General features: G+C 60.1%; 54 protein-coding genes and 1 tRNA gene (2 of these 55 cut by a window edge). 13 read left to right on the top strand and 42 right to left on the bottom strand.

The features are described 5' to 3' along the window. Window positions 1-908, bottom strand: the 5' portion of a protein-coding gene (locus IG616_RS04795; RefSeq protein ID WP_192146997.1) for an HlyD family efflux transporter periplasmic adaptor subunit. It extends 235 nt beyond the left edge of the window; only the first 908 of its 1143 coding nucleotides appear in the window; its start codon is at window positions 906-908; the stop codon falls past the left edge of the window. 250 nt (window positions 909-1158) lie between these two features. Here IG616_RS04795 and IG616_RS04790 point away from each other — a divergent pair, with 250 nt between their 5' ends. Further along, on the top strand, window positions 1159-1803 hold the full coding sequence (locus IG616_RS04790; protein ID WP_192146996.1) for a TetR/AcrR family transcriptional regulator: 645 nt from the start codon (window positions 1159-1161) through the stop codon (window positions 1801-1803). A gap of 46 nt (window positions 1804-1849) precedes the next feature. Here the strand turns inward: IG616_RS04790 and IG616_RS22980 are convergent, their stop codons facing one another. The 9 genes from IG616_RS22980 to IG616_RS04750 form a co-directional block, all read right to left on the bottom strand. After that, window positions 1850-2380: an IS630 family transposase gene (locus IG616_RS22980; RefSeq protein ID WP_246476116.1), complete on the bottom strand. Its 531-nt coding sequence runs from the start codon at window positions 2378-2380 to the stop codon at window positions 1850-1852. Between the two features lie 61 nt (window positions 2381-2441). Further along, window positions 2442-2804 carry a helix-turn-helix domain-containing protein gene (locus IG616_RS22975; protein WP_246476115.1) on the bottom strand — a complete coding sequence of 121 codons (363 nt, stop codon included), beginning with the start codon at window positions 2802-2804 and terminating at the stop codon, window positions 2442-2444. Between the two features lie 84 nt (window positions 2805-2888). Next, window positions 2889-3689 carry an MBL fold metallo-hydrolase gene (locus tag IG616_RS04780; RefSeq protein WP_192146995.1) on the bottom strand — a complete coding sequence of 267 codons (801 nt, stop codon included), beginning with the start codon at window positions 3687-3689 and terminating at the stop codon, window positions 2889-2891. Continuing rightward, window positions 3689-4489, bottom strand: a complete 801-nt coding sequence (locus tag IG616_RS04775) for a TatD family hydrolase (RefSeq protein WP_192146994.1) — start codon at window positions 4487-4489, stop codon at window positions 3689-3691. The genes IG616_RS04780 and IG616_RS04775 overlap by 1 nt, the downstream gene beginning before the upstream one ends. 131 nt (window positions 4490-4620) lie before the next feature. Beyond that, window positions 4621-6180, bottom strand: a complete 1560-nt coding sequence (metG, locus tag IG616_RS04770) for a methionine--tRNA ligase (RefSeq protein WP_192146993.1) — start codon at window positions 6178-6180, stop codon at window positions 4621-4623. A gap of 99 nt (window positions 6181-6279) precedes the next feature. Further along, on the bottom strand, window positions 6280-7392 hold the full coding sequence (locus IG616_RS04765) for a DNA polymerase III subunit delta' (protein ID WP_192146992.1): 1113 nt from the start codon (window positions 7390-7392) through the stop codon (window positions 6280-6282). After that, window positions 7376-8086 (bottom strand): dTMP kinase, encoded by a 711-nt coding sequence (gene tmk / locus IG616_RS04760; protein ID WP_209007287.1) that lies wholly within the window; start codon window positions 8084-8086, stop codon window positions 7376-7378. Before tmk ends, IG616_RS04765 begins: the two co-directional genes overlap by 17 nt. A gap of 22 nt (window positions 8087-8108) precedes the next feature. After that, entirely contained in the window at window positions 8109-9335 is a 1227-nt protein-coding gene (locus tag IG616_RS04755) for a D-alanyl-D-alanine carboxypeptidase family protein (RefSeq protein ID WP_209007286.1), read from the bottom strand. A 122-nt stretch (window positions 9336-9457) separates the two neighbouring features. After that, window positions 9458-10714, bottom strand: a complete 1257-nt coding sequence (locus IG616_RS04750) for a septal ring lytic transglycosylase RlpA family protein (protein WP_246476114.1) — start codon at window positions 10712-10714, stop codon at window positions 9458-9460. A gap of 733 nt (window positions 10715-11447) precedes the next feature. Here IG616_RS04750 and IG616_RS04745 point away from each other — a divergent pair. Then, window positions 11448-11537: transfer RNA gene (locus IG616_RS04745), tRNA-Ser, on the top strand. Window positions 11538-11883: 346 nt separating this feature from the next. On the opposite strand, the gene darG is transcribed toward IG616_RS04745, so the two are convergent. The 18 genes from darG to IG616_RS04655 all read right to left on the bottom strand — a co-directional run bounded on the left by darG (window position 11884) and on the right by IG616_RS04655 (window position 32016). Then, window positions 11884-12996: a type II toxin-antitoxin system antitoxin DNA ADP-ribosyl glycohydrolase DarG gene (gene darG / locus IG616_RS04740; protein ID WP_192146991.1), complete on the bottom strand. Its 1113-nt coding sequence runs from the start codon at window positions 12994-12996 to the stop codon at window positions 11884-11886. Window positions 12997-13007: 11 nt separating this feature from the next. Further along, window positions 13008-13655, bottom strand: coding sequence for a type II toxin-antitoxin system toxin DNA ADP-ribosyl transferase DarT (gene darT, locus IG616_RS04735; protein WP_192146990.1), 648 nt, complete (start codon window positions 13653-13655; stop codon window positions 13008-13010). Between the two features lie 688 nt (window positions 13656-14343). Further along, entirely contained in the window at window positions 14344-14829 is a 486-nt protein-coding gene (locus tag IG616_RS04730; protein ID WP_192146989.1) for an RrF2 family transcriptional regulator, read from the bottom strand. 251 nt (window positions 14830-15080) lie between these two features. Beyond that, window positions 15081-15590, bottom strand: a complete 510-nt coding sequence (gene uraD / locus IG616_RS04725; RefSeq protein ID WP_192146988.1) for a 2-oxo-4-hydroxy-4-carboxy-5-ureidoimidazoline decarboxylase — start codon at window positions 15588-15590, stop codon at window positions 15081-15083. Window positions 15591-15656: 66 nt separating this feature from the next. Then, entirely contained in the window at window positions 15657-16841 is a 1185-nt protein-coding gene (locus IG616_RS04720) for a urate hydroxylase PuuD (RefSeq protein ID WP_192146987.1), read from the bottom strand. A gap of 170 nt (window positions 16842-17011) precedes the next feature. Next, on the bottom strand, window positions 17012-18076 hold the full coding sequence (locus IG616_RS04715) for a BMP family ABC transporter substrate-binding protein (protein WP_192146986.1): 1065 nt from the start codon (window positions 18074-18076) through the stop codon (window positions 17012-17014). 98 nt (window positions 18077-18174) lie between these two features. Then, window positions 18175-19089, bottom strand: a complete 915-nt coding sequence (locus IG616_RS04710) for an ABC transporter permease (protein ID WP_192146985.1) — start codon at window positions 19087-19089, stop codon at window positions 18175-18177. 3 nt (window positions 19090-19092) lie between these two features. Continuing rightward, on the bottom strand, window positions 19093-20178 hold the full coding sequence (locus IG616_RS04705; protein WP_192146984.1) for an ABC transporter permease: 1086 nt from the start codon (window positions 20176-20178) through the stop codon (window positions 19093-19095). After that, complete coding sequence (locus IG616_RS04700) at window positions 20178-21689, bottom strand: ABC transporter ATP-binding protein (RefSeq protein WP_246476131.1); 1512 nt, start codon at window positions 21687-21689, stop codon at window positions 20178-20180. Before IG616_RS04700 ends, IG616_RS04705 begins: the two co-directional genes overlap by 1 nt. A 111-nt stretch (window positions 21690-21800) precedes the next feature. Beyond that, entirely contained in the window at window positions 21801-22799 is a 999-nt protein-coding gene (gene xdhC / locus IG616_RS04695; protein ID WP_192146980.1) for a xanthine dehydrogenase accessory protein XdhC, read from the bottom strand. Continuing rightward, complete coding sequence (xdhB, locus tag IG616_RS04690) at window positions 22796-25153, bottom strand: xanthine dehydrogenase molybdopterin binding subunit (protein WP_192146978.1); 2358 nt, start codon at window positions 25151-25153, stop codon at window positions 22796-22798. The genes xdhC and xdhB overlap by 4 nt, the downstream gene beginning before the upstream one ends. Beyond that, window positions 25150-26655: a xanthine dehydrogenase small subunit gene (gene xdhA / locus IG616_RS04685; protein ID WP_192146976.1), complete on the bottom strand. Its 1506-nt coding sequence runs from the start codon at window positions 26653-26655 to the stop codon at window positions 25150-25152. The genes xdhB and xdhA overlap by 4 nt, the downstream gene beginning before the upstream one ends. Window positions 26656-26658: 3 nt before the next feature. Beyond that, the gene (gene uraH / locus IG616_RS04680) at window positions 26659-27009 is read right to left on the bottom strand and encodes a hydroxyisourate hydrolase (protein WP_192146974.1); all 351 of its coding nucleotides are present in this window, start codon (window positions 27007-27009) and stop codon (window positions 26659-26661) included. A 169-nt stretch (window positions 27010-27178) separates the two neighbouring features. Continuing rightward, window positions 27179-28171, bottom strand: coding sequence for a LysR family transcriptional regulator (locus IG616_RS04675; RefSeq protein ID WP_209007285.1), 993 nt, complete (start codon window positions 28169-28171; stop codon window positions 27179-27181). A gap of 7 nt (window positions 28172-28178) precedes the next feature. Further along, on the bottom strand, window positions 28179-29156 hold the full coding sequence (locus IG616_RS04670; RefSeq protein WP_192146968.1) for a quinone oxidoreductase family protein: 978 nt from the start codon (window positions 29154-29156) through the stop codon (window positions 28179-28181). Window positions 29157-29186: 30 nt separating this feature from the next. After that, complete coding sequence (locus IG616_RS04665; RefSeq protein ID WP_192146966.1) at window positions 29187-29933, bottom strand: TerC family protein; 747 nt, start codon at window positions 29931-29933, stop codon at window positions 29187-29189. A 114-nt stretch (window positions 29934-30047) separates the two neighbouring features. After that, complete coding sequence (locus IG616_RS04660; RefSeq protein ID WP_192146964.1) at window positions 30048-30764, bottom strand: CDP-alcohol phosphatidyltransferase family protein; 717 nt, start codon at window positions 30762-30764, stop codon at window positions 30048-30050. A gap of 250 nt (window positions 30765-31014) precedes the next feature. Next, window positions 31015-32016: a DUF2182 domain-containing protein gene (locus IG616_RS04655; RefSeq protein ID WP_209007284.1), complete on the bottom strand. Its 1002-nt coding sequence runs from the start codon at window positions 32014-32016 to the stop codon at window positions 31015-31017. Window positions 32017-32221: 205 nt separating this feature from the next. Between IG616_RS04655 and IG616_RS04650 the strand changes: the two genes are divergently transcribed. Further along, entirely contained in the window at window positions 32222-33466 is a 1245-nt protein-coding gene (locus IG616_RS04650) for a UbiH/UbiF family hydroxylase (RefSeq protein ID WP_192146962.1), read from the top strand. A 94-nt stretch (window positions 33467-33560) separates the two neighbouring features. On the opposite strand, the gene IG616_RS23330 is transcribed toward IG616_RS04650, so the two are convergent. Continuing rightward, window positions 33561-34016: a VOC family protein gene (locus IG616_RS23330; RefSeq protein ID WP_343072342.1), complete on the bottom strand. Its 456-nt coding sequence runs from the start codon at window positions 34014-34016 to the stop codon at window positions 33561-33563. 208 nt (window positions 34017-34224) lie between these two features. On the opposite strand from IG616_RS23330, the gene IG616_RS04645 reads away from it, so the two are divergent. Continuing rightward, the gene (locus tag IG616_RS04645; protein ID WP_192146960.1) at window positions 34225-34833 is read left to right on the top strand and encodes a hypothetical protein; all 609 of its coding nucleotides are present in this window, start codon (window positions 34225-34227) and stop codon (window positions 34831-34833) included. 295 nt (window positions 34834-35128) lie between these two features. On the opposite strand, the gene IG616_RS04640 is transcribed toward IG616_RS04645, so the two are convergent. The 10 genes from IG616_RS04640 to IG616_RS04595 form a co-directional block, all read right to left on the bottom strand. Then, window positions 35129-36091 carry a phosphoribosylaminoimidazolesuccinocarboxamide synthase gene (locus IG616_RS04640; RefSeq protein WP_192146958.1) on the bottom strand — a complete coding sequence of 321 codons (963 nt, stop codon included), beginning with the start codon at window positions 36089-36091 and terminating at the stop codon, window positions 35129-35131. Window positions 36092-36416: 325 nt separating this feature from the next. Further along, window positions 36417-37901, bottom strand: coding sequence for a mannitol dehydrogenase family protein (locus IG616_RS04635; protein WP_192146956.1), 1485 nt, complete (start codon window positions 37899-37901; stop codon window positions 36417-36419). 98 nt (window positions 37902-37999) lie between these two features. Next, window positions 38000-38773, bottom strand: coding sequence for an L-iditol 2-dehydrogenase (locus tag IG616_RS04630; protein ID WP_192146955.1), 774 nt, complete (start codon window positions 38771-38773; stop codon window positions 38000-38002). Then, a complete protein-coding gene (locus tag IG616_RS04625; RefSeq protein WP_192146954.1) occupies window positions 38770-39783 on the bottom strand; it encodes an ABC transporter ATP-binding protein in 1014 nt (337 codons plus the stop codon). Before IG616_RS04625 ends, IG616_RS04630 begins: the two co-directional genes overlap by 4 nt. Before the next feature lie 10 nt (window positions 39784-39793). Then, the gene (locus IG616_RS04620) at window positions 39794-40624 is read right to left on the bottom strand and encodes a carbohydrate ABC transporter permease (RefSeq protein WP_192146953.1); all 831 of its coding nucleotides are present in this window, start codon (window positions 40622-40624) and stop codon (window positions 39794-39796) included. 1 nt (window position 40625) lies between these two features. Then, window positions 40626-41498: a carbohydrate ABC transporter permease gene (locus IG616_RS04615; RefSeq protein ID WP_192146951.1), complete on the bottom strand. Its 873-nt coding sequence runs from the start codon at window positions 41496-41498 to the stop codon at window positions 40626-40628. Between the two features lie 77 nt (window positions 41499-41575). Further along, the gene (locus IG616_RS04610) at window positions 41576-42889 is read right to left on the bottom strand and encodes an ABC transporter substrate-binding protein (RefSeq protein WP_192146949.1); all 1314 of its coding nucleotides are present in this window, start codon (window positions 42887-42889) and stop codon (window positions 41576-41578) included. Window positions 42890-43258: 369 nt separating this feature from the next. Beyond that, window positions 43259-44215 (bottom strand): sugar-binding transcriptional regulator, encoded by a 957-nt coding sequence (locus IG616_RS04605; protein WP_192146947.1) that lies wholly within the window; start codon window positions 44213-44215, stop codon window positions 43259-43261. Between the two features lie 16 nt (window positions 44216-44231). Next, window positions 44232-44957: an HAD family hydrolase gene (locus IG616_RS04600; RefSeq protein WP_192146945.1), complete on the bottom strand. Its 726-nt coding sequence runs from the start codon at window positions 44955-44957 to the stop codon at window positions 44232-44234. 109 nt (window positions 44958-45066) lie between these two features. After that, a complete protein-coding gene (locus tag IG616_RS04595; RefSeq protein WP_192146943.1) occupies window positions 45067-46350 on the bottom strand; it encodes an amidase family protein in 1284 nt (427 codons plus the stop codon). A gap of 280 nt (window positions 46351-46630) precedes the next feature. On the opposite strand from IG616_RS04595, the gene IG616_RS04590 reads away from it, so the two are divergent. Further along, window positions 46631-47044 carry a VOC family protein gene (locus tag IG616_RS04590; RefSeq protein ID WP_192146941.1) on the top strand — a complete coding sequence of 138 codons (414 nt, stop codon included), beginning with the start codon at window positions 46631-46633 and terminating at the stop codon, window positions 47042-47044. Between the two features lie 21 nt (window positions 47045-47065). Here the strand turns inward: IG616_RS04590 and arfB are convergent, their stop codons facing one another. After that, entirely contained in the window at window positions 47066-47536 is a 471-nt protein-coding gene (gene arfB, locus IG616_RS04585) for an alternative ribosome rescue aminoacyl-tRNA hydrolase ArfB (RefSeq protein ID WP_192146939.1), read from the bottom strand. A gap of 213 nt (window positions 47537-47749) precedes the next feature. Between arfB and IG616_RS04580 the strand changes: the two genes are divergently transcribed. Then, complete coding sequence (locus IG616_RS04580) at window positions 47750-48472, top strand: YfdX family protein (RefSeq protein WP_192146937.1); 723 nt, start codon at window positions 47750-47752, stop codon at window positions 48470-48472. Window positions 48473-48567: 95 nt separating this feature from the next. Here IG616_RS04580 and IG616_RS04575 read toward each other — a convergent pair whose 3' ends face one another. Both IG616_RS04575 and IG616_RS04570 read right to left on the bottom strand, forming a co-directional pair. Continuing rightward, window positions 48568-49230, bottom strand: coding sequence for a TetR family transcriptional regulator C-terminal domain-containing protein (locus tag IG616_RS04575; protein ID WP_192146935.1), 663 nt, complete (start codon window positions 49228-49230; stop codon window positions 48568-48570). After that, window positions 49227-49940 (bottom strand): TetR/AcrR family transcriptional regulator, encoded by a 714-nt coding sequence (locus IG616_RS04570; RefSeq protein WP_246476113.1) that lies wholly within the window; start codon window positions 49938-49940, stop codon window positions 49227-49229. Before IG616_RS04570 ends, IG616_RS04575 begins: the two co-directional genes overlap by 4 nt. A gap of 419 nt (window positions 49941-50359) precedes the next feature. On the opposite strand from IG616_RS04570, the gene aptA reads away from it, so the two are divergent. The 7 genes from aptA to IG616_RS04535 form a co-directional block, all read left to right on the top strand. Continuing rightward, window positions 50360-51688, top strand: coding sequence for an omega-aminotransferase AptA (gene aptA, locus IG616_RS04565; protein WP_192146933.1), 1329 nt, complete (start codon window positions 50360-50362; stop codon window positions 51686-51688). A 121-nt stretch (window positions 51689-51809) separates the two neighbouring features. Then, window positions 51810-53060, top strand: coding sequence for a Zn-dependent hydrolase (locus IG616_RS04560; protein ID WP_192146931.1), 1251 nt, complete (start codon window positions 51810-51812; stop codon window positions 53058-53060). Window positions 53061-53231: 171 nt separating this feature from the next. Further along, window positions 53232-53519, top strand: a complete 288-nt coding sequence (locus tag IG616_RS04555) for a GIY-YIG nuclease family protein (RefSeq protein WP_192146929.1) — start codon at window positions 53232-53234, stop codon at window positions 53517-53519. Window positions 53520-53625: 106 nt separating this feature from the next. Further along, a complete protein-coding gene (hydA, locus tag IG616_RS04550) occupies window positions 53626-55083 on the top strand; it encodes a dihydropyrimidinase (protein ID WP_192146927.1) in 1458 nt (485 codons plus the stop codon). A gap of 205 nt (window positions 55084-55288) precedes the next feature. Continuing rightward, window positions 55289-55657: an endonuclease domain-containing protein gene (locus IG616_RS04545; protein WP_192146925.1), complete on the top strand. Its 369-nt coding sequence runs from the start codon at window positions 55289-55291 to the stop codon at window positions 55655-55657. Window positions 55658-55725: 68 nt separating this feature from the next. Continuing rightward, on the top strand, window positions 55726-56493 hold the full coding sequence (locus IG616_RS04540; protein WP_192147232.1) for an ATP-binding cassette domain-containing protein: 768 nt from the start codon (window positions 55726-55728) through the stop codon (window positions 56491-56493). Window positions 56494-56823: 330 nt separating this feature from the next. Next, window positions 56824-57671: the 5' portion of an ABC transporter permease gene (locus IG616_RS04535; protein ID WP_246476129.1), read on the top strand. It continues 22 nt past the right edge of the window; 848 of the gene's 870 nt are visible here — the first part of the coding sequence; the start codon lies at window positions 56824-56826; its stop codon lies off the right edge, out of view.

Genomic DNA, 57671 nt, shown 5'->3' with positions numbered 1-57671 from the left:
AGGGTTGCGTCGGGATAGGCGTCGACCGACACCTTGACGCTTGCGCCCTGCCGGATTTCACCCAGCTGGGTTTCCTTGAAATTCGCGGAAATATGCGCCTCGCTCAGGGGAACGATCGCCGCAATGCGGCTGCCTGCCTGCAGGAAAGACCCGACCTGTGCGGCCCGGTTGCCGACGATGCCGTCGACGGTGGCCCGCACAATGGTGAAGTCAAGGTCTCTCTGCGCCTTTTCAAGCGAGGTCTGGGCCGACTTGACTGCCTGCTCGGCTTCCTTCTTCTGGCCCTGCAGAACGGCAATATTCGCCTGCGCGATGGCAACGGCGGCCTTGGCCTGTTCCAGCTTGGCCTCGGCACTCATTTGTGATGTGCGGGCGCTGTCGAGTGTTGCCTGGCTGGCGACGCTGCTCTTGGTGAGGCTCTCCTGGCGCTTGTAGGTCAGGTTGGAATCTTCAAGAGCGGCTTCTGCGGACTTAACCCCGGCCCGGGCTTCCAGAACGGAGGCTTCGCCAGCCTTGATCTGATCGCCGATCCGGTTGACGGTCACCTTTGCACTGTTGAGCGCGTCCTTGGCAGCCTGCAAGGCCAGCTTGTAATCGCCGTCGTCAATGGTCAGCAGGACGTCGCCCTGCCGGACAATTTCATTGTCTGAGACCGCGATTTCCGACACATAGCCGGAGACCTTGGACAGAACAGTGGTGATATCGGCAGTCACATAGGCATCATCGGTCTCTTCGACAAAGCGGCCATGTGTCCACCACTTGTAGCCTTCAAACCCGGACAGGCTGACGCCGGCCAGCAGGACGATGGTCAGGATCTTCTTGGCCTTGCCGCTCTTCTGCTTGGCGGGTCCGGACGCAACGGATTTGGTTTGCGGCGCTTCAGCCGGTGCTTCAATCTTTTCGCTCACGGAAATGCCCCAATAAATCTGCCGTTCAACCGTTTGTGATCGCCGTTGCTTGGGAGAAAGACGGCTGCGGATGCTGTTGACTGAACGGTTCGGTCAATTCAACATAGCAAAGTACACTTCGCAGTGCAAGTTCAGCTTGGCACTTCGAAACTATCCCCCTTTATTTCGTGGGACGGGTTTGACGGGCAACCGGGGCTGAGGCTTGAATTGGGAAGGTGCGTTTCCTTTCGGGGGAGGACGGGGAAAGATCATGAATGCAGATCAGGCCGCACAGCCGGAAGCTCCGGCGGAACCGGCGAAGCGGCTTCAAATTCTAGAGGGGGCGCGGGTCGTGTTCCGGGCCAGGGGCTACGACGGCGCCAGCATGGAGATGATTGCCAGGGAAGCGGGCGTCTCCAAGGGAACTCTCTATGTCTATTTCCCCAACAAGGAGGAGCTGTTCAAAGCGCTGATTATCTGGGAACGGGCCGATCAGGCGGAACGGGGCTTGATGCTCACCCAGAACCCCGCACCTGTCCGGGAAGTTCTCTACCGCACTGGTCTTGCCTATGTGAGCAAGATGTGCCAGCCGGAAAGGGTCTCCACGTTCCGGATGGTTGTTGGCGCGGCAGAGCAATTCCCCGAGTTCGGCGCTCTGCTTTATGAAGCCGGGCCCAAGCGTGGCACAGACAAACTGGCGGCTTTTTTCAAAACACGGATCGCTACAGGCGAACTGAAGACGGACTGCGATGTTGAAATGGCAGCCGGCCAGTTCTTCAGCCTCTGCGTATCCCAGCTTCTTCGCCGCATTCTCCTGAATGTGGAAGGGTCGCCCGCGCCGGAAGAAATCGAACGGCACGTTGCCTCGGCCGTGGACGTTTTTCTAGCAGCCTATGGCACTGAGCCGCAGCGCTGAACCTTTGCTCCTGACTGCATTGGGCCAGCTCTAGAGCGTGTCGGTTTTAATTAGTTCCATACCCTGCGGCTTTGAAGAAGTTGTAGCATTCCTCCTCGGGGAAGAGATTGCAGACGTGCCCGACTGCGTTCCACAGGTCTTGGTATGTTCTTGCGGCGGCTTTTCGCATCAGGGCTTTGAGCTTTGAGAAGGCCATCTCAATGGGGTTCAGGTCCGGTGAGTAAGGCGGGAGGAAGAGGAACCATGCGCCGCGCTCGCGCAAGACCTGCTCAGCGCGGGGGCTTTTGTGGCTGGACAGGTTGTCGAGGATGACGACGTCGCCTTTCCTGAGCGTCGGCGCGAGTTGGGTTTCGACATAGACGTTGAATGTCGCCCGGTTCATCGTGCCGTCGATGATCCAGGGCGCGGCCAGCCTGTCATGGCGCAGGGCCGCGACAAAGGTCTGCGTGCGCCAGTGGCCGAAGGGCGCATGATCGACAAGCCTTTGGCCGCGTGGGGCCCAGCCGGTGCGCTTGGCCATGTTGGTTTTCAGCCAGGTTTCGTCCAGGAAGGCAAGGCGCTCCAGCATATGGGCCATGAAGGGCTGGCGATGGACGATCCAGCAATACCGTTGACTTGCGACATCCGCCCGCTTCTGCTCAAGCGCTTGCAGGTCTTTTTTTGTGCGTCAGCCCAAGCCGTTGGAACAGGCGCCCGACCGAAGAACGGTGGACGGTAATCTGCTTCTCGCGCGCCAGCAGAACCACCAGCTCATCCAATGTGATGTCGCTCTTCGCTGCGACCTGGGAGCGGATCCAGTCCGCATGGGGTGTCAGCTTGCCAATGCCCGGATTGCCCTGCCGTTTGGCCGACAGCGCCCCGGTCTCACGCTTCAGCTTGACCATGTCATTGACGAATTTGACCGAAACGGCGAACCGCGCTGCCGCCGATCTGTGCGTATGACCCGCATCGACATGCGCAACAACACGCTGCCGGAGTTCCAAAGGATGTGGCTTGCCCATCAACACCTCCCTGTTTCGATGTAAAGCAGGGAATCACGGATCAACACCAAAGGGAATCCAGAATCCGGTCAAATACGACACGCTCTAAACCTTGATCACCATACCATCAAAGGCGGGGGTGATTTGCTCCGGCAACTCTCTGGCAAGAGCCAGATAGTCCAGGTCATTGTGAAGATTGGTCAGCACTGCCTTTTGCGGCGCCATGTCCGCAATCCACTTGAGAGCATCGTCCAGATTGAAGTGGCTGGGATGCGGCGCGTGGCGCAGACAATCGAGGACCCAGGTCTTCAGGCCCTTGAAATGCACCGCGGACGCCGCCGGAATGTCCGATACATCAGGCAGATAGGCGAGGTCGTTGATGCGGAAACCGAGCGCATTGATGTCGCCGTGGACCACCTCGACCGGCAGGAAGCTGATCGGTCCACCCTCCCCGTCGATCCGCACGGTCTTGCCTGCCTCAATCAGATTTGCTTCCATGATCGGCGGATAGGATGAGCCGTAAGGTGTCCTGAAACAGTAGCCGAAAGCTTCCTGGATCCGGGCGAGCGTCGCCCCGTCCATATAGGCTTGGACCCGCTTTTTCGTTCGGATCGCGAACATGCGCAGGTCATCGATACCATGCAGATGATCCGCATGGGCGTGGGTGTAGATAACAGCGTCCAGAGCCTGAACATTGGCGCTCAGCATCTGTTCGCGCAGGTCCGGCCCCGTATCGATCAGAACCGTGGTCTTACCGGTGGCTGACTGGCGCTCGACCAGAATCGAGCAGCGGCGGCGGCGGTTTTTCGGATTGGCCGGATCGCAAGCGCCCCAGTCATTGCCGATCCGGGGCACGCCGCCGGAGGAGCCGCAGCCGAGAATGGTGATCGTCAGGTCGTTCGTCATCAGGAAACTCCTGCAAATTCGGCAGGACGCGGCACTTTCTTGAACAGCCGGAAGAAGTTCTCGCTCGTCTGACGGGCCATGTCCTCATAGGACAGGCCGCAAGTCTCGGCCAGCACGGCTGCAGTCATCGCCGTATAGGCCGGTTCGTTGCGCTTGCCGCGCCGGGGTTGAGGCGCAAGATAGGGCGCATCCGTCTCTACCAGAAGCCGGTCCAGTGGCAATTGGCGGGCAATATCCCGGATTTCCTCTGAGCGCTTGAAGGTCAGGATACCCGAGAACGACACATAGAGGCCAAGCTCGACGCCCTTTAGCGCCAGATCCAGTCCCGACGAGAAGCAGTGCAGGATGGCCGGAAAGGCCCCCTTCCCCATCTCCTCCTCCAGGATCGCTGCCATGTCCGCATCCGCGTCACGCGAATGGATCACCAGCGGTAGACCGGTTTCGCGTGCCACAGCAATATGGGTGCGAAGGCCCGCTTGCTGGTCTTCCGGTTTGGCGTAATCGTAGAAATAGTCGAGTCCCGCCTCGCCGATGGCGACCACCTTCGGGTGCTTTGTCAGCTCCAGGATTTCCGAGGCCGGAATACCCTTTTCTTCCGTCGCATTGTTCGGATGAGTGCCGACCGAGCAATAGACATTGTCATACTGCTCCGCGATGGCCCGGATCTGGCCGAACTTCCGGATCCGCGTGCAGATCGTCACCATCAGCTCCACACCTGCTTCGCGGGCGCGGGCGATAAGCTCATCCCGTTCTCCATCAAAATCCGGGAAGTCGAGATGGCAGTGACTGTCTACGATCATGAGAGGCTTTGCCGATTGTTTGAATGAGAAGGCCAATAGATAGTGGCGTCTGAGAAAATGAAAACCTGCCGCCTAGTCATCCCGGATCTTCGCTTCGCTGCGTCCGGGATGACGAGTGGATAGGTTGGTCGTCAACCTGCAGCTTCCGTTTCCGGCTCGACATAACGCGGGAACGCGCCTTCCGGCTTGGGAATGCTTGCTCCCGGCGTCAGGCGGTTGTCCGGCCCAAGCTTGGCAAAGACACGGTCCTCTCCGGCGAGAGACAGGTTGTCGAGCAGCTTGGCGGCGGCCACCGGTGTCACCGGCTGGGCCAGAATCGCGATCTGGCGGATCACTTCGGCGGTGGTGTAGAGCACCGTGCCCATGCGTTCCGGATCGGTCTTCTTGAGGGCCCAGGGCTCCTGTGCCGCAAAATAGCGATTGGCTTCCGCCACGCATTCCCAAACACAGGCAAGGCCCAGGTGCAGTTCCTGACGGTTGAAGGCAGCCCGGCAGGTTGCCAGCATGGCATCAGCCTGATCCAGAATGGCCTTGTCTTCCGCGCTGTAGGCGCCCGGCGCCGGCAGCTTGCCGTCGCAGTTCTTGAAGATCATCGACAAGGAGCGCTGCGCCAGGTTGCCGAGGTCATTGGCCAGATCCGCATTGATCCGGTTGACGATGGCCTCATGGCTGTAATTGCCGTCCTTGCCGAAAGGCACTTCGCGCAGGAAGAAGTAGCGGGTCTGGTCCAGACCGTAAGCTTCGATCAGATTGAACGGGTCGATGACGTTGCCGATGGACTTCGACATCTTCTCGCCCTTGTTGAACAGGAAGCCATGGGCGTAGACGCGCTTTGGCAGCGGCAGGCCTGCGGACATAAGGAACGCGGGCCAATAGACCGCGTGGAACCGGATGATGTCCTTGCCGATGATATGGGCATCCGCCGGCCAATGCTTCCACAGCGGGTTTTCCTCATCCGGGAAGCCAACGCCGGTGATGTAGTTGGTCAGGGCATCCACCCAGACATACATCACGTGCTTGTCGTCGCCCGGAACAGGCACACCCCAGTCGAAGGTGGTGCGCGAAACGGACAGGTCCTTGAGGCCACCCTTGACGAAGCTCATGACCTCGTTGCGGCGCTCGGATGGGCCGATAAAGTCCGGATTGGCTTCGTAGTGAGCAAGCAGCTTGTCCTGATACTCAGACAGTTTGAAGAAATAGCTCTCCTCTTCCACCCACTCGACCGGAGTGCCCTGCGGGCCATAGCGCACGCCATCCTCACGCACTTCCGTTTCCGCTTCCTGGTAATAGGCTTCGTCGCGGACGGAGTACCAGCCGGAATAGCTGTCCTTGTAGATGTCGCCGTTGGCGGCCATGCGGCGCCAGATTTCCTGGCATGCCTTGTAGTGCCGCTCCTGGCTGGTGCGGATGAAGTCGTTGTTGGTGCAGCCGAGCGCCTCGACCATCGCCTGGAACCGGTCGGAATTGCGGTTCGCCAGTTCAGCGGCGGTGATGCCTTCCTTCTGGGCGGTCTGCAGCATCTTCTGGCCGTGAACATCCGTGCCGGTCAGGAAGTAGACATCCTTCCCGTCGAGCCGCTGGAAACGGGCCATGGCATCGGTCGCAATTGCCTCATAGGCATGGCCGATGTGGGGGGCGCCGTTCGGATAGGAAATGGCGGTCGTGATGTAATAGCTCTGTCGGTCGGTCATGACGCTCTTGAATGTTCTGGCGCAGGCGCCTGAAAAGAAAGACGGATAGGTCCGGGAAACAGGGTTCGGGAGCTCTTGGGGCAGCTCCGCTTCGTGCCCTTACCGGGGCATTCGCATGACCTGGGAAAGGGTCCGGAACACGTCGAGAACTACCTGTTTCCTGTCGAGATTGAGTGCGTCGGCATCCGCCGCCGCGCGGTTCATCTTTTCCCACATGTCGGCCCAGCTGACAAGACGCCCGAGACCTTGCCGGTCACCCTCACCAGCACCTTGCGGCGTGCCCGTCTGAGCGCCCGCCCGCATGCGCTGATGCAGCCACTGGCGGGCAATATGCAGGAAGCTTTCCCAATTGTCGGTCTGGCCGCGGGCGCTGACCAGATCAGCCAACCCGTGAAGAGCGGCCAGGTCCACATTGGGCGCCTGTTCGGCAAGTTGAACGAACCCGCGGTTGATCGCCAGACCATCGCCGGACAGAAGCGTCAGCGCGGACCGCAGGCTGCCATCGGCAAACCGGATCAGGTCGGCCATTTCCGCAGATCCCGGCAAATCCTCGGGGCACAGGCCTTTAAGGCCTTCAGCGATTTGATCGCCGCTCAAGGGCGACATATCGAGCCGGCGGCATCTGGAACGGATCGTCGGCAGAAGGCGCCCCGGCGCATGGGAGAGAACGAGGAACAGGCAGCGTGCAGGCGGCTCTTCCAGAATCTTCAGCAAGGCATTGGCCGAGCTGATGTTCATGTCATCCGCCGCATCCACGATGCAGATCCGCCAGGCGGAGGCAGACGCGGTCGTACCGAAGAAAGAGACGGTCTTGCGAATCTCGTCGACCGGCAGTTCCGTCTTGAATCGCTTGCCCTTTTCGTCCCAGGGGCGGCGCAGATGGAGTAGATTCGGATTGGCGCCCTGAGCAATCTGGCGGAAGACCGGATGATTTTCCGGCACGCTGAGATCACGGGCCACAGCCACTGCCGCTCCAAACCTGTCCGGATTGGCGATGGCAAACCGGGCAAAACGATAGGCAAGCGTCGCCTTGCCGATGCCTTTCGGGCCCCCCAGGATCCAGGCGTGATGCAGGCGCTCTGATCGATAGGCGTCCAGCAGCTCCTGCTCCGTATCCTTGTGGCCGACCAGCACGGCCCGCTCACGGGGCAAGGGGATGCCGGGCAGTGAATCGACTTCCGGCGCTTCAATCACTTCAGTCGCGCGGGCCATGGGCACCCTCCCCGATTTCCAGCGCGAAATGAGCTTCGACTGCCTTCCGGATATCCCCTGTTACCTTGTCCGCATCCTGCCGCCCGTCAATCACGGCAAAGCGCTGGGGATGGCTTCTGGCGAGTTCGAGAAACAGCACCCTGCGGCGCTCATGAACCTTGAGATCATCCGCCTCGAACCGGTCTGGACCTCCGGAAGCCGTTTCCGCGGCCCGGGAATTCACCCGTTGAAGCCCGATCTCCGGCGGCACATCGATGAGGATGGTCAGATCCGGCCGGACACCGGCAACCGCCGCAGTCTCCAGAAGGTCGAGATAGGCCGGATCCACGCCAGCTTCGCCCTGATAGACGCGGGTGGAATCTGCAAACCGGTCACACAACACCCATTCGCCGCGCTCCAGCGCGGGAAGGATCGTATGATCAACGTGATCGGCACGGGCCGCAGCAAACAACATGGCTTCGCCGCGCGGCCCCAGATCCCGGGCCGCACCGGAGAGCAGCATCTCGCGGATCTTCTCGGCACCCGGCGAGCCGCCCGGCTCCCGGGTGACAACCGTCTTGCGGCCGCGGTCTTCCAGATAGCTTTTCAGGCGCTTGATCTGGGTGGTCTTGCCTGCCCCTTCGCCGCCTTCAAAGGTTATGAACCGTCCCTGCACGTCTTGCCCAATCCTGTGCTGCTCCAAGCCGTCTCCCATCTGGGCGGGATCTTTTCCGCCCTCAGAACCAGCCGAACAGATAATAACTGACCGCCCCAAGCGCCCGTTCTTCGAGACTGCCTTCATCAACCTCACCCGCTGTTTCAAGCGGAGCGCGGTAGACGATGCCGTCATTTCCGAGCACCTGAATCTCGCCGGACGGAGTGCCCATCCTGACGGGAGCCTTCAGGGGACCCGAATAGACAACCCTCAGCCGATAGTCCAGCGTGCCGCCGCGCGGCAGCAGCACATCCACGTCCGAGACCGTCCGCAAGGGAACGGTCGACGCCGTCCCGCCGAAGACCTTGGCCTCGGTCACCGTTTCGCCCTTGGCGAAGATCCTTTCGACGGCGAAATAGTCCCAAGCGCCCTCGACCACTTCCTTCATGGCCGCAAGACGCGTCTTTTCATCAGAAAGTCCGGCGACAACCGCGATGACCCTGCGGCCATTGCGCTCCACGGAGGCGAGCCCTGAAAAGCCGCTCGCGGCCTGTCCCGCGCCCATGCCATCCAGTTCGCGGATCTCGCCGAGGAGCGGGTTCTTGTTGCGCTGATAGATGTTGTTCCAGGTGAATTCCGGTTCGGAAAAAAGCGGATAGTAATCCCAGTGCTTTTCCAGAATGAATTGCCCCAGCTTCGCCATGTCCCGCGCGGTGGTCCGGCTCGCCTCGCCCTTACTGTCCGGGTTCTCCAGCGTGCCATAGCCGGTCGGATTGACGAAATGGCTGCCGTTCATGCCAAGGGAGGCGGCCAGTGTGTTCATCCGCCCCGCAAAAGCCTCTTCGCTGCCGTCCAGACACTCGGCCAGCACGATCGCTGCGTCATTGGCATTGTGAATCAGGAGACCGCGCAGAAGATCCATCACCGGGATCTCCGACTTGATCGCCGCAAACATGGTGGCCCGGCGGGACGGTGCGCCGCCGGTGCGCCAGGCGTGCTCGCTGACCTTGCAGGTGGTCTCCGGGGTGACCTCACCGCCTGAGAGCGCCTCAAAGACCGCCGCCGCCGTCATCACCTTGACGAGGGAACCTGGTTCGAAAGCCTTGTCCGCGTCCTTGAGATAAAGGCTGGTGCTGGTGCCGGGGGCATAGAGGAAGGCGACCGGCGCGCGGGTGCCAAGCGTTTCAGCCGCTGCGGGCAGCAACGCTGCTGCCATCACGGACAGTCCGGCAAGAAGCGCGAAACCGCCCCTTGCAGCAAAGGCGCGCCAAAATGGCGGCAAGCCGCCTCTGTCCCGAAGTGCCCTCACGCGCATCCTCCACCTTGCCTCACGATGCCGGCACAATAGCCCTGTTTCCCGGCCCGGAACAAGAAAGGGCGGCCCGGATTTTCCAGACCGCCCTTTTCGTCATCTGATGGTTGCAGGCAGGCCTAGCTGCCCTGCTGCAGCTTCACGAGCTGCGCCAGCGGGATCGACCCGGAACTGAAGCTGGCAGCGGCCTCATGGGCTGCGCTGATCCGGCTGTCGGCCCGGTAGGACGAAACCGCGCTGCCGCTCACGAGAGACGACATCTGGCCACCCGCCGGAACACGCAGAACGCCAAGCGTTCCGGACGCGGGAGCCATCGGCTCGACATAGGCTGCCGGGATTGTCTCGACAACGGGAGACCCGGTGGAGATGACCGGCTGAGAGAAGGTGTTGGCAGAGGCCACCTGAACATTGGTTGCCGTAGCCTCGAACGCGATGGCCGGGTCATAGGCAATGTCATAGGAGGCGGACGCCGAATAGGCCGGCGCTGCTGGCGCTGCGGAGGCCACTTGCGTCAGAGCCGTCAGATAAGGACGGGGCGCGGGAGCCGGAGCCGTTGCGCCGTAGCTGAGCACCGGCGTGTTGTCCAGCGGAGCCGGAGGCGTGGCCTGTGCAAGCATCGTGCCTGGCATGGTCGCGCCTGGCGCCACGGAGCCCGGGCCGGAGAGCGATGCAAGCAGATATTGCTCGTCGCGGCCATCCATGCGGGCCGGGCCGACATATTCCACCTTCACCTTGGCAACACCGGCTGCCTTGGTGCCGAGAAGGTTTGCGGCGCGCTCGGACAGATCGATCACGCGGTTGCCATGGAACGGGCCACGGTCATTCACGCGCACGATCATCGAGCGGCCATTGCTCATGTTGGTCACGCGGGCATAGGACGGCAGCGGCATGGTGGTGTGCGCTGCGGAGATCGCGCGCTTGTCGAAGACTTCCCCATTTGCCGTCTGGCGGCCATGGAAGGTCGGGCCATACCAGGATGCGAGGCCGACTGCCTCATAATCCGGGTCTTCCTTAGGATAATACCATTTACCGGCAACCTTGTACTTCTTGCCGACGATGGAGCGTCCGCCTCCCTTGGGCACGGGCTGTCCGTCGGCCACGATGCGCGGGCTGCCTTTCACGCCATATTTCTTCGGGCTGAACTTGGAAGTTGACTGCTGCGTTGTTCCGCAAGCCGCGACAATCCCGCCTGCGACGATGACGCAAGACACGGTGCGGAGCATCGGCCAAACATTGGACTTTGCTGAGGATCTGGATTTTTCTGCCACTGGTCCCGCAGTTTTTGTCTTTGATGGAGAAGAGGACGCGATGCCGCCCGCCTGCCGCATTTCAGGCGTTTGGGCCTGCTGCTCAAACCGGTTGCTTCGATCCTGCATTCTGCCGTCCTACCTCGTACGCGCTGGCGGCCCCATGCACACGCATTCAACACATGCTTACTGCTGCCGGACACGGGTTTATCCATCATCCGCACAGGTTGCGCACCGGTGGCACGCCTCAACTGCTGCGGATGGCTCCGGCACCAGCCGGATTTTGCCTTGGATGTCCCCATCTCGGCGATGCGCCCAGCCCCCGCCAGAGCGCACAGCAACCATGTAGATAGCAAACTCATTAACTCATCATGAACGGCACGTCGATAGGTGTTCGCCCGGGTCAATGCTTTTTGCCGGAAACGGTCCGGCTGCCGCAGCAAGGCGGGCTGAAAACCGCGAGGTTTCCGGACAGATTTGCGCTTTCCGGCGCATCCGCCAGCACCTGCCGCATCCGGAGGCGGATTGCCGCAGGTTCCGCTTTCTCTCGTATTTTTGCCAATGCGCCAAGCTGTGATGCGCATCACAGCCGGGAATCGTTCCACTGCCTAAAGTTCCTCATGTCAACGGGGACGCCCACTCCCGGAGACAGCCGGCCACACCGGCTTCAGCTGCTGGTTCTCTGCCCTGCCCACCAAGAACGGGAGCCAGCAGCTCTTCTCTCAGCTCTCCGGATCCACAGCCCAGGACCCGGGGAGCTGTTTGTTTTCGGGCATCTGCTTGCGGATATCTGTCAGGAACAGCCTTCACGGGCATGCAGGCGCTTGACATTCCGCACGCAAGATTGGAAACGGAAGGCAACGGATGGGTGGCCGAGTGGTTTAAGGCAGCGGTCTTGAAAACCGCCGAGCGTGGAAGCGTTCCGTGGGTTCGAATCCCACCCCATCCGCCACTTCCCTTGATTCCATGGTTTTAAAGAGCGAATTGCTTCGACAGAGCAGTGATCAAGTCTCGTTTTTTTGTGCGCAGGTTCGCTTGGTATCCGATAGAAGTTGTTCGATTGTGCTGTCCGACTTGGATACGCTCCTCAAAGCTGTTCACATGTTACGGCTTTTCCCGCCTTCATTTCTATCGTTCTGTATTGCGAGAATGCCGCTCGCAAAAGCGTATATAGCTCCAATGCCTCCGTTCCAATCTCACCCTTGCTCTGAGAGCTAAAGGCGGATTGAAAGCAACAATTCAATTAGAAACATCCTGAAAGCGTAGCATCATATAGGGTCGTTTCTCAGCTGAGAGAGTTATTGTTCGGTATCGGCAGTAGCAATCGTGATCGATCGCCGCATGGAGCTACTGCTCGCGCCACCCGTGCTGATGCTGGACATTAACCAACCACGATCCGCCAGCGTCTCAAGCGCAAGCTCGATATGCTGCGGGCTGAACCTGCGCTTCCTCGCGTTCCATGCGTAAACAAGCTCTTCCGCTTCCTTTGCTGTAGTCGCGCCTTCGTTCTTCGCTACCCAGCAGACCGTGGCAAGCAATTCGAGGCCAAATGGACTTTCGAAACCACTCACGAGGTTTGCAACCCGATCGAATCTTTGAAGCGTCTCCGGTCTATTTTTTAGGAAAGCTTCGGCGTCCTCTTTTGCGCCTGGTATAATGGAGAGCTGCTTTGTGGGGTCGTCTCCGCCATCAGCATAACCTGAAAGCAAATGACCTTCGATGTCCCGCAGAACATGCCGTAAGTTTTCCGCATACGGTCCATAGGGTGCCTTTCGATATTTCAGACCGAGCGGCTCCCCTGCCTCTTGTAGGAAGAACATCAGCTTATGGGCCTCTAGCAGCGTAACAAACGGATCCATTAACCCGTTGAGATAGCGCTGAAGAAGAGCTACGAGCGCAGCTCGTCCGGGGCTCATCTTCGGGACTTTTTTATTTCTGGCAATAGCGGCAACATCGGGGGCACCATGAGGCTCATAGATCAATACCTGCACAGAATCCAAGGGTTCAAGCGCAGCAACGATCCTTGGTCGGACGTCGTTCCAGTCAAGACCTCCGAGCCCGGAGCCCAAAGGTGGCACGGCAATAGACGTGATCCGGAAACGCTGGATCACTTTCACGAGGTCGATCAAACCGGAATCGATGTCCTCGATCCTGCTCTTGCCTTTCCAATGCCGCTTGGTCGGGAAGTTAATGATGTAGCGTGGGCTCAACTCGCCAGTCTCGAATACGAACATGCGGCCGGGATTAACCTCGTCGCGCTTGCATGCCGATTCGTAGGCTTTGAAATTTTCAGGAAAGACATTTTTGAACTGAAGGGCGATTCCTCTACCCATGATACCTACACAGTTCACCGTGTTGATAATGGCATCAGCGTTTGCCTGGAGGATATCTCCCTTTAAGAAAGTAATCATTGAAACCTCCTTCAATAGTACCAAGCAGGGATTAATCCCACCTGGGGCTTGTGCGCCGCTGGAATGAGGTTGTTCTGCACCTGATTATAGGTTGCCAGATTTTGGGTAGCTATCCTATCGACCAGATGCCAAGGAAAAAACTTATACATGAGGAACTCGGCCTGCTTAGCTTCTTTTACGTCTGCTTGAGCCCACTGGTTAGTCTCTATGTGGGGCCAGTTCAGTTGGTTTAGTTGAGCGACATCATTCCAGAACGACGAGTAAGCAGCACCAGCATTGCTTCCACTGAACGCCCAACTTTGCCTTGCTCCGTTTGCCCAGGATACCACCTTATAAAGGTCAGCTTCCAAGTGGATAATAGGCCCCTGCCCACCCTTGTAAGCAAGTTCTGGGCTGTTCGCACAATGAATGACGTACAGCATCACGGATCGAGGGCAAAAATAGAATGGCACAAAATCTGCGACCACCGCATTGCTGTAGCACTTCACCGGAAGCTCAAAACGTCTTTGCTTAATCGTCCGCATACCGATGGTCGTCCCAGCGGCATTCATGTTAACGATCGTGGAATCGCAGAACAGCTTCCCTGACGCAATAATCGAAGGCAACCTATCGACATTGACAATATGGTAAATCTTGGGGGCGACAGGAGGAGGGGTCATTCAATTAGCCTTCGGGGATTGGCTAGACGTTCGCCTGCACCGCCTCCGTTCTCGTCAATGAATTGAATTCCAGACTGCTTGAACGTCATCAGTAATGGCTTTTGGTTCGACTCTCTCATCTCGCCCCTTTGTTCAAAAGGCATGACTTTAGACCGGGGTGACCAAACCTATTGGGCCAAGTCCTCAAAGTCCACAAAACGGCATCGCGCTACCTCAGGACAGCCCTCTGCAAGAGATGTTCATCAGGAAGTTTCGACGATGTCGCCAACTGAACCTACTTCTAAGGGCATCAGCGGCTGCCGTCGATACAGATTTTGCATACGGCCTGCCACGCCTACAGATAATGATTGCGCCAAAAGGGCATGGATCGCCAAGGGCTCCGGAGCTTTCCGACGATACTTGGACTGGTAACGCGTTCGAAAATATAGCCGTCTTAGAAGGGCCCTCGTAGCTACTTCCTTGTGCGACCGCCTGGCAGCAGAATGTCAACCATCGGCACCCTACCGCCCTAAGTACTCAGCCTTGAGATTTAGCCACGCATGCGCAGCATCCAAAGGGGGGACGTCTTTACCGGCTGTCCTAGATCGTTCCGACCGATTATCATCGAGAACACCGACGACACTCTCGGAGAAATCCTGATTGAATGCAGGCTGCTTCTTAAGCGGCAAAGGCGGCAATAAACGTCTGGCTATGACGCACCGGTTTCCGCCCGGACCGGTGTGAAGGCTTTCACCCGCTCCGTGTCTTCCCGGTTCCCTTCAATGATCCGCATGGCGTTGGGGACGATCAGATCGGCGATCGTGGCGGCTTCCAGAGGTTCGAAGAACCGGGCCAGGGCCTCATTCAGGAGCCTGGGCAGGCGGCAGCTGCCGATCAGGGTGCAGTCGTCATTGTGGTTCATGCAGGTGGTCATGGCGAAATCGGTTTCGAACATGCGGACAATTTCCGCGACCGAAATCTCAGAGGGGTCCTTTTCAATCCAGATGCCGCCGTTGCGGCCTGGGATCGACCCGATCATTCCGGCCTTTCTGAGCTGCTGAACGGCGGCTACGATCTGGGCGCGGTGTCCGATATATTGCTCTGCCAGCTGATCGATCGACACCTTCTGCCCCTTGAAAAGGGACAGGAATATCAGGATCCGGACCGCGATATCTGTTCTTTCCGTTAAACGCATGCGGCCCCCGCCTTGCCTCAAAATGCTGCGAACAGGAATAAATTCCCGGCCTGATATCAGGCCGGCTAATCATTAATCGGACTAGCGGGATTGTATGTTGACCAATATCAACCTTCCAGCGTTAAATGAATATATTAGTCAAAAGTTATATCAAAATGGCGAATTTAGTGCAGTTAAATGCACATGAATTTACGTAACGTAATATTAGAATAAAAATGTTTTCACTGCTGAGTGCCTGCGTTTCCGCATCGTCATTCAGATATCCTATCCTCCAGACGAAACCGAAAAATTTTAGAAATCTGAACCAGGGCGGTCCCGAATTCTATCTCGGGCGTGTTCTCTAGGCGGTCTTCAAAAGCATCCAGGATCATGTGCTTGTCCGCGCCCTTGACAGCGAAGATGAAGGGAAACCCGAATTTTCCAAGATAGCTGCCGTTCAGCTCCGTGAAGCGGGAGAACTCCTCTGCGGACAATCTGTCGAGGCCGGCACCTGCCTGCTCCTTGCGCGAATCCTCCGCAACCTCCCCCGCCAATGCCGCCTTGCCGGCAAGGTCCGGGTGCGCGCGGATCAGGGCCAGCTGATCCGCATGGGACGCGTTGCGCATGGCGCTTTCGAACGCGGCAACAAGCGCGGCCCGGTTGGCGAAGGGCGCAAACCCATGGGCTGCACGCGCCACCCAGGGGCTGTGCTCGGCCACATCGCCAAAGGCCGCCACAAAGTCTTCCGTGGTCATGGCGTTGACGGTTTCAAGGCTGATCATGAGCTTTTCCGCCCTCTTGCGCGCACAGGTTCAGGTCCTGGTTCTGGTCTAGTTTCAGGTTATGGGTCACTTCTTCTGCTGAGCAATCCAGGCGCCCAGGGTTGCGCGGTCTTCGTCGGTCATTCCGGTTTCGTTGCCGAGCGGCATCGCATCGGACTGCACCGCCTGGGCCATGACCTGATCGGCATAGCGGCGCAGGTCCGCAACGCTTTCCAGGTGAATGCCCTTGGGCGCTTCCTCGAAGCCTTCATGGGTCGGTGTTGCCGCGTGGCACATGGCGCAATGGGTGGTGATCAGGGTCTTGACCGTTGCATCGGACACCTGATCGGCGCCGCTGAAGTCTTTCGGCGCCGTCATGATCATGGCGGCGATCAGGCCAACAGCCGCCAGAGGCAGTGACCACCAGAACTTGCCAAAGGCATCGCCCGCGTCATGCCGGTTCAGGAAATGCCGGACCATGCCGCCGATGACCAGGATCAGCGCCACCAGCAGCCAGGACTGGGGATGGCCGGTCAGCATCGGATAATGGTTGGAGACCATCATCAGCAGGACCGGCAGGGTCAGGTAATTGTTGTGAACGGAGCGCTGCTTGCCGATGGCGCCAAGGCGGGGATCCGGCGCCTGCCCGGCGAGCAGGCTGGCCGTGATTTTCTTCTGGTTCGGAATGATGATGCCGAAGACGTTCACCGCCATGATGGTGCCGACGAAAGCGCCGACATGAATCAGGGCGCCGCGGCCTGAAAACACATGGGTGAAGAGATAGGCCGCGCCCACGATCAGGACAAAGAGGCAGGCTGCCAGGAGAGGCGTGCTGCGGCCGATGGGCGACTTGCACAGCCGGTCATAAATCAGCCAGCCACCGCCAAGGGACAGCATGGAAATGAGCACGGCTTCGCCGGGTGTCAGTTCCAGAACCGACGGGTCGATCAGATAGGCCGAGGCATTGGCGTAATATTGCACCACCAGAAGCGCAAAGCCCGTCATCCAGGTGAGATAGGCCTCCCACTTGTACCAGATCAGGTCTTCCGGCAGCTCCTTGGGAGCGACCAGATATTTCTCGACATGGTAGAAGCCGCCGCCATGCACTTCCCAGGCGGTGCCGGCCACCCCTTCCTTCATCTGCGGGCGTTTGCGCAAGGACAGGTCAAGGGCAATGAAATAGAAGGACGTGCCGATCCAGCCGATACCGACGATGAGGTGGGCCCACCGGAAAAGAAGGTTCATCCAGTCCATTGCAAAGGCAAAGGTCATCGGCGTGCGTCCATGATGTGTGTGTCAGGAAAACCAGAGAGACCCCTGCCCCGTCCGGCATGTCAGTTTGACGGCAGTTCTCTCACGGCCTCCTGGGCGGAGCCGGGTCATCTGCCGCTGGCCGGGAATGCCCGCGGACGGGCACTCCCATTGTGATGTCAGGTCAAAGCTTACTGCGGCAGCTTGTCGTCGACGCCCTTGACGTACCAGTTCATGCCGAGGATCGCGCCATCGTCGAGACGAACGCCGTCAGCTGCAGCTTCCGTTCCGTCCTGCTTGGTGAGCGGGCCGGTGAAAGGCTCCCAGCCGCCTTCGATCTTGGCCTGTGTTTCCTTGGCCATGGCGACAACGTCATCCGGCAGGTTGGTGTAAGGCGCCATCACGACGTGGCCTTCCTTCAAGCCGCCCCAGGTCTGGGTGCTCTTCCAGGTGCCGTCGAGCACTTCCTGGATGCGCTCGATGTAATAGGGGCCCCAGTTGTCGACGATGGCGGTGTACTGGGCCTTCGGCGCAAAGGCGATCATGTCGGAGGCCTGACCGAAGCCGTGGACGCCGCGCTCTTCCGCAACCTGCAGGGGAGCTGTGGAGTCGGTGTGCTGGGTGATGATGTCGGCGCCCTGGTCGATGAGGGCCTTGGCAGCATCTGCTTCCTTGCCCGGGTCGAACCAGGAGTTGACCCAGACGACCTTCAGCTTGAAGTCCGGGTTGACGGACTGGGCGCCCAGCAGGAAGGCGTTAATGCCAGCGACGACTTCGGGGATCGGGAAGGAGGCAATGTAGCCGGCCGTGCCGGTCTTGGACTGCTTGGCCGCGATCTGGCCGATGATGTAGCGGCCTTCGTGGAACTTCGAGTTATAGGTGGCGACGTTGTCGGCAGTCTTGTAGCCGGTCGCATGTTCGAACTTCACGTCCGGATACTTCTTAGCGACCTTCAGGGTCGGGTTCATGTAGCCGAAGGACGTGGTGAAGATGATGCCGCAGCCTTCGCGGGCAAAACGCTCGATGGCGCGCTCGGAGTCCGGGCCTTCCGGCACGCTTTCCAGATAGGCGGTTTCGACCTTTTCACCGAAATGCTCGACGACGGCCTTGCGGCCCTGTTCGTGCTGGTAGGTCCAGCCGAAGTCGCCGACCGGGCCGATATAAATGAAACAGGCTTTCAGATCCGCCGCGGAGGCGGCGCTGGAAGCGGCGGCAAAGGCAACAGCTGCGACCGTTGCTTTCAGGAACTTCTTCATTGGTAATCCCCCTCAGGATTAGCGTGTGTCATGCGATCGGCGGAGGAAACCGGAACCCGATCGCGGGGGTTCAGGTTCTTGAGTGACCGGCAGACGCGCTACCGGTCCGGAACGAACGGCTTGCCGAGGCAGGCCGGCGTATTCACGAGTGTCAGTCTGCGGTTTGCCGATATGACGACAAGAACCACGATCGTGGCCAGATAGGGCAGACAGGACAGGAACTGGGACGGAATGCCGACGCCGAACGCCTGGGCGTGGAACGTCAGCACGGTGACCGCTCCGAAGAGATAGGCCCCGGCAATGATCCGCAGCGGCAGCCACGAGGCAAAGACGACCAGTGCCAGCGCGATCCAGCCGCGGCCGGACACCATGTTCTCAACCCATTGCGGCGTGTAGGCCAGCGACATATAGGCCCCGGCAAGGCCAGCACAGCCGCCGCCAAAGACAATGGCGAGGAAGCGGACCTTGAGCACGGAATAACCGAGCGCATGGGCCGAGACGTGATTGTCGCCAACGGCACGCAGGATGAGCCCGACCCGGGTGCGGAACAGCACATAGCTGACGAGCGCCACCAGAGCGAAGCCGATGTAGACCACCGCATCATGGGAAAAGAACACCGGCCCGATGAAGGGCAGATCGCTCAGGCCCGGAATGTGCAGTTCAGGCAGGCGCAGCCCCGGAATGCCGATGAAGCTCTCGCCGATCATGCCGGACAGCCCGAGACCCAGAATGGTGAGCGCCAGCCCTGAGGCGACCTGATTGGTCACGAGGCGCAGAACCAGAAAGGCAAAAAGCGCCGACATGGCCATGCCCGCCAGAATGGCAGCCAGAACGCCGAGCGTTCCGGACCCGGTCTGATTGGCGACGGCGAAGCCGACAACGGCGCCCATGATCATCATGCCTTCGACGCCGAGGTTCAGCACCCCTGAGCGCTCGACAACCAGCTCACCAATGGCGGCGATGAGAAGCGGGGTCGCAGCGGTGATGACCGTGAGAAGAACGGCTTCAAACATGGCTCACTCCCCCGTCTTGCCAGCGGCAGAATGGGTGGAAACCACTCTCAGCCGGTACATGATGAACGTGTCGCATCCAAGGACGAAAAACAGCAGGAGCCCCTGGATGACATTGGCGATCTTGTCGGAGACGCCCATCGAAGCCTGAACCGCTTCGCCGCCGATATAGGACAGGGCCAGAACAAAGCCAGCGACCAGGATGGCAACCGGATTGAGGCGGCCGAGGAAGGCAACGATGATGGCGGTAAAGCCGTAGCCTGGAGAAATGGTCGGCAGCAGCTGATTGAGCGACCCGGAAACCTCCATGGTTCCGGCAAGTCCCGCCAGAGCCCCAGCCAGCGCAAAGGAAAACAGGGTCAGCTTTTTGCGGGAGAACCCTGCAAACGCCCCTGCCCTCGGGCTTTCTCCCATGACGCGGATCTCGAACCCCTTCAGAGTACGGCTCAGAACCAGCGCCAGAACAATCACGACCGCGAGTGTGACCGGAGCTGCCATGCTCATGCGGCCGTCACCAATGGTGGGCAGGGTCGCGGCGTCAGAGAACATGCGCGATTCCGGGAAGTTGTAGCCATCCGGGTCACGCCAGGGGCCGCGAACCAGATAGTCCAGCAGCAAGTTGGCCACATAGACCAGCATCAGGCTGGTCAGAATCTCATTCGTGTTGAAGCGGGTTTTCAGAACCGCCGGGATCAATGCCCAGAGCGCGCCGCCGATCATGCCGCAAACAAGCATCAGAGGCAGGGTCGCGGCGGTCTCGAAGTCCGGATAGAGGATGGGCAGCGCCGAGCCGCACAGAGCACCGGCGACGAATTGCCCTTCTGCTCCGATGTTCCAGTTGTTGGAGAGGTAGCAGACGCTGAGACCGCAGGCCATCAGCACCAGCGGGGTCGCCTTGACGATGACTTCCTGAAGCGACCAGGTGTCGAGCAGCGGCTCGATGAAGAATTTGAACAGACCCAGCAATGGATCCTTGCCGGACAGGGAGAAAAGGATCGCAGCGGCGATCAGGGTCAGGCCCACCGCCACAATCGGCGAGAGCATGGCCATGAGCTGGCTGTGTTCCTTGCGCTTGACCAGTTCAATCCGCATTACATTGCCTCCGCCTTGGCTTCGGCACCGCCTGCCATCAGCAAGCCCACCTTTTCCCGGGTCATGGTTTGCGCATCTTCCGCAGGAGAAAGCTGACCGCGGGAAATAACGGCGATCCGGTCCGCAATTTCAAAGATTTCGTCCAGATCCTGGCTGATGACCAGCACGGCGGACCCGGATCTGGCCAAATCGATCAGAGCCTGACGGATCAGCGCCGAGGCGCCGGCATCCACCCCCCAGGTCGGCTGGTTCACGACCAGAATCCCGGGATTGCGTTCAAGTTCCCGGCCAACGACGAATTTCTGCAGGTTGCCACCGGACAGCGAACGGGCCTCCGGATCATTGTGAGACATCCGGACGTCATAGTTGGTCTTGACCTTCTGCTCCAGAGAACTGGAGCGGGTGCGGTTGAGAAAACCGCTGGAAATCAAGCCGTCCTTGGTGGCGTGGCGGGTGAGTACAATGTTGCCCGTCAGCTTCATGCCCGGCACTGCTCCATGGCCAAGACGCTCCTCAGGCACAAAAGCCGCATTCTGCTTCCGGCGCCAGTTGATGTCGCGCCTGCCCGCAGCCACGCCGTCGATCCGGAGCATGTCCGCCTCGACCGGAACCTCTCCGGATATAACATCGAATAGCTCGCTCTGGCCGTTTCCGGCAACGCCTGCGATGGCGACCACTTCACCGGCATGAACATCGAGAGCAATGTTGGAAAGGGCTGTCGCGAAAGGCGTCAAGGCGGGAGATGACAATCCTTTCAACTGGAGGCGGACATCTCCGCGCTTCAGGGACAGCGCGCCTTGAGACACAACCATGACCTCGGAGCCCACCATCATGCGGGCAAGCGAGGATGGCGTTTCAACGGAGGGATCACACTCGCTAACGACCTTGCCGTGGCGCAGGATCGTCGCGTGGTGGCAGATCCGCTTTACCTCTTCCAGCCGGTGGGAAATGTAGAGCACCGCGCAGCCTTCCGACGCGAGGCGTTGAAGGGTCAGGAACAGCCGGTCGGCTTCCTGCGGGGTCAGCACGGACGTAGGCTCATCCATGATGATCAGGTCCGGCTCCTGCAGCAGGCAGCGGACAATCTCGATGCGCTGGCGGATCCCGACGGGCAAATCAGCCACAACGTCCTGTGGATTGAGCGGCAGGCCGTAATCGGCGGAGACATCCCGTATCCGCTCTGCCAGAAGCTTCATGTTGCCGGGATCGGGCAACGCAAGCGCGATGTTCTCGACGACCGTCAGGGCTTCAAACAGGGAGAAGTGCTGGAAGACCATGCCGATCCCCAGCGCGCGGGCCTCTCCGGGACTGGAGATGCGCACCGGCTTGCCGCGCCACAGGATCTCACCTCCATCCGGGTCCAGAGATCCGTAGAACATCTTGACGAGCGTGGACTTTCCAGCACCGTTTTCGCCCAGCAGCGCGTGGATTTCGCCCTTGTTGATGCGCAGCTCCACCTTGTCATTGGCGAGGATATCGCCAAAGCGCTTGGTCAGTCCCCGGGCTTCCAGCAAGCTCTCGCCGTCCGCCCGTCTGAACGGATTTCCGGAACCTTCTTCGGCCCTGCCTTTCCTGTTCTGATCACCCACTCTCAACCGCCCCCTCGCGCCCATGCTGCCGCGTTATTGACCAAGAGCCAATGTTTGTGCAAGCCCCCCGGCAGCACACGCGCTCACCTGATTTTGCTCATGCCTGATGAGAAGCTCAACTATCACCCCTGCGGCGATGGCCGCGGGCAGTTTGGATTTTGGCCCGTCCGCTCCGATTGGACAGACAAGATTGGAAATCAATGGCTTGGAAAGACCACGGGAAGCCAGGCGTTTTTCGAAACGGGCCCGCTTGGTCTTGCTGCCGATCACGCCGACATAGGCAAAGCGCTGTGCGCCAAGTGCCGTAGCGGCAATTTCCTCGTCGAGCGCGTGAGAATGGGTCATCACCAGAACGAACGCCCCAGTGGGAATGTCTTTGAGAACCGGAACGGGATCTTCGGTCAGCGTCTTCGTAACATTCCCCGGGACGGCGAGCGGGAAGGCATCCGCGCGGCTGTCCACCCAGGTCACGTCAAATGGCTGCTGGGCCAGAGACAGCACCAGAGCCCGTCCGACGTGACCTGCGCCGAACAGTGCCAAAACCCGCTTTGGTTTGCCAAAAGCCTCGTTCAGAAGCCCATCCTCTGACAGGGCAAACGGGATCACAGTGCTGTCATCATCCAAGCGGCGGCGGACGGGAGCGCCACTGGCGACGGTTGCAAGGGTCTGAAAGGACTGGCCTGAGGCTTCCAGAGCCGCAAAGCCCCGTGCTTCCTCCGTCTGCTCGCGGACAAGCACTTCCACCGCCAGGTTCACACGGCCGCCGCAGCATTGGCCAAGGTCGGGGCCAAGAGAGAACCGGCGCATGGTCAGGCCCGGTGTTCCTTCCGCCAGAGCCTCGCGGGCCCAGGAAATGGCCTGAAACTCCAGCATTCCGCCACCAATCGTGCCGAAATATCCGCCGTCAGCGCGGACAACCATCCGGGCGCCGGCTTCACGCGGCGTTGAACCATCCGCCCGGGCAACGGTGATCAGAGCGCAAGCACCGTCGCTTTCCAGCAGCTTTGCAATAGGCGCCCAGACCTTCCTCATTCGGCACCGCCCTTTCCGGACCGGATGGCCTGCACGGCCTTCATGATGGCTTCCGGTGTCGCGGGGGCGTCAAGGTCCGGGACAACGCCCGGGTTGAGGCTGGCGATGGCATCGGTGATGGCACAGAAGACGGAATTTGCCAGCATGACCGGCGGCTCACCAACGGCCTTGGACCGGTAGATGGTCTCCTGCGGGTTGCCCTTGGATTCGTAGAGATTGACGCGGAAATCGGCGGGAATATCCGCAGCAGCCGGGATCTTGTAGGTGGACGGCGCATGGGTGCGCAGGCGCCCTGCCTCGTCCCAGACCAGCTCTTCCGTGGTCAGCCAGCCCATGCCCTGAACGAAACCGCCCTCGATCTGGCCGATGTCGATGGCCGGATTGATCGAGTGGCCGACATCATGCAGCAGATCCACACGGTCGACGGTCATTTCTCCGGTCATAATGTCGACCGTGACTTCGGCGCAGGCCGCCCCATAAGCGAAATAGTAGAAAGGCCTGCCCGAGGCACTGTCCCTGTCCCAGGTGATGTGCGGTGTGGCGTAGAAACCTGCATGGGACAGCTGAATGCGCGCCAGATGCGCTTCCTTGACCGCCTGTTTCAACGGAATGACCCGGTCGGCAAGGCGGACCTGATTGTTGTGGAAACCGATCAGATCCGCCGGGCACTTGTGGGCTTCGCTGAGGAAGGCAACCAGCCGTGACTTGATCGCGACGGCAGCATTGCGGGCAGCCATCGCATTGAGATCCGTGCCGGAGGACGCCGCCGTCGGGCCGGTGTTCGGCACCTTGGAGGTGTTGGTCGCGGTGATCCTGACCATGTCCAGCGTGACGCCAAGTTCATCGGCAACCACCTGCGCCACCTTCTGGTAGAGCCCCTGCCCCATCTCCGTGCCGCCGTGGTTCAGATGAACCGAGCCGTCGGTGTAGAGATGGACAAGCGCGCCGGCCTGGTTGAGGTGTTTGAGCGTGAAGGAAATGCCGAATTTGACCGGCGTCAGCGCAAGTCCCTTCTTAAGAACAGGGCTTACAGCATTGAATTCCTTGATCTGTTCACGCCGTTCCCAATATTGGGAACTGGCTTCCAGCTGGCCTGTCAGGTCGTGCAGCACCTCGTGCTCTTCCACCGGCATGCCATAGGGCGTCGCGTTGCGGCTGGCGTCATAGAAATTGAGCTTCCGGACGTCCAGCGGATCCTTGCCGAGCTTGATGGCAATCGCGTCGATCATCCGTTCTGCCGACAGCATGCCCTGCGGCCCGCCAAAGCCCCGGAAGGCGGTGTTGGAACAGGTATCGGTCCTGAGCCGCCGGGAGCGGATCAGCGCATCCGGGTAGAAATAGCTGGAATCCGCGTGGAACATGGTCCGGTCGTTGACACCGAGGGACAGGTCCGCGGAGTAGCCGCAGCGGGCGAGGAAATTCATGTCCACGGCCCGGATTCTGCCTTCGCCGTCATAACCAGCCTGCCATTCGACCCGGAAATCATGCCGCTTGCCGGTCATGATCATGTCGTCGTCCCGGTCAAGCCGCAGCTTGCAGGCCCGTCCGGTTTTGGTTGCCGCCAATGCTGCCAGCGCCGCCCATTGATTGGCCTGGCTTTCCTTGCCGCCAAACCCGCCGCCCATGCGCCGGATTTCCGTCGTCACGGCCGCATCGGGAACGCCCAGAACCTTGGCGACCGTATGCTGGACTTCGGTGGGATGCTGGGTTGAGGAATAGACCAGAACGCCGCCGTCTTCCTGCGGCAGGGCCATGGCGATCTGACCTTCCAGGTAGAAATGCTCCTGGCCGCCGATGTGAAAGACGCCAGTGAGCTTGTTCTCGGCAGCGGTCATGCCTGTTTCAGGCGAACCGCGGCGGAACTGATAGTCGGGAAGCACCGTTATGTCAGCGGCAACCGCATCTTCCGCGGTGATGATCGGTGTCAGGGGATCGCTTACCAATGTGGCCAGACGGGCGGCCCGGCGGGCCTGATCCCTTGTCTCGGCAATCACCAGGAAGAGAACCTGACCGTAGAAGAGAATTTCCGTTTCCGCCAGAACCGGGTCATCTCCTAAGGCCGCGGAACAATCGTTGATGCCGGGAATGTCCTTCGCGGTCAGGACCGCGATGACCCCAGGGGCCTTGCGCACCGGTTCCAGATCAAGGGAACGGATGCGCCCGCGCACCACATTGCGCGCCCAGCCGGGGGCTAGGTGCAACGTCCCAACTGGCTCCGAAATGTCATCGATGTAAGTTGCCGTGCCGCTGACATGCTTGACCGCGCTGTCATGGTTCAGGGGCTTGCGCACATGATGGGTCTGGACAGGGGCCAGACGCAGCTCATCGTTGGAAGGCGTGCCGGAGATGGTCATTCTGCGGCCTCCAGCGTGTCCGGTGTTTCAGGCTTGTCTGGTGCGACAAGTGCCGGGCGCAGGCGCAAGCCGGAGGGGTCGGACCCGCTGGCTTCCATAAGCGCCTTGGCGAGCAGCGCCCGCGCCGTTTCCATGCGGTAGGATGCGCTTGCCCTCATGTCGGACAGGGGCGTGTAGTCGCTCATCAGGGCCTTAATGGCCGCGCCCCAGGTGGACGGATCTTCCAGCTGCGCGTTGATGAGCGCGGCTTCTGCGCCCTTGGCCCTGCGCGGTGTTGCCGCCATGCCGCCATAGGCAATCCGCGCCTCGGTGATCGTGCCGCCGATGACCGTGAACAGGAAGGCCCCCATCACGGAGGAAATATCCTGATCGAAGCGCTTGGAGATCTTGTAGCAGCGGAAGATCTGGTTCGGATCCGGGCGGGGCACAAACAGTCCCGTGACGAACTCGGCCGGGCGCCGGTCCTGCTTTCCGTAGTCTAGGAAGTAGTCCTCAAGGGCCAAGGCACGGGAGTTGACCGTGTCCTGCAGTTCCAGCGTGGTTCCAAGCGCGATCAGCGCGGGGGGCGTGTCGCCAATGGGAGAGCCGTTGGCGATGTTGCCGCCAATCGTGCCGGACGCGCGGACCTGTTTCGATCCGATCCGGCTCCACAATTCGCCAAGATCAGGTGACAAGCGCTGTATGGCCGCTTCGGCGGCTTGATAGGTAACGGTCGCACCAATCAGCAGACCTGCCGGGCTGTCCTCAATCCTGTTCATGCCTTCGATCCGGCCAAGCCAGATGACCTTCGGCAGATCCTTGAGGTGCTTCGTGATCCAGAGACCTACATCGGTCGCTCCTGCGACCAGCGTTGCATCCGGGTGCTGCTGATAGAGCATTGCAAGCCCGTCTAGGCTTGCGGGAGATGCCAGGAAGCGTGTGCTGTCACCGATGAAAATATCCCGGCTGTCGGCCAGCTGACGCAGTTTGTCGCGGGTTTCCGTTGCACGCCAGGCAAAGGCATCGTCCGCCGCATCAAAGCAGCTCTCGAGAGCCGCATCGATGATCGGGCGATAGCCGGTGCAGCGGCAGAGGTTGCCGGCAATCCATTCGGTCACCGCCTTGCGGCTGCGGGACATGCCTTCCGCATGATAGAGCGTGAAAAGGCTCATGACGAAGCCGGGGGTGCAAAAGCCGCACTGGGAGCCATTGAGCTCTGCCATGGCCCTTTGCACCGGATGCAACTTGCCATCCGAGGCAAGGTCCTCGACGGTCACCAGCTCCGTGCCGTCGATCATGGCGAGCAGCTGAATGCAGCTGTTGACCGGAGAATAGGTCAGCCTGCCCTCGGTCAGCCTGCCGATGGCAACGGTGCAGGCTCCGCAGTCCCCTTCCCCGCAGCCTTCCTTGGTGCCGGTTTCGCGGCGCTCCAGCCGCAGATAGTCGAGCAGCGTATCGGTTGGCCCGACATTTGCCAGCTCGACCAGTTCGCCATTCTTGATAAAACGGATCGTGTCACGCATCACTCAGCTGCCCCTGTAGGTGGAGTAGCCGAAGGGAGAAAGCAACAAGGGCACGTGATAATGGCCGTCCTGCTCGGCGATACCGAAGCGGATCGGAATGAGATCCAGAAACAGCGGATCCGGCAGAGCCTGACCGGTCTTGCGCAGGTAATCCCCGGCAGCAAACCGCAATTCGTAAGTGCCGCATGCAAAGCCATCGCCCGACAGGATCGGGCCGTCGATACGGCCATCAGCATTGGTCACATGGCTGGAAACAAGCCTCGTTCCGCCGTCAAGTGCCCAGAGTTCTATGGCAAGGCCCTCGGCTGGCCGGCCAAGCGCCGTGTCCAGAACATGTGTTGTCAAACGGCCCATGACACCGGTCTCCCATGACGTGAAGAATCAACGGCTGGAACAAGATTCTGCCCGGCCTGCCCATCCTTGATTGTCTTGAACCTGTTCTGCGTCAACCGTTCAGCCCCAATTGCACTTTTCATGAGCTTGCCTGAATTGCGCGCAAAGCAATAGCGCTCATTTCAGGATGTCATGTTGCCTTTTTGGCAACAACATTTCTGTGATGCTCGTTCAGCAGCATCACTGCATGATTGAAGAACATACCGGGAGCGAGAGCAAGGGCCCGGAGGGAACTGGTCACAATTGACAGGCGGTCATCCTGCAAGGGGGTATCTTTGAGGGGACGGAACACAAGACGGCCTTCACGCAGATCATCTTCGATACCGATAAGGGTCTGAAATCCGACGACATTATCGCCCCGGACGAGAGCCCGCAGGAACCTGAGGGAATTCGCTTCCACATAGGTGCGCGGCGCCCCGTTCAGACGCGACATGGCGCTGTCCAGGCGGCTGCGGATCGAAAGACCCCGTGCAGGCAGAACGACGGGGTATTTCAGACAGTCCGACAAGCTCAGCAGTTCCTGGGAGGCAAGCGGATGGCCGGGCGCCATGAGAGCGCCGATTTGATAGTCCTGATGGAAGGCGACCGTCAGCGAAGACGTGACCGGCGGGTCGAAGGTGAAACCCACGTCGGCTTCCGCCGCCTCCACCAGCCGGGCCGCTTCCTGGGAACTGGTTACCGTGACGCTGACATGAATGCCTGGATACCGGCTCCTGAAGGTGGTCACCAGGTCCGGCAGAAGAGTTTCGGAGAAGCTCTCGACGCTGGCAATCGACACGGTGCCCCGCCTCAGCCCCTTGAGGGCATCAAGCTGGGCAACGGTTGCGTCGAAGTCAGAGTAGGTCCGCTTCACATGGGCAAGCAGGGTTTCGCCAGCCTGGGACAGCCGCAGCCTGCGGCCGACCCGCTCGAACAATTGCAGTCCGAGCGAGTCTTCCAGCCAGAGAATCTGCCGGTTGATGGCCGACGAGGCGACGTTCAGCTCCCGGGAGGCGGCCCGGATCGATCCGGCTTCCGCCACCACTGAAAAATACCGCATGGCCGGGGCATAGAGATTGCGCGCCTTATCCTGTTGCCGGGCACTGGCGCGCTGGGGCTTTTCGTCCCCTGCCTCCCCGCTCACAGCCAGCTCACGGAATGAGAACGGTGGTGCCGGTGGTCTTGCGGCCTTCCAGATCCCGGTGCGCATCAGCTGCTTTTGCCAGCGGATACTCCTGGTTCACGTCGATCTTGACGATGCCGCGCGAGACCACATCGATCAGGTCCCCTGCAGTCCTCTCCAGGTCCGCCCGGCTGGCGATATAGGAGAACAGGGACGGACGGGTGGCATAGAGTGAGCCCTTGGTGGACAAGAGGCCAAGGTTGAAGTCCGTGATCGGACCGGAGGATTGCCCGAAGCTGACCCAGAGGCTGCGTGGCTTGAGGCAGTCGAGAGAGCCGGGATAAGTGTCCTTTCCGACGCTGTCATAGACCACGTCGCAGCCCTTGCCACCGGTGATTTCCTTGACCTGCTCGACGAAATTGTCTTCCCGGTAGTTGATCACATGGGTGTAGCCGTTGGCCTTGGCCAGCTCGACCTTTTCCGCAGAGCCCGCCGTGCCGATGACGGTCGCGCCAAGATGGGCAGCCCACTGTCCGGCAATCAGCCCGACACCGCCGGCCGCCGCATGGAACAGCAGCACCGTGTCTTTGGTCACCTCATAGGTCTGGCGCAGGAGATACTGGGCGGTCATCCCCTTGAGCATCATGCCCGCCGCAGTCCGGTCATCAATGCTGTCCGGCAGAACCACCAGACGGTCCGCAGGCACCAGCCGTTCTTCGGCATAAGAGCCAAGCGGGCCGACATAGGCGACACGGTCGCCGGGTTTGACATGATTGACGCCTTCGCCAACGGATACGACTTCGCCCGCCCCTTCGTTGCCGGGAATAAAGGGTGTGCCACTTGGCGCCGGATAGAGACCCGAGCGGAAATAGGTGTCGATGTAGTTGAGGCCAATGGCTCTATGGCGGATGCGGGCTTCACCCGGCCCCGGCTCTCCGACGCTGACTTCCTCGTATGTCAGAACGTCCGGACCGCCGGTCTGGTGTACGCGGATGGCATGAACCATATCTTCAACTCCCGGCCCGATGGGCCCCCTTTACTTTGACGATGCGTGTTCCGCTTTTTGTTTGCGGGACTTGGCGAGCACATTGACGACTTCCACGCCTGCGGAAAAGGCCATTGCGAAATAAATGTAGCCTCTGGGGATATGGAACCCGAGCCCGTCGGCAATGAGCGAGACGCCAATCAGAAGCAGGAAAGACAGGGCCAGCATCTTTGTGGTCGGGTGGCGCTGGATGAATCCGGAGACCGGTCCGGAGGCGGCATACATCACCATCATCGCCAGAATGACGGCAGCCACCATGATCTCGATATGCTGAGCCATACCGATGGCGGTGATGATGGAATCGATCGAGAAGACCAGATCGATCACGATAATCTGGGCGATGACACCGGCAAATCCCCTGGCAGCAGCTGCGGCCGGATTGCTCGCGAGCTCCTCGTCTTCCCCTTCGATCCCCTTATGGATTTCATGAGTCGCCTTGACCAGAAGGAACAGGCCCCCGCCGATCAGGATCAAGTCACGCCAGGAAAAGTCCAGGTCGAAGGCCGAGAAGAGCGGCGCCGTGAGGCCGACGAGCCAGCTGAGGGCCGCCAGTAACGCGATGCGGAACACCAAGGCCAAGGCGAGGCCGATCTTGCGCGCCCGGTCGGCGATATGGGCGGGAAGCCTCGAGACAATAACGGAAATGAAGACGATGTTGTCGATGCCGAGAACGATTTCCATCACGGTCAAGGTCAGGAGGCTCGCCCAGACCTGGGGATTCGACAGCAATTCCATCATACGCCTCTCGAAACGTCGCCATTCTGAGGGAAGCATATGGGGAGCGCCGGTCAAACGGCAATAACGCCGGGCCTCAAAGACAGACCCGGCCCTGTGCACATCGCGGGAGATGGCTTAGCGGATCCGGTCGAGCAGTTGCTGCGCTGCGGAGACACCGAAAAGATAGAGGCTGGAGGCTGTCAGAGCCCAGGCGGCGATGCCGGTGGGAATCATGTTGCCGACAACCGCGAATCCTGCGGAAACGAACCAGACCGCGGTGACAGAAAGGGTCAGCACCCGCCAGCGCTTGACGCGCACCGGATGGATGAACTTCACCGGCGCGAAAGTCAGAAGGCAGCAGAAGAGAATGAAGACAATGGTGAAACTTTCGGACGGCGAAAGTGCCATGAGCCCGAAGACCACCATGTTCCACACTGCGGGAAAGCCCTTGAACGCGCCTTCCGGTGTCTTCATGCCGTTGTCCGCGAAATAGAGTGCACCGGTGAAAACAATCAGACCGCCGCAGATCCAGTTCCAGGGCGAGGACAGCATGTTGCTGGCCGACAGCGCGAACGCCGGCAGGAACACATAGGTCGCATAATCAATGACAAAGTCGAGAGAAGCACCCGACCAGCGCGGCAGACGCTCAGCAATATTGAACTTCCGGGCCAGCGGCCCGTCGATACCATCCACAACAAGCGCCAGCCCCAGCCAGGCGAACATCTCCGCCCAATTGCCGCGGGCACCGGCGAGAAGTGCGACCAGCGCAATGGGCGCACCGGATGCGGTCAGCACATGGATGAGAAATAGCGCCGGTTCCGGAGCGTCCTTGTCAGATGGGAAGTCGGTCACGGCTCGCTTAATCTCTTGTTCTGTTGGAAGACCGGGCTTCAGTCATTTGTCGGCAACAAGCGGCGCTACAGAAGCCCTGCGAGGCTATTATTTCAATTTCACGTCAGATTGAACAGGCTTTTTCACATATCTGCCCGGCATTTGACGTTTTGACTGCGAAATCTCCGGAAAAATAACGAGCAAAACGGTTCTTCTGCAGTCCCGGAGCAGTTCTCAAAGTGCTCCGGGCAAGGACCGGATCTGCCTGAAATCACCCCTGTGAAGACAGGATCAGGACGCCAAGTCCTGTCCCCCATAACAGGAAAACAACGCCGATAATGCGGTAGATCCAGCGGCTTGGCAGGCTTTTCTCCACTGCCATCAGGATGCCGAGCAAGGCAATCCAGAGCACGTTCATGACGCCGACAGCAAACATGACCGCCATCACGGCCCAGCAACAGCCGAGGCAGGAAAGACCCTGGGTGATGCCTTCCCGGAAAGCACCTGGGACCTTGCCGTCCGGGCTGGTGCGGGTGAAGGCGAAACGCGGATGCCAGCAGCGCACGAGGCAGGATTGCTTGGCTGGTGTGAATTGATAGATCCCCGCGGCGACAAGCACGCTCGCGGATAGTGTCAAAGACACCGGCGCCATCATGGGCCCCAGCTCTCCTGCAAGGGTCAGCAGCCATTGCACGAAGGTGGCAGCCAGGGCGTATCCCGTCCAGACGAACAGATAACCTCCGGCGGCGAGCAGAGTTTCACCAGCCAGTTTTCCGGGTCTCACCCGCGGCGCCCGCTCCCGCATGAAGGCGCGCAGCATCGGAACGGCGGTCGGGATCATCATGGCAAGGGCCATCATCAACCACATGGTGAAGACCTTGAGCCCATCCACCAGGGTCCAGCGCTCTTTGGGCATGCCAAAGGTCGAGGCGGATTCGGGCAGGCAGAGCGCTGCGATCGCCGCCCGCACGTCTTCAGGAAGGCCCGCCAGATTGTTGAAATAATTCAACAAGCCCATGCCGGGACCTGCCTCGCTCATGTCCATGGCCGGAATCATGTCCGCGATCATGGCACCGAGATACAGCCAGCCCGTAACCGTCAGACCGGAAAGGCAAACCAGAACCAGAGGCCAGCCGCGGGGGCTGGATTCCAGGGCGTCAACCAGGGTCTGTTTCGGCTGAGCCTCTGTCACATTCATGTCCTTCAGCATTCTTTGCAGATCCGCGTTGACCATGAGCTTCAAAGGGGGCAGCACGGTGGCTGACCCGGACATTTTTCCGATGATGCAGATAAGACAGGCATGATACGCCCGTCCGCATTGATCTGCATCAGGACAAATGGCCTTGACCTGCGGCATTGAACCGCGCAAGAGCGACGGTCAGCTGCCGCGGGGAAGTCTTGCAATTTCACGCGGGCCGCCCATTCTTGAAAAAGAACCGCCGCTGATCCAGTGGCCAGAGAACAAGACGGAGTGCCCCATGACCGGAACCGGAACGTCAGCAGCACCGGCTGAGCGGGATTTCGATATCGTGGTGATCGGCGCCGGTCCCTCCGGGCTCACGGCGGCCTTGAGCGCTGCGCAGGCCGGCTACCGGACCGCCGTTGTCGCGCCTGGCGTCAACTTTGCTGATGGCCGCACGACCGCTCTGCTGCAGGCCTCCGTCGACTTTCTGACCGCGCTTGGTGTCTGGGACAAGCTTTCCCCTCTTTCCGCTCCGCTGATGCGCATGCGCATGGTGGATGCGACGGGCCGTCTGATCCGCGCTCCGGAAGTGACCTTCGACAGTGCCGAATTGGAGCTTGAGGCCTTCGGCTATAATTTGCGCAACAAGGACCTGAACCGGGTCCTGGAAGAAGCCGCGCGGGCCGAACCGGATGTGACCTTCTTCGAAACCGTGGCATCGGGATTCGACTTTGACGGGCTGTCCGCCCGAATCACCACGGCAGACGGGCAGCGGATCACGGCGAAGCTCTGCATCGCCGCAGATGGCCGCAATTCGCTGGCGCGGGAAGCCGCAGGCATCGGCGTCAACCGCTGGTCCTATCCGCAGGTTGCCGTGGTCATGAACCTGGCGCACACCCAGCCTCACCAGGACACATCCACCGAATTTCACCAGACAACCGGCCCCTTCACGCTGGTGCCGCTGCAGGGCCGGAACTCGTCGCTGGTCTGCGTGGAGACACCGGAAGGGGCTGCACGTCTGACGGCGATGGAGCGCCCAGTGCTGGAGCGCGAACTTGAACGCCGCGCCCATTCCATCCTCGGCAAGATGACCGTGGACGGCGATGTCCAGAGTTTTCCGCTCTCCGGCCTGACCGCGAAGAGCGTTTCCGGACCACGTCTGGCCCTGATTGGGGAAACGGCTCATGTTTTCCCGCCGATTGGTGCTCAGGGCCTGAACCTTGGTCTGCGCGATGTGCAGAGCCTCGGCAAGCTGCTTGTGGAGGCCCGGACACACGATCTGGATCCGGGGTCGGCAGATCTTCTTGCCCGCTATGAGGCAGACCGGCGCACGGATATCGCCAGCCGGACGACGGCCGTTGATGCGCTGAACCGCTCGCTCCTGACGGACCTGCTGCCTGTTCAGGCCATGCGCAGCGCCGGGCTTTATCTTGCAAGCCGGGTCGGGCCGCTGCGCCGCCTCCTGATGCGTGAGGGGATTGCCCCCGGCAAGTTCCCCAAGCCAAGGCTCGCACTGCCCTTCAGGAAGGGCGCTGCCTGATCCACTCGCTGACGGGACTTTTCGGAAATGCGGCGCGGGCGGCAACGGCGAGTCTCAATGTGAGGTGAGGCTTTTGGTGCCCAGCTGACCAGCGTTATCCGTCACGCCCTGGTTCGTCCGGATTGCTGGAGAACAGCGCGATCTTGTTGCCTTGAGGATCGCGAAGGTAGCAAACATAAAACCGGGGTCCGTAGGAAGCCCGAAACCCCGGCGGCCCTTCGTCGGAACCGCCTGCGATAAGGGCCGCTGCGTGAAGATCACGCACCTGCTTCTGATTGCGCGCCTGAAATGCAACCATAGAACCATTGCCCGCTGTGGCCGGGCGCCCATCGAAGGGAGGTTTGACGTAAAAGTCAGGCAGAACGGGGGACTGACCCGGCTGCACGGGCAGCGTATAACTTAGTCCTTCAGGCCCCTCCTCCAGTTCGTAACCGAGCGCCGGCAGAAACGCTGAATAAAATTTCTTTGCACGCGCAATGTCATCCGCGCCAACTGTGACGTAAGCGATTATGGTCCGTGGTTCTTTCTGGACGCGGGATCCTTCAAACAAGGTCCCTGGCTTGGCATGAGGCCAAGTGGATGACTATCATCCATGGACCGCAGCGCCTTGACAAGCATCTTTCCGGACGGTTGATGGAGGATCAGAACTTCAATTTTTCAATATCTTACAAAGTCTTTTTGAGGCAAAAAACCTCACGGAACCACGTTCCCTCCTCGTTCTTCGAGTTGCGGTCTCGCTCTCTAGCGGTATCCTGCCGATGACTGTTCCCGGCGAGATCACGCATTATTTCTCCCGCTCGGACCGCCCATTCCGCAATCTCGGCGATCTGGAAGAACAGGACGCCGCGAAGGTTATTGATGCGCTTCAAAAACGCCGCCTGAACAATCCCGGGTTCAAACGCGTCTTCGGACGAACCTACCTGGACTTCCGGCAGCGCACCGAGGCCAGGATGAGGGAGATCTTTGCCGCAAACGGGGGAAAACCCGAACGCCGGTCGCCCCACTACTTCGTTCTGGGCACCTGCGACTGGTTTGCGGACCTTTATCCGGATACGGGCACCGTCAGTCTGGACTGGCGCGAACTGCCCCGCGAAATTGCAAGCTTCACCTATCCCGACAGCTTCATTTCCATGCGCTTCGGCGAGGAGTACGGGCTGCCTCACATGCCTCTGGAGCCCTATCACGAGAAGGTCTTCTTTCTGGATGAGCTTGAATCTGTCGTGGAGCGCTACGGCTTGCCCGATGGCAGCAAAGACGAGACCTATGAGGGCTATCACACCCGCAAATTCGAAAAATATATCGAGGTGCAGGTCTGGTCCGACAAGCCAGTGTCAGAACATCTGGTGAGGCTCGAAGATGGAGCTTGACGCGGGAGGAAGGAAGGGCATGCCCTCCCCGAGGTCGATGACAAACCGCTCTACCGCGCCGTCCCGGACGCAGCGAAGCGGAGATCCGGGATCTCTCGTTTGAACATTATACTGAATTACCAGGGTTTTAGCGCGGGTCCCGGCTCGAGGCCGGGACGGCGTGGAGAAAACCTAAACAGCCTCGAGTTGGCAGACTCTCAGGGAGAGCCATGCCCTCCCCGGTTTCTTGCCAAACGCTTCTGCCGCAGTTTCGCGTCTTTACGTAAGGATTTGAAACAGATTGATTTATTGAGCGTCACTTCGCCGGAAAATACGGCGCGAGATTGGCTCTAACGCGGGCCAGAGGCGTTTCCCCGGTCACGTCCGGCACAAAGGTCTGACCGGTGATCGCCTCGAAGGCGCTGACATAGACGTCCGCTGTCGCCTGGATCAGATCCGCCGGGATTTCCGGAATTGGATCGTGATAGGGATCGCATCTTGCGTCGACCCAGGCGCGGATGATGTCCTTGTCGAAGGACGGCGGACGAGTGCCCTCTTCAAAGGCCTTGGCATAGCCATCGGCGAGCCAGAAGCGGGAACTGTCCGGCGTGTGGATCTCGTCGGCGAGAATGATATTCCCGGCCTCATCGGTTCCGAATTCATATTTGGTGTCGACCAGGATTAGGCCACGCTCTGCAGCCATTTTCTGACCGCGGGCAAAGAGCGCCAGCGCAATGTCAGAAACTTTCTGCCACTGGCCCGCGGTCAGGATGCCCTTTCCGACGATTTCTTCGGCCGTCAGCGGCTCGTCATGGCCGCCGTCAAACTCCTTGGAAGTCGGGGTGATGATGGGCTCCGGCAGGGCCTGGTTGTCCCGCATGCCATCAGGGAAATCCAACCCGTACATCCGCCGCTCGCCCTTCTTGTAACGGGTGAGGATGGAGGTGCTGGTGGTGCCCGCCAGATAGCCGCGCACGACCACTTCCACCGGCAGGATCGTCAGCCGCTTTCCGATCACCACGTTCGGGTCCGGATAGCTGATCACATGGTTCGGGCAGATATCAGCTGTGTTCTCGAACCAGAACCGGGCGGTCTGGGTCAGCACCTGGCCCTTGAACGGGATAGAGGCCAGAATCCGGTCGAATGCCGAGATCCGGTCCGAAGAAATCAGGATACGGCTGTTGTCTGGCAGATCATAGCAATCACGGACCTTGCCGAAATACGGGTTCGGCAGTTCGTCAATACGGGCGTGATCGAGAATGCGGTTTGGAACGGACATCAGAGCCTTCGTCAGGATATGAGCGCGGGAGCCATTGGGTGTCCGAACCCCAGCGCATCAGGCCTTAAGTTGCCGCGCAGAATATTGCGCGCAGCGGGAAGCTCAAGGGCCTTGAAGGCACTTCCTGCCTTAATTGCCCGGTTTGTCCCCTTCCAAAGCCGCCTCACCTGCCTGAAACCTGATTTTGAGGGCTGAAAATCTGGGTGAGCTCTCCGGGCGTGACAAAAGAACCCCGCCCGGATTGCTCTGGGCGGGGCAAGGTCTTCCGGAGGAAGGATTGCAGGTCGTGCCCGTTTTGTCCGCATGAAGCCAGTCAGGAAGCAAATCAGGAGATCAATGTCTGACTGGAGAGATAGCGCTTCAAAACCGCACGGGCGCCGTCATCCCAGAGCGCCTTCAAATGGGCCGCAAAGGCCGTGAAGAAGGCTTCGTCCTGTCCGAGATCTCCGAAGACATCGGTCAGGGCAAGAAAGGCCGCCGGATCGTGGCGGGCTGACAGGGCTGCTGTCTGCAACTGATCACGCCGCTCATCTTCCAAAGCAATGCCCGAGCTGTTATCCGCCGTCAGGGCGCAATAGCGGCACCAGAAGGCCACCTCCAGAGCAAGTCCGTTCAAGGGCCTCCCGGCCCTGCGCGCATCCGTAACGCTTGGCAGGATGAACTTCGGCTGCCGGTTCGAGCCATCCAGGCACAGCCGGGCAATCGTGTCGCCAACGGCAGGATTGGCGAAGCGTTCAGCACAGGTCTCCAGATAGGTCTCGAAGGAAATTCCGGGAATCATTGGAACAATCGGGATCACCTCTGAGCGGATCAGCGCCTTGAGCCAGCCCGCGATATCCGGATCGCTCATGGCTTCATGGACATAGGTGTAACCTAGAAGCGCAGATGGATAGGCAATTGCCGCGTGGCCACCGTTGAGAATCCGGAGCTTCATCAGCTCATAAGGCGCCACGTCTTCCACGAACTCGACACCAACTTCCTCAAGACGCGGCCGGCCGCGCGGGAAATGATCCTCCATCACCCACTGGCGGAAAGGCTCGCAGGCCACCGGAGCAGCATCGGCAATGCCGAATGTGTCGCGCACAAGCGTCCTCTCCCGCTCGGATGTGGCCGGCGTGATGCAGTCGACCATGCTGCTGGGGAAAGCAACTTCATTTTCAATCCATCCCGCGAGATCCGGCGTCAGCAGCCTTGCGAGACCAACAACCGCCTGTTTGGCGACCTTGCCATTCTCCGGAAGATTGTCACAGGACAGAACCGTAAAGGGCGCAATGCCGCTGTCCTTGCGCAAGGCTAGGGCGGCAATCAGAATGCCAAAGATGGTTTGCGGATCGCCAGTGCGGGACAAGTCCCCCTGAATATCTGGATGCCCCGCGTCGAAACCACCGGTCTTGGCGTTCACATAGTATCCGCCCTCGGTAATGGTCAGGGTCACGATCCGGATTTCCGGCCGGATCAGGGTCCTGATCAGAGCGGTGGGGTCAATGCCGGTAAAGCCGATCATGGCCCCGGTCACCCGTGCGTTCAGCCCATGGGGATCCAGCTCGACAACGGTTGTCAGCCAGTCCTGGGCTTCCAGCGTCTCGCGCATGGCCGCGTCATACGGCTTCACACCTGCCCCGATCAGGGCCCAGTCATGATCCAGCCCCTTGTTGAACAGCCGGTCGAGATAGACCGCCTGATGGGCCCGGTGGAAGTTGCCGACACCGATGTGCACGATGCCAGGTGTGAGGTCTTCACGGGCATAAGACGGTATTGCAATGGCGCTGCCGAGTTCCGGAAGGGTTTTGAGAGACAGTTGACGTGCCACTTTCGCCTCGTAGTATTTTGGGGCCGTGACCGGGATAAATTGATGGGCCGGTCCGGACAGGTTCTGATTTTTTGGGGTGACCTGGAGGGTTTGCGCCGTCAGCTCATCCAGTTGCCGCCATCCACGTTGTAGGTTTGGGCGACCACGTAGTCGGCGTCGGAGCTGGCGAGAAACACCGCCATTCCGGTCAAGTCCTGAGCCGTTCCCATGCGCCCGAAGGGCACGGCCTCGCCAACAAGGCGTTTCTTTTCGCCAAGCGGCCTGTTCTCGTATTTCGCAAACAGCGCGTCGACACCTTCCCAATGCTCGCCCTCGACCACACCGGGCGCGATCGCATTGACGTTGATGCCGTATTTTATAAGGTCGAGTCCGGCGGACTGGGTTAGGCTGATGACGGCGGCTTTGGTGGCGCAATAGACGGCGACAAGTGCCTCGCCACGGCGGCCAGCCTGGCTTGCCATATTGATGATCTTGCCACCCTGCCCACGCGCGATCATGGACTTGGCCACGGCCTGCAGCATGAACAGGGTGCCAGCCACATTGATCGAAAACAGCCGGTCGTAGCTCTCCCGGCTGATCTCGACGATGGGAGCGAGATCGAACAGGGCGGCATTGTTGATCAGGATGTCGATGCCGCCAAAAGCCGTTCCCACTTCCGCAACCGCCGCATCAATGCTGTCCTGGCGGGTCACATCCAGATGAACCGCGATGCAGCCATTGCCGATGTCCTCTGCCGTTGCGCGCGCCCGATCAAGATCAATGTCCGCGATGGCGACCCTTGCCCCTTCGCGGGCGTAAGCTTCGGCGAAAGCCTTGCTGATACCGCGAGCGGCACCGGTGATAAGCGCTGCCTTATTCTCAAGCCGCATCATTCCGCCCCCTGTCCAAGGGTCAGCCCGTTTGCATCGAAACGGTGAAGGTTTTCAGCAACCGGGGAAATGAACACGGTGTCGCCATGGCGAACGCCTGCCTCGCCCTGAACCCGGACGGTCAGAGGGTCCGTGCCCGGCACATTCACATAAAGAAACGTGTCGGACCCCAGATGCTCGGCCACGCCCACCTTGCCCTTCCAGGTGCCGTCCGTGGTGGACAGCAGGCAATGCTCGGGGCGGATACCTATCGTATGCGCGCCGTGGCGGGCAGCCTGCTCGCCAGTAATGAAATTCATCTTCGGTGAGCCGATGAACCCGGCAACGAACTGATTGGCCGGAGTGCGGTAGAGCTCCAGCGGAGAGCCGACCTGCTCGATGCGCCCTGCCCTCAGAACGACGATCTTGTCGGCCATGGTCATGGCTTCCACCTGATCATGGGTCACATAGATCATCGTGGTGGCGAGCGACTGGTGCAGCTCGGAGATTTCCAGGCGCATGTTGACACGCAAGGCGGCATCCAGGTTGGACAGCGGCTCGTCGAAGAGAAAGGCCGCAGGTTCGCGCACGATGGCGCGGCCGATGGCAACGCGCTGGCGCTGGCCGCCGGACAACTGCCCCGGACGGCGGTCCAGGTAGTCGGTCAGGTTCAGAACCTTGGCGGCCGCTGTGACGCGCCGTTCCTGCTCCGCCGGATCCATCTTCGCCATCTTCAGCGGAAAGGCGATGTTCTTGCGCACCGACATATGCGGATAGAGCGCATAAGACTGGAACACCATCGCCAGACCACGCTTCGCGGGCGGCACTTCGGTCGCCTCCCGGCCGTCGATCTCGATCGTGCCGCTGGAAACGTCCTCCAGTCCGGCGATCAGACGCAGCAGCGTGGACTTGCCGCAGCCGGACGGCCCAACGAAGACCACGAACTCGCCTTCGTTGATGTCCAGATCCAGCGGCGGAATGACCTCAGCATCGCCGAAGGCCTTGGTGACTTGCTTCAAGGAAATCTTGCCCATCGGTCCGGTCCTATTTCACTGCGCCGAAGGTCAGGCCGCGCACCAGCTGCTTCTGGCTGAACCAGCCGAGAACCAGAATGGGAGCGATGGCCAGCGTCGAGGCGGCAGAAAGCTTTGCGTAAAAGAGGCCTTCCGGGCTGGAATAGCTCGCGATGAAGGCGGTGAGCGGAGCGGCCTTGGCCGCAGTCAGGTTGAGGGTCCAGAAGGCTTCGTTCCAGGCCAGGATGATGTTGAGGAGCAAGGTCGAGGCAATGCCCGGCACCGCCATCGGCGTCAGCACATGGACCACCTCCTGCCAGAGTCCTGCCCCATCCATGCGGGAAGCTTCCAGGATCTCGCCCGGGATCTCCTTGAAGTAGGTGAAGAGCATCCAGACGATGATCGGCAGGTTGATCAGGGTCAGGACAATCACCAGACCGGTACGGGTGTCGAGCAGGCCAAAATCCCGGAACAGCAGATAGATCGGGATCAGGACGCCGACGGGTGGAAGCATCTTGGTCGACAGCATCCACATCAGCACGTCCTTGGTCCGCTTCGCCGGGACGAAGGCCATGGACCAGGCGGCGGGAATGGCGATGGCCAGGCCCAGCAGCGTGGAGCCGACGGAGATGATCACCGAGTTCATGAAGTGCAGGAAATAGTCCGAGCGTTCATTGACTTCGGTGTAGTTCTCCAGAGTCCAGTCGAAGAAGACGAAGGACGGCGGTGAGGCAATCGCCTCGGCTTCGGTCTTGAAGCTCGTCAGCACGGTCCACAGGATCGGGAAAAAGATCGTGATCCCGATCGCCCAGGCGGCGAGCGTCACGGCTGCCTTGCGGCGGTTTGAAACGCGTCTTGCCATCTCACGCCTCCAGGTTCTTGCCGATCATCCGCATCAGGAAGACCGCAACAATGTTGGCGAGAATGACGGCAACGATACCGCCGGCGGAACCGCCGCCCACGTCGAACTGAAGCAGCGACTGGGCGTAAACCAGATAGGTGATGTTGGTCGAAGACGTTCCCGGCCCGCCGTTGGTCGTCACCAGGATCTCGGCGAAGACGGACAGCAGGAAGATGGTCTGGATCAGGATTACCACCGTGATCGCACGGGACATGTGCGGCAGCACGATATAGACGAACCGGTTGAGGAAATTCGCGCCGTCCATCTCGGAGGCCTCCAGCTGCTCCTGATCCAGGGACTGGAGCGCGGTCAGCAGAATGAGCGTCGCGAAAGGCAGCCACTGCCAGGCCACGATCAGAATGATGGACGCCAGAGGGGCATGGGCCAGAAAGTCGAAAGGCTGCAGGCCGAGCGCCTTGGCGAGATAGGCAAAGAGGCCGTTGACCGGATTCATGAACATGTTCTTCCACACCAGCGCGGATACCGTGGGCATGACGAAGAACGGAGCAATGACGAGGATGCGGACGATCCCCTGCCCCCAGAATGGCTGATCGAGCAGCAGGGCGAGCAGCGTTCCGCCGACAATCGTAATGACGAGCACACCGCCCACCAGCAGCAACGTGTTGGTGAGCGCCGCGAAAAACGCAGGGTCGGTAAGAAAGTACTCGTAATTGGTGAAGCCGATGAACTGTTCCATTCCCGGCATGAGCAGATTGTAGCTCAGGAACGAGAAGTAGATGGTCATCGACAGCGGAATGATCATCCAGCCAAGCAGCAGAAGCACGGCGGGAGAGATCATGAGCCGGGCCGCGGCACGGGAATGTGCGGTCGCCATGGGATCAACCAATCTGGTGAGATGTGAAAAAGGGAAGCTGGCCCGCTGTCCGGGCCAGCTTCAGTCATCTGCGCGGCTTACTTGATGTAGCCGGCCTTTTTCATGGTGCGCTCGGTGATCGACTGCGCATTTGCAAGAGCTGCATCCGCAGTCACGCTTCCGGCGAGAGCGGCCGAGAAGGCCTGACCGACAGCGGTGCCGATGCCCTGGAATTCAGGGATCGCGACGAACTGCACGCCGACATAGGGCACCTCATCGACCGTCGGGTGCTGCGGGTCAGCCGCGTTGATGCTTTCCAGCGTCATTTTGGCGAAGGGCGCGGCTTCCTGGTACTTCGGGTTCTCGTAGAGGGATGTGCGGGTACCCGGAGGAACGTTCGCCCAGCCTTCCTTTTCCGCGACCAGATCGAGGTATTCCTTGGAGGTTGCCCAGGCGACGAACTTCTTCGCAGCTTCGGTCTTCTGAGACCCTGCCGGGATGGCCAGGTTCCAGGCCCAGAGCCAGTTGCCGCGCTTGCCGAGGCCCTTGTCCGGAGCCAGTGCAAAGCCGACCTTGTCCGCGACCGTGCTGTCCTTCGGATTGGTTACGAAAGATGCTGCCACGGTGGCGTCGATCCACATGCCGCACTTGCCGGTCTGGAACAGGGACAGGTTTTCGTTGAAGCCGTTGTTGGAGGCGCCCGGAGGACCATAGTTGGTCATCAGGTCGAGATAGTCAGTCAGGGTTGCCTTCCAGGCTTCGCCATCGAACTGGGGCTTCCAGTCCATGTCGAACCACTTGGCGCCGTAGGAATTAGACATCGCGGTCAGGAAGGCCATGTTCTCTCCCCAACCGGCCTTGCCGCGCAGGCAGATGCCATAGACTTCCGCTTCCTTGTCGGTCATCACGGCAGCGGCCTTCTTGATGAAGTCCCAGGTCGGCGCATCCGGCATTTCCAGACCGGCCTTCTCCATCAGGTCCTTGCGGTACATGACCATGGAGCTTTCGCCATAGAACGGAGCGGCATAAAGCTTGCCATCGACGGTCAGGCCGCCACGGATCGCGGGCAGCAGGTCGTCGGCGTCGTAATCGGCGCCCAAATCGTCCAGCTCGACCAGCCAGCCCTGCTTCGCCCAGATCGGCGCTTCATAGGTGCCGATGGTCATGATGTCATACTGGCCACCCTTGGTGGCGATGTCGGTGGTCACGCGCTGGCGCAGAACGTTTTCTTCCAGCGTGACCCATTCCAGCTCGATATCCGGGTTCTTGGCCGTGAATGCATCGGTCAGCTTCTGCATGCGGATCATGTCGCCGTTGTTCACGGTCGCAATCGTCAGCTTCTCAGCGAGAGCAGGTGAAACGGCAAGCGTCAATGCGGTCGCGCCCAGAAGGACGCGTACGAATTTGGTCATGATTTCCTCCCAAAGCTCACAGTGTGAAAATCACTGTTTGAGCATTTGCTAATCTAGCGGGCAAATACTCACAAAACTCTCCCCATACGTCAAGGCAGCCTGCCACGTTGCCGCAAACTTTCGTTGCTGCATCGCGGAACCTCTTTTTTATTCAGCCTGTTAATGAAGTTACTTCAGAGCAGCCCGCCGGATGTTAGCGGCATCCCACACAGCTAATGCGCGTGATCGGGGTGATGGTACTCGTGTTTCATTGGATGCTTGTGGTTGATCCAAACCATCCAGAGGGCAAATGCACCTGCGATCAGATTGAGCCAGAATGTGTAATAAGGCTGAACCGGGTTAGCAGAAAGTTCCGAGAGACCCGCCGAACTAGACGGCCAGAAGACGTTCGGCGGTCATCTCGTTGGTGATCAGCCCACTGAGCAATCTGCCGGTCAGCGCCCCGTGGATGGCTTTGACCTTCATTTCACCGGCAGCAATTCCGATCACCGCGCGTCCGATAGCTGGCAGAAGCGGAGCGCTTGCGACCCGGTCATTCGTCAGACCGTTGATAAGCTGGCCATCCCGGTCATAAACCCAGCTGGTGATTTCGCCCACCGCTCCGGCTGCGCACAGATCCTCAAGCTCCTGATGATTGATGAAGCCATCAACGTAGAGCGGCGCCGTCTCGTCCATGTTGCCGATGCCGACAAATGTCACATCCGCCTGCTTTGTCAGGTCAAGAATGTTGTGCACCGGCTCCAGATTGTGGAGCAGCGTCCGCTCTTCAGTTGATCTTGCGAACACGGGCAGAGGCATGGGGTAATGCTTGGCATTGACCCGGTCCGCCATGCGGATGATCACGTTGTAAGCTGAGGCGGAACCATCGAAATTCATGTTGCCCAGCAGCGAGACGATCTTGTGCTGGGGGCAATCCATGGAGGGAAGCTGATCGACAGAAGCCCGCAAGGCACGGCCCGTACCGAAGGCAATGACCTTCGGCTCTGCGCATTTGAGGTGACGCTCCATCTCTGCCGCAGCGGTCTGGGCAAGCCCGGTGGTGGCTGACGGGTTGGCCGGATCACTGGGCACGATCTCGCAAAGATCGAGACCGAACCTCGCTTTCATCCGTTCCGCCAGTTCCATGCACCGGGCAATCGGATGGTCGAGCCGCACCTTGATCAACCGTTCGCTGACGGCCAGAGACACCAGACGCTGGGCGGACTGGCGAGAGACGCCGAGCTTCCGTGCGATCTCATCCTGGGTGTTCCCGGCCACGTAATAAAGCCAGCCCGCGCGGGCCGCTTCGTCGAGACGCAGTGCCTCACTGTCAGATTTTCCAGCCATGGTCGGGTTCCGGATGTTAGGCGTCTCGTTTTCTCAAGTGAGGGGCCATATCAAAAAATACGTCCCAGGTCTTGAAAAACGGCACGGGCGGCGTCACCGGCGCCTTTGCGGCATCGGACGCATCAAGATGGCTGCCGCCGACGAAATGCGCCACCTGCATGCCGGCAGCTTTGGCCGCAACCAGTCCGGGATAGCTGTCCTCAATCACGAGACAGGCCTCGGGCGCAACGTCAAACGCCTTGGCGGCATGAAGAAAAAGATCCGGCGCGGGCTTGCCGTTTTGGACCAGTGAAGCGGTAAAAACCGCGTCTGGAAAATAGTCCGCAAGGCCCGTCAAGGCGAGCGAATGCGCTGCCCTTGGTGGCGAGCTGCTGGTGGCAACGCAGGCCGCACAGCCAAGGTTGCCGAGAACGTCGAAAATACCTGGAACAGGTTTCAATTCCCGGTCAAAGGCTTCGAGCAGGTTCCTGCGGTAATCGGCCTCAAAGCTCTCATGCAGCTGCACCTGAAAATCAGAGCGGACGCTGGCCGCCACTTTCGGAAAGCTCCGGCCGAGGAAATTCGCCTTGAAATAGGCAAAGTTGACATCGACGCCTTCATCTTTCAGCGCCTGCATCAGCACCCGGGCACTAATGATCTCGCTGTCGATCAGAACGCCGTCACAATCAAAGATCACAAGCCCAAACGGCCCGGGAAAAACCGGTGGCTTCAGCCGGTCGGAAAACAGAGACGAGGAATCCATTTGTTGATGCCGTGCGCTTTCAAGACAACCGCGAAGAAAGGCGGATAGGGAATCATAGCTGGACTTCTGACGCTGCGCCAAGGTTTTGGCACAAGCGGAGACGCCCAGCTCAGAAGGAGGCCGCCGCCTCGACCGCCTTCGCCGCTGCAAGGAGCGGAACGTCCATGCCCCCTGCTCCGGTCAGCATGGCGCTGAGAACAAAACCGTCATGCCGGAAAGGAATCGCTACGCTGCAGCCATCCGCGCTGTTGGCAAGCGAAGGGTTCCGCAAAGCCAGGAGGTTAAGCCTGCTGAAGGCGTCGTCGTCTTTAAGGTCTTCAAGTAAAGGCGGAAGAACCGGCACTGTCGGCAGAAGCAGAAGATCCGGTCCGAGTTCCACGGAAAAGGCGCGGACGAACTCCTGGTGCCGGTTCAGGGTCTGCCGGTAAGTCACTGCGGAAATCTCGTCCGCGCGGGCCATACGGGCATGAACGCGCGGGTCGAAGTCCCCGGCCCGGTTCTGGAAAAAGTCCTCGTAATGAGCGCGAGATTCCACCGCGGTCAGATGCCAGGCGGCAATCTGCTTGTGCAGCTCTATGGCTTCGATCCGCCGTTCAGCGATCTCAAAGCCAGCGGTCCGCAAATGCTCCTTCAGAGCAGAAAAACCGGCGGCGACTACGGGATCAAGATCCTCAAGGCCAAAGTTCTCAGGAACAATGAGCCGTCCAATCTGAGGCGCGCAGGACTCTGTTGGGCGACCTGCCATCACCTGCCAGGCAATTTCGCAGGCGGCCACAGACTTCGCCATGGGCCCGAAGCTGTCCAGCGTGTCCGAAAGTGGATTGCCGCCGTCCATCGGAACACTCTTCTGCGTCGGCTTGAACCCGGTGATGCCAGAAAACGCTGCCGGAATGCGCAGGGATCCGCCCGTATCGCTGCCGATCGCGATGTCACACAGATCCAGAGCCACGGCGACCGCTCCGCCGCTGGTCGACCCTCCCGGCGCGCACCCCGGATAGGCCGGATTGGCAGGAGTGCCGTAGTGAGGATTGAGACCGATGCCGGAATAGGCGAATTCCGACATGTTCGTCAGCCCGGTGAAGACCGCCCCGGCCTGACGCAACCGGGCAATGCAGGGTGCGTCCTGTTCCGCAGGAGCGTTGTCCGCCAGGACCTTGGCAGCGGAGGTCGTGACCTCGCCCTCCACATCGAACAAGGCCTTGACGCTGACGAGTGCACCGGCAAGCGTAGAGCTGATCTGTGCGGCGGCCTGTGCCTGCTGACGGGCGAGACTGGGGAGCAGCTTGGTAAAGATGGACGCGGCGGCCGGGTCGCCGTCCATCCGCGCCAGAACCGCTTCGGTCCGGGCCGCAGCCGAGGCCCCATTCCAGGCAAATTCCGTCCTTGAGCTCATCTCACGCCATCCCCTCATCGCGATCCTTCTGCCTTACGGCTTATCGGAAAGCGCCAGTCTCTTGTAGCCTCAATATTCCGGACTGTTCCAACACCGTTTCCACAACGCCTCCAGAGAGCCTTGTCATAGTGCCTAAAGAACTGTTTCACGGAGAACATTAGCCGGATAAATTTATCCGTGAAACATGCTTTGAAGCTGAACCTAAACCAGTGTTATTCAAGCAAGCTGAACCCGACTCAGCATATGCTGACACTCCTTCGCACAGCCGGACAGGCCCGCCATGAACCAGTCTCTCTGCCTCATGTCTCTTGTCGTAAGAGATTATGATGAAGCCATCGCCTTCTACACACAGAAGCTTGATTTCGAGCTGATTGAGGACACCTATCAGCCCGGGCAGGACAAGCGCTGGGTGACCGTCCGCCCCAAGGGCCAGAGCGGCGCGTCTCTCCTCCTCGCCAGAGCTTCAAAACCCGAACAGGAAGCGTTCATCGGCCATCAGGCCGGAGGGCGTGTGTTCCTGTTTCTCCAGACCGAGGATTTCTGGCGGGACTATCAGCGCTATCTCGACCGGGGCATCGAGTTTGTCCGCCCGCCCAATGAAGCGGATTACGGTACGGTTGCCGTTTTCAAGGACCTCTATGGCAATCTGTGGGATCTGATCGAATTCTCCGGCCCGAGCCGTCTGACCGGCTAGGGATAGAAGACCGCGCAGCCTTCAGTCCATTGCGCCGGAGCGGCCGCGCATCTTCTTGATTTCACCGCGCTGCTTTTTGGATTCAAGCCGCCGCTTCTTGGAGCCAAGCGTCGGCTTTGTGGCCTTGCGCGGTTTCGGGCGCTCGCAAGCCTTTTCCAGCAGAGCCACCAGTCTCTCCAGCGCGTCCTCACGATTGCGCTCGCGGGTCCGGAACCGGTCGGCCTGAATCAGGATCTCTCCGCCAAGGGTCAGCCGGCTCCCGGCCAGGCGGGCCGCCCGTGCCTTCACGTCCGCAGGCAGCGTCGCGTTTCCCTCCAGATCGAACCGTAGCTGCACGGCAGTCGAAACCTTGTTGACGTTCTGCCCGCCCGGCCCGGAAGCGCGGATGAAGTCTTCGGACAGATCCTTCTCCGATATCGCATAGCGGTCCGTGACAGCTATATGGCGCCGGCCCAATCCTGGCCCCTGGCTCTGCTCTTCTGCGCCGCCCATCGTGTCCCCGCTTGCGTAATCCTGAGTCGCCTTAAACCTGCCTGAATGCCCCAAAGAGGTCAAAACCAAGGCATGTCACATGAAGAATCTTTAACAGAACAATAGCTTGCAGCTGCGATTGGCAGACCCACATGACCTGTTGTCCTCCGACGATGGCAGCCGCGAAAACGACGGCCGGGCCGGAAGGTTATACGTAACCGAGGAGATACGATCATGAAAACGAAGACAATTTTTGCCCCTGTTGCCGCCGCCATTCTTCTGGCAGGAACTGCTGCGGGATCCGTCTATGCCGCGGAGGCCATGAAGACAGCACCTGCCCCGGCAACGCAGGGCGAACAGGCGGCAAAACCTGTGGCGGTGGCCCAGCCAGCCGCAGCCAAGAAGGACAGCACAAAGCTTGAAAAGGACTTTCTGAAGCTTTCCGACGACGGTGGCAGTGCGATGGAAGCCCTGCATGCAGCCCGGATCGCCATCTATAACGGCGACATCAAGGCAGCAACAGATCTGGTCGCCAAGGCCCAGACCTTCTCCACCTCCGCCAAGGCCGATGCAACCAAGCTCGACAAGGTGGCCGCAGCCAGCACGAAGGTAGACGCGGACAAGGATTACGTGCCGCTTGCCTCGCAGATCATGGTTCAGGACGCCTATTCGGTGAAGCCCGAGGACGCCGGCCACCTGACCAAGGCCAACGCGGCCTTGAAGAAGGGTGATCACAAGCAGGCCGCGGAAGAAGCGGTTCTGGTCGATCAGAACGTCAGCTACGCCTTTGCCGTGGTTCCCTATGACACGCTGTCCTCGAGCCTCGACACCGCAAGCACGGCGCTGAAGAACAACGATGCCCAGGCGGCGAACATGGCGCTGAAGAAGGCCGAAGATGCAGTGGTCTTTGACACCGTGTCCATGGACATGGGACCGTCAACGGCCTCCCAGAGCTAAGGCCCGCAGCTGAGCCAGAAGCTCGAACCTCTTAGGCAGCCCACGCCCAAAGAAAGCCCGGGCCGCACCACCTGGCAATCAGATACCAGTCTCCCTCAGGCGGGGCCGGGCGTAAGCCCGACCCCGCTGAGCACCATGGCAATCACGGCCTCTTCCGCTCCTTTGCGGAAGTCCGGATCCTTCAGGTTCTGCCCGGTCAGGAGTTCTATCTGCGTCTGGAAATCCGCGTAATGCTGGGTCATCGCCCAGATCAGGAAGATCAGATGCACCGGATCAGTCTCACGGATCTTGCCCGCGGCGATCCAGTGGCGGATGACCTCCGACTTCTCCGCCACCAGCCCCTTCAGATCCTCTTCTAGAACCCGCCGGATGCGCGGAGCGCCCTGCATCACCTCGTTGGCGAAAAGCCGTGAGGCTTCCGGCAGTTCGGCGGACATTTGAAGTTTCTGCCGGATATAGGCGGACAGCTCCGTGGCCGGGTCCCGGTCCGGATCGAGCATGCGCAAGGGGGCGAGCCAGACGTCCAGGATATGCTCCAGCACCGCCTCGTAAATGTCAGGCTTCGAAGCGAAATAATAGAGCAGGTTAGACTTGGACATGCCCGCTTCGCCTGCAATCTTTTCGATGGTCGTTCCCGAATAACCGAACCGCGAGAATTGCCCTAGAGCGGCCTCCAGGATCTTGGCCCTGTTCATCTCCTGAATGCGGCTCAGTCCATCTGGCCGCTGCTTCTTCGACTGCCGCTTTGCGCCGCTCATGCCCGGCCCCCGTTCTGCTTTGTTTCAAGTCCTGCGGGCCGGATGCCCACCCCGGCAAGGATGATCGCCACCACGGTTTCCTTCGCCCGCTCGAACTGAGCGTCGCTGAGAGGCTCGCCATTGTTCAATGTGTGGATCTGGTGATTGAAATCCGCATAGTGCTGGGTGGTTGCCCAGATCATATAGAGCAGGCTGCGCGGATCGATCGGGGCCATGCGGCCTTCCGCGATCCAGCGCTCGATTACGGCGATGCGTGTGTCCGTCCACTCGCCAAGGGTGGTCTCCAGATAGTCCTGGATGACCGGCGCCTTGTGCAGGATCTCATTGGCCCAGACCTTGGACCCCATGGGGTGCTGGCGGGAAATATCCATCTTGGCGCTGATGTAGCGGGTCAGCGCCTCTTCCGGGTTGTCGCAATCGTCAAAGGTGTTGGCCGCATCCAGCCAGATCTGGAAGATATTCTCCACCACCTGCCGGTAAAGCGCTTCCTTGGTGGAAAAATAATAGTGCAGGTTGGCCTTGGGAATGCCGGCCCTATCCGCGATCTTGCCCGTAGTCGCGCCCTTGAAGCCATATTCCGCAAACACATCCTCCGCCGCCTTCAGGATCAGGCGCTCCGTTTCGGCGCGGGCAAGGCTGCGCGGTGTCTGGGCGGAGGGGTCAGTGGCGGGCGCGGGCAGCGGGGTCGGTGTTTGGGGCTTATCGGACAATGTCGTACCATGATCAAGTTTTCAGCATGCCGATTGAATTATCATCTTGACCGTTTGGTCAAGTCTTCATAACGTCTTCCTGACCGTTTGGTCAGGTTTCATGCGCGCCAGGGCAGTACCCGGCAGCCGCAGGAAGTCTGCGCCGGGCGGCATAAGAAGAAAAGGGATGCTGGCAAACAGCACCCGGGTGCCGGAACAATGGCACCGCTCCAGAGAATGTACCGGCACTTCAAAAGGGACTGCCAAAGCCCCAAGAAGATGTCACAGTGGGAACAGCCCGGATGGCCGCCCTGTCAGGGTTTGCAAACCGGATCCGGAAAGCCGGATCTTTCGCAAACCAGCCAGAGGCAGGACGCTTTTCCGAGCTTTAAAGAACCAGCAGATCCGGCCCGCACCCGGCGGCGCCGCAAGGAGGACGTATGTCGACTTCGACATCAGCCGCGACAAACAATCTGGAAGCTTTCTGGATGCCGTTTACGGCAAACCGCCAGTTCAAGCAGGCACCGCGCATGTTCGTTGGGGCCAAGGACATGCATTACACCACTTCCGATGGCCGACAGGTGCTGGATGGCACGGCGGGCCTTTGGTGCTGCAATGCCGGCCACAGCCGCCCGAAGGTGGTGGAAGCGGTTCAGAAACAGATTGCCGAACTGGATTATGCCCCGGCTTTCCAGATGGGCCACCCCAAGGCTTTCGAACTGGCGGCCCGCCTCGCTGCCATGATGCCGAGCCCGCTGAACCATGTGTTCTTCACCAACTCCGGCTCTGAAAGCGTCGACACGGCGCTGAAGATCGCGCTCGCCTATCAGCGCGCCATCGGCCAGGGCACCCGCACACGCCTGATCGGCCGCGAGCGCGGCTATCACGGCGTCGGCTTCGGCGGCATCTCCGTTGGCGGCATCGTCTCCAACCGCAAGAATTTCGGCACCATGCTCACTGGCGTGGATCACATGCGCCACACCCATGATCTTTCCCGCAACGCCTTCTCGCGCGGTATTCCGGAAAACGGCGCCGAATATGTCGAGGATCTGATCCGCATCATCCAGCTGCACGATGCCTCCACCATCGCGGCGGTCATCGTCGAGCCGGTTGCAGGCTCCACCGGCGTGCTGATCCCGCCGAAGGGCTACCTGGAGCGTCTGCGCAAGATCTGCGACGACAACGGCATCCTTCTGATCTTCGACGAAGTCATCACCGGCTTCGGCCGTCTTGGCACTCCGTTCGCAACCGACTTCTTCGGCGTCACGCCGGATCTGGTCACCACCGCCAAGGGCATCACCTCCGGTGTGATTCCCATGGGTGCGGTCTTCTGCTCTTCCTCGATCTATGATGCGTTCATGACCGGGCCGGAGCATATGATCGAGCTGTTCCACGGCTATACCTACTCGGCGCATCCGATTGCCTGTGCGGCGGCCCTCGGCACACTGGACACCTATGAGGAAGAAGGCCTGCTGACCCGTGCCTCCGAGCTTGCCCAGTACTGGGAAGACGGTCTGCATGCGCTCAAGGACTGCCCGCATGTGATCGATATCCGCAACCTCGGCCTGATCGGCGCCATCGAGCTGGAACCGATTGCGGGTGAGCCGACCAAGCGGGCCTTCTCGGCTTTCCTGAAGGCCTATGATGACGGCATCCTGATCCGCACCACCGGCGACATCATCGCCCTTTCCCCGCCGCTGATCATCTCGAAGGCGCAGATCGACGAGTTGTTCGACAAGCTGCGCAAGGTGCTTCACGCCATCGGTTGACAATGGCGCTGGGGCACCTTTGCCCCAGACACAAACACAGACAGGAGATGCGGCGCCTGGCGCGGCCGCGCCGCATCTTCCTCAAGACCTTTGACACGACAAACATTCAAGGAGAGCGGGCATGGCAGCTCCGGGCGAAAACCTTCGGATCAACGGCGACCGGCTGTGGGACAGCCTGATGGAGATGGCGAAGATCGGACCCGGCATCGCGGGGGGCTGCAACCGCCAGACGCTCACCGACGAAGACGCCGAAGGCCGCAAACTGTTCCAGACATGGTGCGAGGACGCAGGCCTGACCATGGGCGTCGACAAGATGGGCACCATGTTCATGACCCGGCCCGGCACCGATCCGGACGCCCTGCCCGTTTATGTTGGCTCGCACCTCGACACCCAGCCGACCGGCGGCAAATATGACGGCGTGCTTGGTGTACTCGGCGCGTTGGAAGTGGTGCGCACGATGAACGACCTCGGCATCAAGACCAAGCACCCGATCGTCGTTACCAACTGGGCCAACGAGGAAGGTGCGCGCTTTGCGCCCGCCATGCTCGCCTCCGGCGTCTTTGCCGGTGTCCATACCCTCGAATACGGCTATGGCCGCAAGGATCTTGAGGGCAAGACCTATGGCGAGGAGCTGGAGCGCATCGGCTGGCTGGGCGACGAAGACGTCGGCGCCCGCAAGATGCACGCCTATTACGAACTGCACATCGAACAGGGCCCGATCCTGGAAGCCGAAGGCAAGGACATTGGCGTCGTCACCCATTGCCAGGGCCTGTGGTGGCTGGAATTCACCTTGACCGGCAAGGAAGCCCACACCGGCTCCACACCCATGGCCATGCGTGTCAATGCCGGGCTCGCCATGAGCCGGATCCTGGAAATGGTGCAGGACGTTGCCATGAGCGAGCAGCCGGGCGCTGTCGGCGGGGTTGGCCAGGTAAACTTCTCGCCCAACTCGCGCAACGTTCTGCCGGGCAAGGTCGTCTTCACCGTCGACATCCGCACGCCCTCCCAGGAGAAACTGGACCGCATGCGCGCAAAGATCGAGGCGGAAGCCGCCAGGATCTGCGAAGCGCTTGGCGTTGGCTGCTCCGTCGAGGCGGTCGGCCATTTCGACCCGGTCACCTTCGATGAAGAGCTTGTCGGTAACGTCCGCAAGGCCGCCGAACGGCTGGGCTATTCGCACATGAACCTCATTTCGGGCGCGGGCCACGACGCCTGCTGGGCCGCCAAAGTCGCCCCCGCCACCATGGTCATGTGCCCCTGCGTCGATGGTCTTTCCCACAACGAGGCGGAAGAGATCTCCAAAGATTGGGCCAAGGCGGGAACGGACGTGCTGTTCCATGCGGTCCTGGAGACGGCGGGGATCGTGGAGTGAGAAAAAGATTGGCACGTCCCGGCCTTCAGCCGGGACGGCATGGAGTTTGGAGCACAGCTGCAGGAACACGACGAAACGGAATAACTGACTTAGGGAGGCCGCAGTGAAGGACTGCATCAACGAAACGCGCCGTCCCGGCCTTGAGCCGGGACCTCGTCAGCGGATCGTTCGATGAGCCATTTCGTCTACATCCTCGCCAACAAGCCGCATGGTGCAATCTACATCGGCTCAGCAAGAGATCTGAGAATACGGTTGGAACAGCATAGAGCCGGCACGAGCGGTAGTCATACTGAAAAGTACAACGTCAAAACGCTGGTCTATTTTGAACTGCATGAATCGGTGATGGATGCCGTTCACAGAGAGCGAAGGCTCAAGAGATGGCGGCGGGAGTGGAAAGAGAAACTAATCAACGAGGCAAATCCGGACTGGAAAGACATTTCTGCAGAGATCCCGTTTTAAGGGAGGTCCCGGCTCAGGGCCGGGACGGCGCGGAAGTCGGAGGCGTTGTTTGAAACAAACCGGGAGGCTGACAAGCACTCCCAAAAGAAAACAAAGGGGAACAGCGATGGCAACGAAGGTGATCAAGGGTGGAACGGTGGTAACAGCCGATCTGACCTATGCAGCGGATGTGAAGATCGAGAACGGTGTCATTGTCGAGATCGGGCCCAACCTCTCCGGCGACGAAACCCTGGACGCCACCGGCTGCTACATCATGCCGGGCGGCATCGATCCGCACACCCATCTGGAAATGCCCTTCATGGGTACCTATTCCGCCGACAATTTCGACAGCGGCACCCGTGCGGCGCTGGCGGGCGGCACCACGATGGTGGTCGACTTCGCCCTGCCCTCGCCGAACCAGTCGCTGCTGGAAGCGCTGCAGATGTGGGACAACAAGTCCTCCATGGCCCATTGCGACTATTCCTTCCACATGGCGATCACCTGGTGGGGTGAGCAGGTCTTCAACGAGATGGAGACCGTGGTCCGCGAAAAGGGCATCAACACCTTCAAGCATTTCATGGCCTACAAGGGCGCCCTGATGGTGCAGGACGACGAGATGTTCGCCTCGTTCCAGCGCTGTGCGGAGCTTGGCGCCATGCCGATGGTTCATGCGGAAAATGGCGATGTGGTCGCGGACCTTTCCGCCAAGCTGCTGGCCGAAGGCAACAACGGCCCTGAGGCCCATGCTTATTCCCGCCCGACGCAGGTGGAAGGCGAAGCCACCAACCGCGCCATCATGATCGCCGACATGGCGGGCGTGCCGCTTTATGTGGTGCACACCTCCTGCGAGGAAGCCCATGAGGCCATCCGCCGGGCGCGCCAGGCCGGCAAGCGCGTCTATGGCGAGCCGCTGATCCAGCACCTGACGCTGGACGAGAGCGAATACATGAACAAGGACTGGGACCACGCTGCCCGCCGGGTGATGTCTCCTCCCTTCCGCAACAAGCAGCATCAGGACAGCCTGTGGGCAGGGCTAGCCAGCGGCTCCCTGCAGGTGGTCGCCACCGACCATTGCGCCTTCACCACGGACCAGAAGCGCTATGGCGTCGGCGATTTCACCAAGATCCCGAATGGCACCGGGGGCCTCGAAGACCGTATGCCGATGCTGTGGACCTATGGGGTGAACACGGGCCGCCTGACCATGAACGAATTCGTGGCGGTGACTTCCACCAACATTGCCAAGATCATGAATGTCTATCCAAAGAAAGGCGCGGTGCTGGTCGGCGCGGATGCGGACCTTGTGGTCTGGGATCCGGAAAAGACCAAGACGATCTCGGCCTCCAGCCAGCAGTCGGCCATCGACTACAATGTCTTCGAGGGCAAGACCGTCAAGGGCCTGCCGCGCTTCACGCTGTCCCGGGGCCGCGTGGCGCTGGTCGACGGCGAGATCAAGCCAGCCCAGGGCCATGGCAAGTTCGTCAAGCGCGAACCCTATCCGGCTGTCTCCAAGGCACTCTCCACCTGGAAGGAGCTGACCGCGCCCCGCAAGGTGGAACGCAGCGGCATTCCGGCCAGCGGCGTGTGAGGGTTTGGCTGCCGGGGATACCCCCACCCCTAGCCCCTCCCCTCAAGGGGGAGGGGAATTGGTCCGTCGTAAGGAATTGCTTGGGGCAAAAATAACCTGGGAAATGAGTTGATCCTGTGCCGTCGTTCCAGCACGTAGCCTGTTCCCCTCCCCCTTGAGGGGAGGGGCTAGGGGTGGGGGTAAACTCCCAGAGAAGGAATTCATCATGGCTCCTTCCCGCGTAGACAGACCCGCCATCAACCGGGCCAGAAAATTGCGAAGGGCTATGACGGGAGGGGAAAAGAAACTGTGGTCGAAATTGAAGGAATTCCGCACTGCCTATGGCATTCATGTCCGCAAGCAGGTTCCGATTGGTCCCTATGTTGCGGATTTCGCGATCCACGCTTCAAGGCTCATCATTGAAGTCGATGGCGAGCGTCATGAAGATGTTGAACAGAAAGCTCATGACCTGAAACGCGATGCATGGTTTGCTGAAGCAGGGTACAGAACACTGCGCTTTTCGACTGGGACGCTGGCTGAGCATTTCGACGGCTGCATCGAGACGATAATAAAAGAACTAGGGGCAATACAGTGAACACAACGGTCCTCGACAATACACCAAGCCCTGGCCCTTCCCCGCAAGGCGGAAGGAACCGTCCTGTCATCGACATCGAAAAACTGTCGCTCACCTTCCAGACCAATGACGGCCCGGTGCATGCGCTGTCCGACATCGATCTGAAGATCGAGGAAGGCGATTTCGTCTCTTTTATCGGCCCGTCCGGCTGCGGCAAGACCACGCTCCTGCGCGTCATCGCCGATCTGGAACAGCCGACCGCGGGAACCATCTCGGTCAACGGCATGAGCCCGAACGAGGCCCGGCTTGCCAGGGCCTATGGCTATGTGTTCCAGGCCGCAGCGCTCTACCCCTGGCGCACGATCGAAAACAATATCGCCCTGCCCCTCGAAATCATGGGCCTGTCCAGGGCCGAGCAGCGCGAGCGCATCCAGCGCAACATGGAGCTGGTCAATCTCACCGGCTTTGAAAAGAAATACCCCTGGCAGCTGTCCGGCGGCATGCAGCAGCGCGCTTCGATTGCCCGCGCCCTCGCGGTGGAGCCGGATCTTCTCCTCATGGACGAGCCGTTCGGCGCGCTGGACGAAATCGTTCGCGACCACCTCAACGACCAGCTGCATCAGCTCTGGGAAAAGACCAACAAGACCGTGGTCTTCGTCACCCACTCGATTCCGGAAGCGGTCTATCTCTCCACCAAGATCGTCGTGCTCTGCCCCCGCCCCGGCCGGATCTACGACGTGATCGAAAGCGATCTGCCGCGCTCGCGCACGCTGGACATCCGCGAGAGCCCCGAATTCCTCAAGATCGCCCACCGCGTCCGCGAGGGCCTGAAGGCGGGGCACAGCTATGAGGATTGAGGCAACTGAAGTGCTCGGGTTTTACCCCCCTCTGTCTCCCGCGGAGACATCTCCCCCACAAGGGGGGAGACGGGCGCAAGGATTGAAGTCGCAGATCATCAAAAACGCTGAGCGCGCAGCTATGCGTCCTGTCCCGTCCATGCGGTTCTTTTCTGATCGAAGCCGTGCAGCACGGCCCCTCTCCCCCCTTGCGGGGGAGATGTCAGCGCCAGCTGAAAGAGGGGGGTATCGCGCGTCTCAAAACTCTAAGAACACGACACTGGAAGGAGCCGCCGCATGACAGCTTCCTCCCTTCCCGCTTCCCGGAGCACAAACCCATTTGCCGGGCTGATGCGCGGCACAACCGGTCCCGTGATCGTCGTGGTTCTGGCGCTTCTTGCCATCTGGTACGTCTCTGCCGTTCTGCTCAACACACCGTTCCAGCACGACATCTATGCGCGGGCCAAGCAGACGAACGTGTCCATTGCCCAGCTTGTCGGTGATACGCTGGCGCAGGAGCGGCCGGTTCTGCCTGCCCCCCATCAGGTGGTCGCCGAAATGTGGGATACGACGGTTAACAAGGCCGTAACCTCCAAACGGTCCCTCGTCTATCACACCTGGATCACCCTCTCGACGACCCTGCTCGGCTTCCTCATCGGCACGCTGCTGGGCGTTCTGATTGCCATCGGCATCGTTCACTCCAGAGTGCTGGACAAGTCCCTGATGCCCTGGGTGATCTCGTCCCAGACCATTCCGATCCTGGCGATTGCGCCGATGATCATCGTGGTGCTGAACGCGGTCGGCATTTCCGGGCTGCTTCCCAAGGCGATGATTTCCACCTACCTGTCGTTCTTCCCAGTCACCGTCGGCATGGTGAAAGGGCTGCGCTCGCCCGAAATCATCCATCTGGACCTGATGCACACCTATAGCGCCACGAAGCTGCAGGCTTTCCTGAAGCTGCGCCTGCCCTATGCGGTTCCCTATCTCTTTACCTCCATGAAAATCGGCATTGCGGCCAGCCTTGTCGGGGCCATCGTCGGTGAGCTGCCGACCGGTGCCGTTGCCGGGCTCGGCGCACGGCTTCTTGCTGGCTCCTATTACGGTCAAACCGTTCAGATCTGGTCGGCGCTGATCATGGCAGCGCTTCTCGCCGGATCGCTGGTTGGCCTGATCGGGCTTGCCGAAAGGATCACACTCAA

It is taken from the genome of Roseibium litorale (assembly GCF_014842915.1).
Taxonomy (GTDB): Bacteria; Pseudomonadota; Alphaproteobacteria; order Rhizobiales; family Stappiaceae; genus Roseibium; species Roseibium litorale.
This window is presented reverse-complemented; position numbering and strand designations above follow the sequence as displayed.

Coding starts and splice junctions, on each gene's coding strand:
- IG616_RS04790 (WP_192146996.1), top strand. CDS start 1,159: ATGAATGCAGATCAGGCCGCACAGCCGGAAGCTCCGGCGGAACCGGCG.
- IG616_RS22980 (WP_246476116.1), bottom strand. CDS start 2,380: ATGGCCCATATGCTGGAGCGCCTTGCCTTCCTGGACGAAACCTGGCTG.
- IG616_RS22975 (WP_246476115.1), bottom strand. CDS start 2,804: ATGGGCAAGCCACATCCTTTGGAACTCCGGCAGCGTGTTGTTGCGCAT.
- IG616_RS04780 (WP_192146995.1), bottom strand. CDS start 3,689: ATGACGAACGACCTGACGATCACCATTCTCGGCTGCGGCTCCTCCGGC.
- IG616_RS04775 (WP_192146994.1), bottom strand. CDS start 4,489: ATGATCGTAGACAGTCACTGCCATCTCGACTTCCCGGATTTTGATGGA.
- metG (WP_192146993.1), bottom strand. CDS start 6,180: ATGACCGACCGACAGAGCTATTACATCACGACCGCCATTTCCTATCCG.
- IG616_RS04765 (WP_192146992.1), bottom strand. CDS start 7,392: ATGGCCCGCGCGACTGAAGTGATTGAAGCGCCGGAAGTCGATTCACTG.
- tmk (WP_209007287.1), bottom strand. CDS start 8,086: ATGGGAGACGGCTTGGAGCAGCACAGGATTGGGCAAGACGTGCAGGGA.
- IG616_RS04750 (WP_246476114.1), bottom strand. CDS start 10,714: ATGCAGGATCGAAGCAACCGGTTTGAGCAGCAGGCCCAAACGCCTGAA.
- darG (WP_192146991.1), bottom strand. CDS start 12,996: ATGATTACTTTCTTAAAGGGAGATATCCTCCAGGCAAACGCTGATGCC.
- darT (WP_192146990.1), bottom strand. CDS start 13,655: ATGACCCCTCCTCCTGTCGCCCCCAAGATTTACCATATTGTCAATGTC.
- IG616_RS04730 (WP_192146989.1), bottom strand. CDS start 14,829: ATGCGTTTAACGGAAAGAACAGATATCGCGGTCCGGATCCTGATATTC.
- uraD (WP_192146988.1), bottom strand. CDS start 15,590: ATGATCAGCCTTGAAACCGTCAACGCCATGACCACGGAAGACTTTGTG.
- IG616_RS04720 (WP_192146987.1), bottom strand. CDS start 16,841: ATGACCTTTGCCTTTGCAATGGACTGGATGAACCTTCTTTTCCGGTGG.
- IG616_RS04715 (WP_192146986.1), bottom strand. CDS start 18,076: ATGAAGAAGTTCCTGAAAGCAACGGTCGCAGCTGTTGCCTTTGCCGCC.
- IG616_RS04710 (WP_192146985.1), bottom strand. CDS start 19,089: ATGTTTGAAGCCGTTCTTCTCACGGTCATCACCGCTGCGACCCCGCTT.
- IG616_RS04705 (WP_192146984.1), bottom strand. CDS start 20,178: ATGCGGATTGAACTGGTCAAGCGCAAGGAACACAGCCAGCTCATGGCC.
- xdhC (WP_192146980.1), bottom strand. CDS start 22,799: ATGAGGAAGGTCTGGGCGCCTATTGCAAAGCTGCTGGAAAGCGACGGT.
- xdhB (WP_192146978.1), bottom strand. CDS start 25,153: ATGACCATCTCCGGCACGCCTTCCAACGATGAGCTGCGTCTGGCCCCT.
- xdhA (WP_192146976.1), bottom strand. CDS start 26,655: ATGCGTGACACGATCCGTTTTATCAAGAATGGCGAACTGGTCGAGCTG.
- uraH (WP_192146974.1), bottom strand. CDS start 27,009: ATGGGCCGTTTGACAACACATGTTCTGGACACGGCGCTTGGCCGGCCA.
- IG616_RS04670 (WP_192146968.1), bottom strand. CDS start 29,156: ATGGTTCATGCCATCCGCGTACACCAGACCGGCGGTCCGGACGTTCTG.
- IG616_RS04665 (WP_192146966.1), bottom strand. CDS start 29,933: ATGATGGAATTGCTGTCGAATCCCCAGGTCTGGGCGAGCCTCCTGACC.
- IG616_RS04655 (WP_209007284.1), bottom strand. CDS start 32,016: ATGTCCGGGTCAGCCACCGTGCTGCCCCCTTTGAAGCTCATGGTCAAC.
- IG616_RS04650 (WP_192146962.1), top strand. CDS start 32,222: ATGACCGGAACCGGAACGTCAGCAGCACCGGCTGAGCGGGATTTCGAT.
- IG616_RS04645 (WP_192146960.1), top strand. CDS start 34,225: ATGACTGTTCCCGGCGAGATCACGCATTATTTCTCCCGCTCGGACCGC.
- IG616_RS04640 (WP_192146958.1), bottom strand. CDS start 36,091: ATGTCCGTTCCAAACCGCATTCTCGATCACGCCCGTATTGACGAACTG.
- IG616_RS04630 (WP_192146955.1), bottom strand. CDS start 38,773: ATGATGCGGCTTGAGAATAAGGCAGCGCTTATCACCGGTGCCGCTCGC.
- IG616_RS04625 (WP_192146954.1), bottom strand. CDS start 39,783: ATGGGCAAGATTTCCTTGAAGCAAGTCACCAAGGCCTTCGGCGATGCT.
- IG616_RS04620 (WP_192146953.1), bottom strand. CDS start 40,624: ATGGCAAGACGCGTTTCAAACCGCCGCAAGGCAGCCGTGACGCTCGCC.
- IG616_RS04615 (WP_192146951.1), bottom strand. CDS start 41,498: ATGGCGACCGCACATTCCCGTGCCGCGGCCCGGCTCATGATCTCTCCC.
- IG616_RS04610 (WP_192146949.1), bottom strand. CDS start 42,889: ATGACCAAATTCGTACGCGTCCTTCTGGGCGCGACCGCATTGACGCTT.
- IG616_RS04605 (WP_192146947.1), bottom strand. CDS start 44,215: ATGGCTGGAAAATCTGACAGTGAGGCACTGCGTCTCGACGAAGCGGCC.
- IG616_RS04600 (WP_192146945.1), bottom strand. CDS start 44,957: ATGGATTCCTCGTCTCTGTTTTCCGACCGGCTGAAGCCACCGGTTTTT.
- IG616_RS04595 (WP_192146943.1), bottom strand. CDS start 46,350: ATGAGCTCAAGGACGGAATTTGCCTGGAATGGGGCCTCGGCTGCGGCC.
- IG616_RS04590 (WP_192146941.1), top strand. CDS start 46,631: ATGAACCAGTCTCTCTGCCTCATGTCTCTTGTCGTAAGAGATTATGAT.
- arfB (WP_192146939.1), bottom strand. CDS start 47,536: ATGGGCGGCGCAGAAGAGCAGAGCCAGGGGCCAGGATTGGGCCGGCGC.
- IG616_RS04580 (WP_192146937.1), top strand. CDS start 47,750: ATGAAAACGAAGACAATTTTTGCCCCTGTTGCCGCCGCCATTCTTCTG.
- IG616_RS04575 (WP_192146935.1), bottom strand. CDS start 49,230: ATGAGCGGCGCAAAGCGGCAGTCGAAGAAGCAGCGGCCAGATGGACTG.
- aptA (WP_192146933.1), top strand. CDS start 50,360: ATGTCGACTTCGACATCAGCCGCGACAAACAATCTGGAAGCTTTCTGG.
- IG616_RS04560 (WP_192146931.1), top strand. CDS start 51,810: ATGGCAGCTCCGGGCGAAAACCTTCGGATCAACGGCGACCGGCTGTGG.
- IG616_RS04555 (WP_192146929.1), top strand. CDS start 53,232: ATGAGCCATTTCGTCTACATCCTCGCCAACAAGCCGCATGGTGCAATC.
- hydA (WP_192146927.1), top strand. CDS start 53,626: ATGGCAACGAAGGTGATCAAGGGTGGAACGGTGGTAACAGCCGATCTG.
- IG616_RS04545 (WP_192146925.1), top strand. CDS start 55,289: ATGGCTCCTTCCCGCGTAGACAGACCCGCCATCAACCGGGCCAGAAAA.